The organism is Arenimonas metalli CF5-1 (assembly GCF_000747155.1).
Taxonomy (GTDB): domain Bacteria; phylum Pseudomonadota; class Gammaproteobacteria; order Xanthomonadales; family Xanthomonadaceae; genus Arenimonas; species Arenimonas metalli.
Map to the genome: position 1 here is coordinate 1 of NZ_AVCK01000009.1, position 55,552 is coordinate 55,552.

Consider the following 55,552-nt stretch of genomic DNA (forward strand, 5'->3'; position numbering starts at 1 on the left):
GCAATGGCCAGCGAACCCCAGCCGACCCGCGGCCCGATCCCGAGCCCGGCGCCCACCGCCGCAGGCCCGGCTCCGACCGCACCGGCCAGCGCGCCCGGCGCCCCGGCCGCGGCGTCTTCCGGCCAGGTGCTCGCCCACGCCGAGGATTGGCTCGCCCTCGTGGCCAGCGTCGGCCTGAAGGGCCCGGTGCGCGAACTGGCCGCGCACAGCGCCTTCTGCGGCCACCAGGACGGCGTGCTGCAGCTCTCGCTGCCCGACAGCTTCGACCACCTGCGCAGCGACGGCCTGGTGCGCCAGCTGGCCCAGGCCCTGGCCGGCCCGCTCGGCGCGCCGCCGCAGATCCGCTTCGAATCCGCCCGCGCCCACGCCGGCGATACCCTGCACGCGCGCACCGAGCGCGAGCGCGGCCAGCGCCAGTCCGAGGCCGAATCGGCCTTCCTGTCCGACCCGGTGGTCAGCCGCCTGGTGCAGCAGGGCGCCACCGTCCTCACCGAATCCATCCGTCCCCTCGACGACCACTGATCAGAAGGAACACACCATGCGAGGCAACATCGCCCAACTCATGCAGCAGGCCCAGCGCATGCAGGAAAACCTCAAGAAGGCCCAGGACGAACTGGCCACCATCGAGGTGCAGGGCCAGTCCGGTGGCGGCGTGGTCAAGGTCACGCTGACCGGCAAGATGGAGTGCCGCAGCGTCCGCATCGATCCCTCGGTGCTGGCCGATCCGGAAATGGCGGAAGACCTGGTCGCCGCGGCGTTCAACGACGCGGTGAACAAGGCCAACGAGGAAAGCCAGAAGCGCATGTCCGCCGCCACCGCCGGCATGCCGATCCCGCCGGGCATGAAGCTGCCGGGGATGTTCTGATCCTTCCCGCATGAGCGCCTCGCCCCTGCTCGAACAGCTGATCGAGGCGCTGCGCTGCCTGCCCGGCGTCGGCCAGAAATCGGCCCAGCGCATGGCCTACCACCTGCTCGAGCGCGACCGCGAGGGCGGCCTGCGCCTCGCCGGCGCGCTGGCCGAGGCGGTCGAGCGCGTCGGCCACTGCGAGTCCTGCCGTGATTTCAGCGAAGACCCGCTGTGCCCGATCTGCGCCAGCGGCTCGCGCGACCGCAGCCTGCTGTGCGCCATCGAATCCCCGGCCGACCGCCTGGTGATCGAACAGGCCACCGGCTACCGCGGCCTCTACTTCGTGCTGCAGGGCCGGCTGTCGCCGCTCGACGGCATCGGCCCGCGCGAACTCGGCCTCGACAAGCTGGCCGAGCGCCTGGCCAGCGGCGAGCCGCGCGAGCTCATCATCGCCACCAACCCCACCGTCGAGGGCGAGGCGACCGCGCACTACCTCGCGCAGCTGGCGCGGCAGTCGAACGTGCGCCCGAGCCGGCTCGCGCACGGCGTACCGCTGGGCGGCGAACTGGAATACGTCGACCGCGGCACGCTCGCGCATGCCTTCGGTTCGCGCACCGAGATCCCTTCCTGAAGGACGCCACGATGGCCACGATTTTCGACAAGATCATCGCCCGCGAGATCCCCGCCGACGTCGTCTTCGAGGACGAGCACGTGCTGGCCTTCCGCGACATCCACCCGCAGGCGCCGGTGCACGTGCTGTTCATCCCGAAGCGCGCGGTGGCGACGCTCAACGACCTGGGCTCCGGCGACGAGATCGTGGTCGGCCGGCTGGCGATGGCCGCGGCGGCCTATGCCAAGCGCGAAGGCTTCGCCGAGGACGGCTACCGCGTGGTGATGAACTGCAACCGCGACGGCGGCCAGACCGTCTTCCACATCCACCTGCACCTGCTGGCCGGGCGGCCGATGGCCTGGCCGCCGGGTTGAGCCGGGTTCACCAGGTGTAGGGCGAAGGCGCCTTGACGCGGGTGCTTTCCGGCGTCTCGGGCCACAGATAGACCACGTCCGCATCCATGCGCGGCAGGCGGAAGCCGCCGCCGATCTCGTGCACCTCGACGCCGGCCAGCGTGCCCGCGAAGGTCAGCTGTCGGCCGGGTGCGAACACCGCCGGATCGTAGGCGCCGGGGCGGCAGGCCAGGAAACGGCCTTGGCCCGGGCTGCGGCCGTAGGGCCGGGCATCCTCGGCCAGCGGCTCGGACGCCACCAGGAAGCAGGTGTGGGTGTCGAAGCGCACCAGCTCGAGCAGGCGCCCGCCCCAGCGCACGCGTTCCCCCGCCAGGTCCTGCTGCACCGCGACGCGCGGGGTGATGGCCGCGAACTCGCCCTGCAGGGGTTTCGGCGTGGTGACGCAGCCGGACAGGGCCAGCACGGCAGTGGCGATCAGCAGGCGTTTCATGGCGTGGCTCCGGGGCGCGCGGGGGTGGGTCGGAAGGCGCGCAGGTCGCGGGCGAGCTGCGCCTCTTCATCGGGGGTGGGTCGGGCGGGAGCGTAGCGCCAGTCGGCGTAACGCCGGCTGAGCATCGCGATCCGATCCGCCTGGCCCGGCAGCGCCGCGGCGAGGCGGGCTCCGAAGGCCAGCGGCGCTTCGTGTACCGCCTTGGCGACGCCGGCCCGGCGCATCCGCCGCACCAGCGCCAGCCACGCCGCGTCCACCGGGTGGCGGGGCGTTGGCCGGCCGCGCATCACCACCCACAGCGTGATCGCCAGGGCCAGGCCGGCGCCGACCGCGAAGGCCGCGCCCAGTTGCCCCGCGCTGGCCTGGTCGATGCCGAGCGGGCGCAGCAGGCTGGCCTGGCGCGCGGCATTGAAGCCGAGCACGAAGTCGTTCCAGCCGCGGCGCATCCAGTCGCCGAAATCGCGCAGGGGCATGAAGGCCTCGGGCAGCAGCGACCTGGCGCGGAGCTGGTCGTCGATGGTGTCGAGGATGCGCGAGGGCGCCACCGCCGCGGTGGGGTCCACGCGCACCCAGCCGCGGCCGTCCAGCCACACCTCGTTCCACGCGTGCGCATCGCGGCCGCTCACCATCCAGTAGTCGCCGTAGGGATTGCGGTAGCCGCCGACGTAGCCGATGACCACGCGGGACGGGATGCCGGCGCCGCGCATCAGCGTGGCGAACGCCGAACTGTAGTGCTGGCAGAAGCCGACCTGGGTCTCGAACAGGAAGTCGTCCACCGCATCGCGCCCGCTGGGCGGCACCGAGAGGCTGTAGCTGAACTCGTTGCCGATCCAGGCCAGGGCGCGCCGGACCACGGCCTCGTCGTCGCCGGCCGCCTCGGCCCGCCACTGCGCCGAGAGCGCACGCGTGCGCGGGTTCAGCCCCGCCGGCAGCGACAGCGCGGCGCGCTCTTCCCGTGGGTCCAGCTGCACGCCGACTTCGGCGCGCACGGCCGCGACGGCTTCGTAGCGCAGCAGGCCGATCACCGGCCGGTCGGACTGCACCGACAGGTCGCTGCCGAGGTCGCTGCCCTCGGGCGCCGCCAGCGTCGTGTCGAGCACGGGGAGGTACCGGCGTTCATTCGGCTCCAGCGAGACTTCGTAGCGCAGGGTCGGCGACCGGGGCCGGATCGGCGGCGGCCGGCCGGGAACCCGCACGTCGCCGCGGCTCCAGGTGCGGCCATCGAACGCCCACAGCACCTGCGCCCGCCAGTAAAGGTCGGACGCGCCCGGCGCCCCGCCGGGGAAGCGCACGCGCATGGCCGGTTCGTCCGATGCGAACGTCTCCATCCACTGGTCGGGCGTCATGCTGTCGCTGAGCCCGCCGCGGCCGACGGCGTTCTCGGGCATGCCCCACAGCGGGCTGCCCAGGCGCGGGAACAGCCAGAATCCCGCCAGCGCCAGCGGCAGCGACAGGCCGATCGCCGCCGCGGCCAGCTTCGCCCGGCGGCCATCGAAGGCCGGCGCCGGCGCGCCGGGCCGCTGCTCGGCCAGCACCGAGAGCGATAGCAGCAGCAGGCCGACGGCGGGGATGGCCAGCGCCATCGTCACCGGCCCCTGGTCCTGCAGGAAGGCGGCGAACGGTGCGAACAGCGAGAAGCCGAGCAGGCTGCGCGCGTCGCGAAGGTCGCGGGTCTCGAAGGTCTTCAGCACCAGCATCGCCGCCAGCAGCGCGCAGCCGGTGTCGCGGCCGATGCTGAAGTTGTGGCTGGCCAGCACGTAGCCGATGACCAGCAGCACCATCAGCAGGCGAAGCGCGGTCGGCCAGGCCCGCGGCACCGCGATGCCGATCGCGGCCAGCACCAGCAGCCCGAGCGCGAGTTCGCCGCGCACCTGCAGCAGCAGCGGCACCAGGCAGGCCATGGCGGCCGCCAGGCACCAGCGGCGCAGCGAGGGCGACATGCGCTCAGCCATGGGGCATCAGCGCCAGCGCGCGCAGGCAGGCGTGGCGATGCTCGGGGCCGGACCCCGGCCCGAGCCGGGCGTCGGGCAGGCGCAGGCTGAAGCGGCGATCCTGGCGCTCGGCCTCGAGCACCCAGCGGGTGAGGCGGCTGATGCGCGCCTCGTGCGGCAGGCTGTCGAGCGCGTACCAGTCGAGCTCGATCTCGCTGCGGGCGGTGGATTCGTACTCGCGCACCAGCAGGCGGTCCATGCGCGCCGAGGTTTTCCAGGCGACCTGGCGCAGCGTGTCGCCGCTGCGGTAGTCGCGCAGCTGGTGCGGCTGCTCGCCGTGGCTGCGGGCGCGGCTGGCCTGGCCGTCGCCGCCGAGGTCGGGCAGGGGCACCGGCTCGGCTTCCGGCGCGGGATAGACCAGCAGGCGGGTGTCGGGGCGCAGCCAGCTCCAGGCGCGGGCCAGGCCGAACGGCCGCACCGTGCACAGCCGCACGCGGTCCAGCGGCAGCCAGCCGCGGCGTGTCGTGGGCAGGGGCAGCACCACCTCGGTGCGCTCTCCCGGCATCAGGTCGAAGAAGGCCTCCTCGCCGCCCACGCGCAGCTCAAGCCCGGGCCGGCGGCGCTGCCCGGCGGCATCGAACGCGAAGCGCAGCCTGATCGCGCGCCCGGCGTGCACCGGTTCGGCGTGCAGCGCGATCAGGCGAACGCCCGACAGCGTGAGGTGCGCATGCACCAGGCTGTTGTGCGCCACCGCCATCATCACGAAGGCCAGCAGCAGCGCCGGGTTGTTGTTGTAGTTCAGGCCGCCGACCAGCATCGTCAGCAGCATCAGCGCCAGGAACAGCCCGAAGCCGGTGGGCAGGATGTAGACGCGCCGGCGGTCGATGCGCACCGGCACCGACTCGGCGGTGCGCGGCCGCACCAGCGGCAGCCGGGCGAGGCGCTCGCTGAGGCGTTCGATCGGTTCCAGGGGCCGCGCCACCGGCTTCAGTCCACCGCCACCGTGCGCAGGATGCCTTCGGCGAGCGCGTCGCGCCCTTCCGACTCCGATTCGGGCACCAGCCGGTGCGCCGCCACGTGCGCGAACAGCGCCTGCACGTCTTCCGGCAGCACGTGGCTGCGGCCGTCGAGCAGGGCATGCGCCCGCGCACCGCGCAGCAGGCCCAGGCCGGCGCGCGGCGACAGGCCGACCTGCACGCCGGGATGGCGGCGGCTTTCCTGCAGCAGCGCCTGCACGTAGTTCACCAGCGCGGGGCTGGCGTGCAGGTGGTCGACGGCGCCGCGCAGCGCCAGCAGCTGGTCGCTGCCCAGCAGCGGGAGGCTTTGCGCGATCAGGTCGCGGCGGTCCTCGCCGGCCAGCATCTCGCGCTCGGCGGCGGCGTCGGGGTAGCCGAGTTTGAGCCGGATCAGGAAGCGGTCCATCTGCGAATCGGGCAGCGGGAAGGTGCCGGCGAGGTCGACCGGGTTCTGGGTCGCGACCACGAAGAACGGCTGGGGCAGCGGGTGGCAGGTGCCGTCCACGGTGACCTGGTGCTCGGCCATGGCCTCGAGCAGCGCGCTCTGCGTGCGCGGCGGCGCGCGGTTGATCTCGTCCGCCAGCAGCAGCTGGGTGAACACCGGGCCGGGGTGGAAGCGGAATTCGCGCGAGGTCTGGTCGAAGATCGACACGCCGATGATGTCGGAGGGCAGCAGGTCGGAGGTGAACTGCATGCGCTGGAAATCCAGGCCCAGCGTCGCCGCCATCGCCCGCGCCAGCGTGGTCTTGCCCAGGCCCGGCAGGTCCTCGATCAGCAGGTGGCCGCCGGCGAGCAGGGTGGTGAAGGCCAGGCGCACTTCGCGCGGCTTGCCCAGCACCAATCGGTTCACCTGCGCGAGGGCATCGCCCAGGGCCTGGCGGGTGCCATCGGTTAGGATGTGGGCGTCGATGGGCTGCGCTTGCATGGCGTGCGTCCGAGTAAGGAATGCTGAGGAAGGATACCCCCCGGATGCTGGCATGGCCCTGAGTTCCGCGCGCGTGAAGTTCACCGCCGCGTGGCTCCTGCTTCTGCTCGCCAAGGCCTGGCTGGCGCTGTCGCTGCTGCCGTTCGGCGACGAGGCCTTCTACGCGCTGGAGTCGCGGCGGCTGGCCTGGGCCTACTCGGACCTGCCGGGGCTGACCGCGTGGCTGGTCCGGCTCGGCACGTCCCTCGGCGGCATGGAGCCGCTGGCGATGCGCGCGCCCTTCCTGCTGCTCGGGGCCGCGCTGCCGTGGCTGGTGCGCGGCATCGCGCGGCGCTGGTTCGGCGAGGCGGCGGGCTGGCAGGCGGCGTGGATCGCGCTGCTGATGCCGCTGGCCGGCCTGATGGGCGTGCTGGCGCTGCCGGACGTGCCGATGCTGTTCGCGACGCTGCTGTGCCTGGACGCGTTTGCCCGGATGCTGCAGCGGCCGGCCTGGCCGGCGGCCGCGCTGCTGGCGCTGGGCCTCGCGCTGGGTGCGCTGTCGCACTATCGGTTCGCGCTGGTGATCCTCGCCGGTGGCGTCGGCCTGCTGCTCGATCCGCGGGGTCGCGCGCTGCTCGGCTCGCCGAAGCTCTGGCTGGCGTTCGCGCTGGGCGCGCTGGCCTGGTGGCCGCTGCTGGCCTGGAACCTCGCCCACGCCGGTGCCGGCCTGGGCTTCCAGTTCGTGGACAGGCATCCGTGGCAGCTGCAGGCGGACGGGCTGTGGTGGCCGGTGGTGCAGGCGCTGGTGCTGACGCCGCTGTTGTTCGGGCTGTTGCTCGCGGCGCTGCGGATGGCGTGGCAACGGCGCGATACGCCGGGCGAAGTGCCGTGGCGCTTCGTCCTCGGCGTCGCGACGGTGGCGGTGCCGGGCTATTTCGCGATGGCGTTCTTCGCCGATACCGATCGCGTCAGCTTCCACTGGCCGCTGGCGGGCTGGCTGCTGCTGGCCTGTGTGGCGCCGGCGGTGCTGGCGAGCTGGCGGGAAGGCTGGCGTCGGGCGCTCTTCGCGAGCACGGCGTTCGGCGCGGTGGCGCTATTCGCCTATCTGGCGATGGTTTCGCAGGCGCCAGGCAGGGCCTGGCTCGCGGCGGGCCCCGGGTACGCCGACAATTTCGCGGGCTGGGACGAAGCCTCGCGTGCCACGGCGCAGGCGCTGGCGGCGATGCCGGCGGACACACGCGTGGTGGCCGACAACTTCATGCTGGGCGCGCAGCTGGCGTTCGCGCTCGATCGCGGCGACATCGCGGTGCTCGAGCATCCGCTCAACACCAAGCACGGCCGGGCCGTGCAGCTGGCGGACTGGGGCCTGCTCAGCGCGGGGCGCGCGGACTGGGGCGATGCGCCGGTGCTGCTGGTGGTCGAGGACACGGCGCGCCCGCTCAAGGACCGCCTGGCGGGCTATCGCGCGCTGTGCGCGCGTGCCGGCGCGCTGCCGGCCGCGCAGGTGCTGAACGTGGACCAGGGGCGCAAGCGCTTCCTGCTGTTCCCGCTGGACGGCGATGAAAGCGGCTGCACGCAGCCGGCGCTGGCGTGGCTCGAGACCCCGGCGCCCGGGGCGCGGTGGGAAGACGGCGTGGTTTCAGGCTGGGCGCTCAGGCCCGGCGCCGGCGTGGCGCGGATCGAAGTGACGCTGGATGGCGAGGTGGTGGCCGAAGCGGCGCCCGCGCTCGCGCGGCCGGACGTGCTGCAGTACTGGGGCTTGGCCGACGAAGATCCGCGCGTCGGATTCGAAGTCCGGGTGCCCGCCGGACGGCTGGCGCCCGGCGACCGCTGGCTGGGCCTGGTGCTGCACGGCCGGGACGGCAGCGTCGAGCCCTGGCCTGCGCAGCGGGTCCGGATCCCGGATCAGGGCAGCCGGTAGCCCGCGCGCCGCAGTGCGTCGGCGACCGCGATCAGCGGCAAGCCGACCAGGGCGGTCGGGTCCCGGTTCTCGATGGCCTCGAACAGGCTGATGCCCAGGCCTTCGCACTTGAAGCTGCCGGCACAGTCGTAGGGCTGCTCGGCGTCGAGGTAGCGAAGGATCGCGTCGTTGTCCAGGGTCCGGAACCGCACCCGGGTCTCGTCCAGGCCGGCGAAGGCCGGGTCCTCGTCGCGGACCAGGCAGAACGCGGTGTGGAACCGCACCTCGCGCCCCGAGGCGGCGGCCAGCTGGCGAAAGGCGGTATCGCGCTCCCCCGGCTTGCCCAGCGGCAGGCCGTCGCGGTCGGCCACCTGGTCCGAGCCGAGGACCCAGGCGCCGGGATGGCGACGCGCGACCTCGCGGGCCTTGGCCTCGGCCAGCCGCCGGGCCAGGTCCGGCGGGGACTCGCCCGGCCGCGGGCTTTCGTCCACGTCCGGCCGGTCCACGGTGAAGGGCAGGCCGAAGCGCGCCAGCAGCTCGCGGCGGTAGCGCGAGGTGGAGGCCAGCACGAGCGGGGTCATGGCGTGCCGGCGTCCCGGCGCAGGGTGGGGGGCTCCCGCCGGGCGGCCTCGGCGCTGGCCTCGGTGGCCTCGGCCAGTTCGGCGCCGGCGCGCTCGAGCTCCGCGAGCTGGGCCGAGAGCTTGCCCCGGGCCCGGTCCAGGGCGGCGCAGGCGGCGTCGAGCTCGGCCTGGGGGGCGCTGGCGCTGTGCTTCTGGATCCAGAGCCGGTGCTGGAGGATGTCGCGCTTGGCCTCCAGGATCGGCAGGGTCCGGTCCAGCGAGGCGTGGGCCACGGCGGCGATGTCCGACGGCACCCGGCCGACGACGGCCTGCATGGCCAGCATCTGCTTCTGGCTGCGGTCGAGCAGGGCCTGCATCTCGTCGGCCAGGTCCAGCAGGCGGACCAGGGCGCGGTCCCGGCGGCGGGAGCGCAGCAGCCACCAGAGCAGGGGCAGGGCCAGGACCAGGGCGGCCAGGCCGGCCAGGACGATGAAGTTGGGCATGAGCGGCTTCCGGACGGCAGCCGGCAGTCTGCACCAGCGCCCGCGAGGCCGGCAAACCCCTGTTTCCGCAAAGGCTTAGGTTTGACATGCCGCCGGTCCGGGCCTATCATTTCGCGCTTATGTCCGTGCCCCTGCCTCCCGTGCTTGATGCCTGGCGCATGGTCTCGGCCAAGCGTCGCTTCGAAGGCCGCCTGCCGCTGTCCGGGATGCCCCGGCTCCGCGACGGCCTGGTGGACGCCGAAGGCGACTGCCGCTACGTGATGGAATTCGGCCGCGATGCGGTGCTCGACCTGCCTTTCGTCGAGCTGCACATCGAGGCCGAGCTGCCGCTACAGTGCCAGCGGACGCTGGAGCGGTTCCTGCATCCGGTCTCGTTGTTCCAGCGCCTCGGGCTGCTGACCGACGAAGCCCAGGAATCGGCGCTGCCGGAGGACATGGAGCCGTTCCTGCTCGATGCCGGCGGCGAGATGCACCCGGCCGAGCTGGTCGAGGATGAACTGATCCTCGCCATCCCGGTGGTACCCATGGATCCACGCTCGACGGAGGTCACGGCCGAATGGCCCGCCGACGTCGAGGTTGAAGAAAAACCGAACCCTTTCGCCGCGCTCGCCGCGTTGAAGGCACACAAGAAGTAGTTGGAGATAGAACATGGCCGTCCAGAAGTCCCGCGTCACCCCGTCCCGCCGTGGCCAGCGTCGTTCGCACGACGCGCTCACCGCCAAGCTGCTGTCCACCGACGCGACCTCGGGCGAGACGCACATCCGCCACCACGTGACCAAGGACGGCTACTACCGTGGCAAGAAGGTCATCGAGGTGAAGTCGTCGGTCGTTTCCGAAGACTGATCCCGGCGGCCCGCCCCCGGGCGGGCCGACCGCACCTGATCGCCCCCGGGCGGATCGGACGTGCTTGATGGGATGTATCCTGAACGCGGCGGGCCTGGTCCCGCCGCGTGCGTTTGTGCATGTCGCACCCTGAGGGGATGAGGATGGCTGTTTATTCGCGTATCGCCGGCACCGGCAGTGGCCTGCCCGAGAAGATCCTGACCAACAAGGACCTCGAGCAGTTCGTCGAAACCAGCGACGAGTGGATCGCCAGCCGCACCGGCATCCGCCAGCGCCACGTGGCCGCCGAAGGCGAGACCACCTGCGACCTCGCCGAGCGCGCCGCCCGCGCCGCGATGGAAGCCGCCGGCGTCACCGCCGCCGAGCTCGACATGATCGTCGTCGGCACCACCACGCCGGACCTGATCTTCCCGTCCACCGCCTGCCTGCTCCAGCATCGCCTGGGCGCCAACGGCTGCGCGGCCTTCGACGTCAACGCCGCCTGCTCGGGCTTCATTTACGCGCTCAGCGTGGCCGACAACTTCATCCGCGCCGGCAATGCGAAGACGGTGCTGGTGGTCGGCGCCGAGACGCTGACCCGCATGCTCGACTGGTCCGACCGCAACACCTGCGTGCTGTTCGGCGACGGCGCCGGCGCGGTGGTGCTCAAGGCCGACACCGAGGCCGGCATCCTGTCCACGCACCTGCACGCGGACGGCGGCAAGAAGGAGCTGCTGTACAACCCGGTCGGCGTCTCGGTCGGCTTCAAGCCGGAAGAGAAGAACGCCGGCGTGCGCGTGCTGATGACCGGCAACGAGGTCTTCAAGCACGCGGTGAAGGCGCTGGACGCGGTCGTGGACGAGACGCTGGAGGCCAACGGCCTGCAGAAGTCCGACCTCGACTGGCTGATCCCGCACCAGGCCAACCTGCGCATCATCGAAGCCACGGCCAAGCGCCTGGACATGCCGATGGACCGCGTCATCGTCACCGTGCACAAGCACGGCAACACCTCGTCGGGCTCGGTGCCGCTGGCGCTGGACGAGGCGGTGCGCTCGGGCAAGATCCAGCGTGGCCAGCTGCTGCTGCTCGAAGCCTTCGGTGGCGGGTTCACCTGGGGCTCGGCGCTCATCCGCTACTGATTCCCGGTGGCCGCGACCCTCGTCCGTCGCGTCGAGGCCGACGGGCGCGTCGCCTGGCGCAAGACCTATTCCGATGGCGGCACCCGCCGCCGCATCGCCGTGCTGCGCTGGGTCGCACGCCGGCTGGGCGCGAACGCGCTGCTCGCGCCGATCCCGCTGGGCCCGGCCGAGGCCTGCCGCACGGAGCAGGCCATGATCCGCCGCCTCGCGGCGCTGGGCGCGCACGTGCCCACCATCCTCCACGCGGGCGAGACCGAGCTGCTGCTCGCCGACCTCGGCCCCACGCTGTCGCAGACCTGCCGGGATGAAACCAACGCCGAGGCGCGTGCCGCCCTGGTGGCGCTGGGGCTGCAGGCGCTGCTCGAACTGCATCGCCGCGGTGGTTACCTCAGCCAGGCCTTCGCACGGAACATGACCCTGCGCGACGGCCGCGTCGGCTTCATCGACCTCGAGGAAGACCCGGCGACATTGATGCCGCTGGCGGCCGCGCAGGCGCGCGACGTGCTGTTCTACGCGCACTCCACCGCGCGCTTCCTCGCCGACCGGCCCGGCGCACACGCCGGCCTGCTGGCCGCGCACCTCGCGCAGGAATCGCCGGCGGTGCGTGCCGAGGTCTCGCACACCGCGCGCCGGCTGGCGGTGCTGGCGCCGCTGGCACGGCCCTTCGGCGCCCGTGCCCGCGCCGTCGCGGAGGCGCTGGTGAGCCTGCGGCAAGCGGCCGGCTGACCCTACGCTCAGGTACAGACGTTCGGCGCACCGGCTCGCTTATCATGGCGCGTTCACGACCCACGGATCGCTTCGGATGAGCCAGATGCTCGCTTTCGTTTTCCCCGGCCAGGGCTCGCAGTCGCTCGGCATGCTGGCCGAACTGGCGGCGGCGCATCCGGTCGTGCGCGCGGCGTTCGACGAAGCCTCCGAAGGCGCGGCGGTCGATCTCTGGGCGCTGTCGCAGCAGGGGCCGGAAGAGCAGCTCAACCAGACCGAATTCACGCAGCCCGCGCTGCTCGCCGCCGGCGTCGCCACCTGGCGCGCGTGGGAAGCGGCCGGCGGTCCGCGCCCGTCGCTGCTGGCCGGCCACAGCCTAGGCGAATACGCCGCGCTGGTGGCGGCCGGCGCGATCTCGCTGGCCGACGGCGCGCGCCTGGTGCGCGAACGCGGCCGCCTGATGCAGCTCGCCGTGCCCGCGGGCACCGGCGCCATGGCCGCGGTGCTCGGCGCCGAGGACGCGCAAGTCGCCGATGCCTGCCGCGAAGCCAGCGGCAGCGAAGTGGTGGTGCCCGCCAACTTCAACTCGCCCGGCCAGATCGTCATCGGTGGCCACGCCGCCGCGGTCGACCGCGCGATGGCCGCGCTGTCTGCGCAGGGCGTGCGCAAGATGGTGAAGCTCGCGGTGTCCGTGCCCTCGCACACCCCGCTGATGCGCGAGGCCGCCGACCGCCTGGCCGAAGTCATGGCCGGCATGGCCTGGCGCGAGCCGGCGCTGCCGGTGGTGCAGAACGTCGACGGCCAGGTGCACGCCGGGGTGCCCGCGATCCGCGAGGCGCTGGCGCGCCAGCTCTACCTGCCCGTGCGCTGGACCGACTGCGTGCAGTCCCTCGCCAGCCGCGGCGCCACCCGCATCGCCGAGTGCGGCCCGGGCAAGGTCCTGGCCGGCCTGTGCAAGCGCATCGACAAATCCCTCGACACCCGCGCCCTCGGCACCCCCGCCGACTTCGACGCGGCGCTGGTGGAGTGGAGAAGCTGATTCTTTTGCCACGGATGAACACAGATGAACACGGATAGGGCAGAAGACTATTCAGACGCGGATTGACGCGGATAAACGCGGATAGAACAGAGCAGGTTTGGTCTCGCCGCGCCCCAGTTTCCTTTGTTTTTGCTTTATCCGCGTTCATCCGCGTCAATCCGCGTCAAAAAACTCTTTTTGCTCTATCCGTGTTCATCTGTGTTCATCAGTGGCAAAACCGCTCTAAACCGGAGTAACCAAAGATGTCCGAAGTACTGAAGGGTGAAATCGCGCTGGTGACCGGTGCGAGCCGGGGCATTGGGGCGGCGATTGCCGCCGAGCTGGCCGCGCTGGGCGCGACGGTGATCGGCACCGCCACCACCGAGGCCGGCGCCGCCGCCATCGGCGAGCGGCTGGCGGGGCAGGGCGGGGCCGGGCGCAAGCTCGACGTCGCCAGCGGCGACGAGGTGGAGGCCGTGCTCGAGGAGATCGGCAAGACCTTCGGCCCGATCTCGATCCTGGTCAACAACGCCGGCATCACCCGCGACAACCTGCTGATGCGCATGAAGGAAGAGGACTGGCAGGCCATCCTCGACACCAACCTCAGCTCGGTCTTCCGCACGTCCAAGGCCGTGATGCGCGGCATGATGAAGGCGCGCAAGGGCCGCATCATCAACATCGCCTCGGTGATCGGCGTCACCGGCAATGCCGGCCAGGCCAACTACGCCGCGGCCAAGGCCGGCATCATCGCCTTCAGCAAGTCGCTGGCCAAGGAAATCGGCAGCCGCGGCGTCACCGTCAACGTGGTGGCCCCGGGCTTCATCCAGACCGACATGACCAAGGACCTGCCGGAAGCCTCGCGCGAGGCCCTCGTGGGCCAGATCGCCCTCGGCCGCCTCGGCGAGCCGGAGGACATCGCCCGGGCCGTGGCCTTCCTGGCCGGCCCGTCGGCGGCCTACATCACCGGCGAGACCCTGCACGTCAACGGCGGCATGTACATGCCCTAACCCCTTGTCGCGGCAGGATTTGATATAGAATCCCGCCGCCCGATCCAGGCCGCGGCGCGACAGGCGCCCGCCGCGGCTTCCTTTTCATTACAATGCGCCCGAACACATCCCTCCGGGAGGAGAACGATCCATGAGCAGCATCGAAGAACGCGTCAAGAAAATCGTCATCGAGCAGTTGGGCGTGAAGGAAGAGGAAGTCACCGTGAACGCCTCGTTCGTGGACGACCTCGGCGCCGACTCGCTGGACACCGTGGAGCTGGTCATGGCCCTCGAGGAAGAGTTCGAGTGCGAGATCCCGGACGAAGAGGCCGAGAAGATCACCTCGGTCCAGCAGGCCATCGATTACATCAAGGCCCACGTCAAGGCCTGAGTGCCTTAGCGTTGCCGACGCCAGGGCCGCGCTTGCGCGGCCCTGCGCGTTTGCGGGATCCGGCGGATACGCCGGCGCATGCGCGGCAAGGCCGTGCCCCCTGAATCCATGCGGAGTTTCGCCATGAGTCATCGTCGCGTCGTCGTCACCGGCATGGGCATCGTCTCGCCCATCGGCAACACCCTGGCCTCGGCCTGGGACAGCATCGAGGCCGGCCGCAGCGGCATCGGCGCGATCACCCACTTCGATGCCTCGGCCTACGCCACCCGCATCGCCGGCGAGGTGCGCGACTTCGACGCCAAGTCCTTCCTGCCGCCGAAGGACGTAAAGAAGATGGACACCTTCATCCACTACGGCCTCGCCGCCTGCTTCCAGGCCATGGACGACGCCGGGCTGGAAGTGACCGAGGCCAACGCCGAGCGCATCGGCGCCATCATCGGCGCCGGCATCGGCGGCGTGCGCGGCATCGAGGAAACCGCGATCACCCTGCACGAAGGCGGCCCGCGCAAGGTCTCGCCGTTCTACGTGCCCAGCACCATCATCAACATGCTGCCTGGCCAGCTGACGATCATGAAGGGCATCAAGGGCCCGAACTTCTCGGCGGTGTCGGCCTGCGCCACCTCCAACCATTCCATCGGCATCGCCATGCGCATGATCCAGTACGGCGACGCCGACATCATGGTCGCGGGCGGCGCCGAGCACGGCTGCACGCCCACTTCGGTCGGCGGCTTCTGCTCGATGAAGGCGATGTCCACCCGCAACGACGACCCGACCCGCGCCTCGCGGCCCTGGGACAAGGACCGCGACGGCTTCGTGCTCGGCGATGGCGCCGGCATCCTGATCCTCGAGGAATACGAGCACGCCAAGGCCCGCGGCGCCCGCATCTACTGCGAGCTCGCCGGCTTCGGCGCCAGCTCCGACGCCTTCCACATGACCGCGCCGAGCGAGAACGGCGACGGCGCGGCGCGCTGCATGCGCGCGGCGCTCAAGGACGCCGGCGTCAACGCCGACCAGGTCGGCTACCTCAACGCGCACGGCACCTCGACGCCGCTGGGCGACCTCGGCGAGACGATGGCGATCAAGACCGCCTTCGGCGACCACGCCCGCGAGATGATGGTCAGCTCCACCAAGTCCATGACCGGCCACCTGCTCGGCGCCGCCGGCGGCGTGGAGGCGGTGTTCTCGGTGATGGCGCTGCACACCGGCGTGATCCCGCCCACGATCAACCTCGAGAACCCGGGCGAAGGCTGCGACCTCGACTACGTGCCCAACGTCGCCCGCCGCAAGCAGGTGGACGTGGCGGTCTCGAACGGCTTCGGCTTCGGCGGCACCAACGGCACCCTGGTCTTCCGCCGGCTCTGAGCCTGCGACGGGCGGTCCCGCGATGCTGATCCGCGCGCTGCCGCCCGGCACCGACCTGCTGCGCCTGCAGTCGGCCGACCCCGCGCGTTTCCCGCTGCTGCTCGAATCCGTGGCGGGCGGCAACGCGCTCTCGCGCTGGGACCTGCTGCTGGCCACGAACGGCGAGGGCCTGCGGCTCGACGCCGACGGCCAAACGCGGCGGCTGGACGGCGCGACGGTCGAGGGCGATTTCCTTGCGGCGCTGGACGCGGACTGGCGCGCCCATGCGGTGCAGGGAACGGCCGGGTCGAGCCACGGCGCGGCGGTAGAGGTGCCCCGCGCGGGTGCCGCGGCTGGCGCCGACGCCGACGCACGCGCCGACGCCAGCCCCGACGCCAGCCCCGACGGGACCGTGTTGCCGTTCCGCGGCGGGTGGGGCCTGTTCCTGGCCTACGAACTCGCCGCCCAGGTCGAATCCCGGCTCGCGCTGCCGACGGCCCCGGGCCCGCTGCCGGTGGCGCTGGCGCTGCGCTGCCCCGCGGCGGTGCTGCGCGATCGCGCCAGCGGCCGCTGCTACGCCGTTGCCGAACCCGGCGCCGAGGCGCTGCTGGACCTGCCCGCGCCGGCGCCGCCGGCGAATCCGCGCGCGTTCGCGCCGCCGCGATTGTCGGAGGACGCCCCCGCGCGCTTCCTCGACGGCGTCGCCCGCATCCACGACTACCTGCGCGCCGGCGATGTCTTCCAGGTCAACCTCTCGCGCGCCTGGCGCGCGGAGTTCGACGCCGCGCCGGACCCGGCGGACGTCTACGCCCGCCTGCGCGAGGCCAACCCGGCGCCGTTCGCCGGCCTGCTGCGCGTCGGCGACGCGGCGCTGCTGAGTTCTTCGCCCGAGCGGCTGGTGTCGGTGCGCGGTCGCCGCGCCGAGACGCGGCCCATCGCCGGCACCCGCCCGCGCTTCCCCGGCGACGACGAGGCCGCGCGCATCCGCGACCTGGTCGGCAACCCGAAGGAGCGCGCCGAGCACGTGATGCTGATCGACCTCGAGCGCAACGACCTCGGCCGCGTCTGCCGCCCGGGCACGGTGCGGGTGGATGAGCTGATGACGGTGGAGAGCTACGCCCACGTCCACCACATCGTCTCCAACGTCGGCGGCGAGCTGCGCGAGGGCGTCACGCCCGGCGAGGTGATCCGCGCGGTCTTCCCCGGCGGCACCATCACCGGCGCGCCGAAGGTGCGCTGCATGGAGATCATCGCCGAGCTCGAGGGCGAAGGCCGCGGCCCCTACACCGGCGCGCTGGGCTACCTCGGGCGCGACGGCGACCTCGACCTCAACATCCTGATCCGCAGCGCCTGGCTCCGGGGCCGCGAACTCCAGTTCCGCACCGGCGCCGGCATCGTGGTGGATTCCGACGCGGCGCGCGAGCTCGACGAGACCCGCGCCAAGGCCCGGGGCCTGCTGCGTGCGCTGGGAGCGCAAGGATGAGCACCGCCGACGTTGCCATCTATCGCGGCCGCGAGCGCCTCGCCGCCGTGGACGCCACCGACCGCGGCCTTGCCTACGGCGACGGCGTGTTCGAAACCCTGCGTGTCCATGCTGGCGCACCCGTGTGGTGGGACGCGCACGTGGCGCGGCTGCGGCACGGCGCCGCGCGCCTCGGCATCGCGGCGCCGGACGCGGCCTGGCTGCGCAATGAAGTCGATGCGCTGATGGCCGGGCAGGGCGGTCCGGGCGTGCTCAAGCTGGTGCTTACGCGCGGTACCGGCGGCCGTGGCTACCGCGTCCCCGACGAGGCCGCGCCCACGATGGTCCTTTCGCGCCACCCGCTGCCGCCGCCCGCGCCCGGGCCGCTGGTCGTGCGCTGGTGCCAGCTGCGCATGGCGCTGCAGCCGGCGCTGGCGGGGCTCAAGCACCTCAACCGGCTCGAACAGGTGCTGGCGCGCGCGGAGTGGCGCGACGAGGCGATCCACGAGGGCCTGCTGCTGGACGCCGCCGGGCGCGTCGCCTGCGCGACCGCCGCCAACGTGTTCGCGCGCATCGATGGCCGCTGGCTGACGCCGCGGGTGGACGCCTGCGGCGTGGCCGGCATCGCTCGCGCCTGGGTCCTGGCGAACGTGCCGGACGCCGCCGAGGCCACGCTGCAGCCCGCCGATGTCGAAGGGGCCGACGCGCTTTTCCTGTGCAATGCCGTGCGGGGTATCCTGCCGGTCGGCCGCCTGGGGGATCACGCCTGGGCGCCGCACCCGGCGCTGGCGGAACTGCAGCGCCAACTGGGCCGGGCTGAGCCGGCATTCGAAGGGAGCTAGGTTTTGGCGAAGAAGCAGTCCTCGCATCGCGCGCTCAAGGCGGTCTTCGCCCTGTTGCTGCTGGCCGGCGTCGCCGTCGGCGGCTGGCTGTGGCAGCAGTACAGGGGCTTCGCCGACACGCCGATCGCACTGGCCGGCACCGAGCGCATCCTGGTGGTGGAGCGCGGCGACGGCTTCCAGGACATCCTGGGCAAGCTGCGCGAGCTCGGCGTCACCGAGGGCCACGACCTCGAATGGAAGGCGCTCGCGCACGAGATGCAGGTGATCGCCCGGCTCCAGGTCGGCGACTACAGCATCCGCCACGGCATTACCCCGCGCGAGCTGCTGACCAAGCTCGAGAGCGGCAAGGTCATCCAGCACCGCTTCACCGTGGTCGAAGGCTGGAGCTTCCGCGAGCTGCGCGCGGCCATGGCCAAGGATGAAATCCTGGCGCAGTCGCTGCCCGCGATGGACGACGACGCGGTGATGACCGCGATCGGGCGCCCGGGCCAGCATCCCGAGGGCCGCTTCCTGCCCGAGACCTACCACTACACCCGCGGCGCCAGCGACCTCGACCTGCTGCGCCGCGCCGGGCTGGCCATGGACAAGGCAGTGGCCGACGCCTGGGAAGCGCGCGCCAGCGGCATCCCGGTGGAAACGCCGGAGCAGTTGCTGATCCTGGCCTCGATCATCGAGAAGGAAACCGGCAAGGCGTCCGAGCGTCCCGAGATCGCCGGTGTGTTCAGCCGCCGCCTGAAGCTGGGCATGCGGCTGCAGACCGACCCGACCGTGATCTACGGCATGGGCAGCAATTACGCCGGCAACATCCGCCGCAGCGACCTCACCACCGACACGCCCTACAACACCTACACCCGCGGCGGCCTGCCGCCGACGCCGATCGCGATGCCCGGCCGCGACGCGCTGATGGCCGCGGCCAAGCCGGCCGACGGCGACACGCTCTACTTCGTGGCCCGCGGCGACGGCAGCCACGTGTTCTCGGCGACGCTGGCCGAGCACAACCGTGCGGTCGCCTGCTACCAGCTCAAGCGCTGCCGATGAGCGCGACCGGCCTGTTCATCAGCATCGAAGGCGGCGAGGGCGCGGGCAAGTCCACCGTCATCGCCGCGCTGCAGGAGGCGCTGGCCGCGACCGGTCGCGAGGTCGTGCTGACCCGCGAACCGGGCGGCACGCCCGAGGGCGAGGCGATCCGCGCGCTGCTGCTGGATCCTGCCAACTCGCTCGCCGCCGAGACCGAGCTGCTGCTGATGTTTGCTTCCCGCGCGCAGCTGGTTCGTCAGCTGATCCGCCCGGCCCTGGCGCGCGGCGCCGTGGTCGTGGCCGATCGCTTCACCGACGCCAGCTTCGCCTACCAGGGCGGCGGCCGCGGCCTCGACATGGGCCGCATCGCCGAGCTCGAGCGTTGGGCCGCGGGCATCAAGCCCGACCTCACCCTGCTGCTCGACGTCGGCGTGGCCCAGGGCCTCGCCCGCGCCCGCGCCCGCGGCGGCGAACCGGACCGGATCGAACGCGAGCGCGAGGATTTCTTCGAGCGCGTGCGCGCCGTTTACCTCGCGCGTGCGGCGGCCGAGCCGGCGCGGTTCCGCGTGGTCGATGCCAGCCAGCCCGTGCAGGCCGTGCGCGAAGCGGTGCAGGCCGCGCTGGCCGGGTGGCTGGGGTCGCGCCCGTGACGACGCTGGCGCCGTGGCAGCAGCGCGTGCTCGACGGCGCGCTGGCCTCGCTGGCGGAAGACCGGCTGGGCCACGCGCTGCTGTTCGCCGGCGCCGCGCACATGGGCAAGCTGGCCGTGGCGGAACGCCTGGCGTCGCGGCTGCTTTGCAGCACGCCGGGCCCGGATGGCCTGGCCTGCGGCGCCTGCCGCGGCTGCCAGCTGATGGCGGCCGGCACCCATCCGGACTTCAAGTTCGTCAGCTTCATTCCCAACGACAAGGGCGACAAGCTGCGCAGCGAGATCATCGTCGACCAGATGCGCGAGCTGGGCCACTGGTTCTCGCTGACGCCGCAGATGGGCGGCGCCCAGGTCGCGCTGATCAGCCCGGCGCACGCGATGAACCTCAATGCCTCCAACGCCCTGCTCAAGACGCTGGAGGAACCCTCGCGCGCGCGCTACCTGCTGCTGGTCACCGACCACCCCGGGCGCCTGCCGGCCACGATCCGCAGCCGCTGCCAGCGGCTGGCGTTCCGGCCGCCGGCGAGGGCCGAGGGCGAGGCCTGGCTGCGGTCGCAGGGCCACGCCGGCGCCAGCCTCACGGCGGCGCTGGACGCGGCCCGCGGCCACCCCGGCGTGGCCGCGGCCTGGCTGGCCGAGGGTGGCATGCCGCTGCGGGCCGAGGTCCAGGCCGAGCTCAATGCGCTGGCGGCCGGGCGGCAGACGCCGGTGGCGCTGGCCCAGCGCTGGCTGGCGGACGGGCAGGGCGAGCTGCGCCTGCGCTTCGCGGCCGAACTGGCGCTGGAAGGCTTGGCCCGCCACCTCGGCGCCGGCAGCCCGGCCGGCTTGACCCTGCCGCCGGAAATCCAGAAGCTGGCCGCCTGGTTCGACGGCATCAACCGCGCCCGCGAGCAGCTCTCGCTGCCCGCGCTGCGGCACGACCTGGCGCTGGCCGGTCTGCTGCTGGAATGGCGTAGCATGTTCAAGGACACGGCAATGCAGGGAGCACGGCGATGATGGGTGGCGCAGGCGCAAGGCAGGGCATCCTGTCGCTGGCGATCAAGGACAAGGCGGCGCTGTACAACGCCTACATGCCCTTCGTGAAGGGTGGCGGCATCTTCGTGCCCACCACCAAGCGCTATGCCCTCGGCGACGAGGTCTTCATCCTGCTGTCGCTGATGGAAGAGAAGGACCGCCTGCCGGTCGCCGGCAAGGTCGTCTGGATCACCCCGGCCGGCGCGCAGGGCAATCGCGGTGCCGGCATCGGCGTGCAGTTCGCCGAAACGGCCGAGGCCGACGCGGTGAAGGGCAAGATCGAGACCTTCCTGGCCGGCACGCTGGAAGCCGACAAGCCCACGCACACGATGTAAGCGCGGCTGCGCCGCGCTTCAGCCGATCCGGCCGCTGAGCCACAGGCCCAGCACCACGCCCGACAGGCCCAGCACCACGCCGGCGATCGCACCGATCCGGCCGAGTAGTTTCTCCCGCTTCTGGCGGCGCGCGGCGCCGATCGGGTCGACCGCGAGTTCGTGGGCACGGCGTCGCGCGAGGATGCGCGGGAACCACCAGCCGGACGCGAACACCATGCCCGCCGTGAAGCCGATCGTGATCGCGAGATGCGGGATCCAGCCCGGCACCCGGGCCACCCAGACGATGGCGAGTGAAAAACCAACCACCAGGGCGCTGGTGAACAGCGCGTAGGCCCGCACCTCGCGGCGTTCGCGCGCGTCGTAGGGGTCGCGCAGCAGCTTGCGCACGCCGAACCAGACGCCCCACAGCCCGCCCGCGACGCCGGCGAAGGCGCCGCCCAGCGCCCCGGCGCCCAGCTTGGCCAGGCCGTTGGCGGTGCCGAGCGCGCCGGCGCCCAGCGCCGTGGCAGCCGCCGCCGGCGGCGCGCCGACCATCAGCATCGTCGCGACCGCCGCGGTGAAGCCGGCGCCCGGCGCCGTGCTGCGCGCGAACTCGCCCAGCCGCGCCAGCAGCTCCTCGCGCACCTTCTCGCGCGCCCGCGACAGGCGCTTGCGCACCGCGGCGTCCTGCAGTCCGAGCAGCCCGGCGACCTGGCGCGAGCTCTGGCCTTCGCGGTAGTAGAGCAGCAGCACCTCGCGCGATTCCTCCGGCAGCGCGTCGATGACGCCGGCCGCCACGGCGCGCGCCTGGTCGGTGGCCAGCTGCTCGTCGGGGCCCGGCTGTGGATCGGCGACGGTGGCGATCAGGGCCTCGACGTCGGTGGCGGGATTGGCGCGCAGGCCCTGCGCGCGCAGGTGGTCGCGGGCGAGGTTGCGGGTGATCTGGCGCAGCCAGGGCAGGAAGCTGGCGCGGTTGTTGAGCTTGCGCAGGTTCTGCCAGGCCGAGAGGAAGGCCTCCTGGGCGATGTCCTCGCTGGCCGGCACGTCGCGCACGATCGCGAGTGCGATCGAGGTGACGGTGGTCTGGCAGCCGGCCACGATGCGGCCGTAGGCGTCGCGGTCGCCGCGGGCGGCGGCCGGCAGGTGGGTGTCGATCAGTGAATCAAGGATGTCGCTCATGGCGTGCTCCCGGGGGGGGCAAGCCCAGGGACGCACCGGCGCGGCGGATGTGACCGCCGCGCCGGGAAGACCGTCAGGGGCAGCTCTTGCGGGCCGAGAGCAGCGCGGTGGCGCGGGCCTCGTTCCAGGCGCCCGCCAGCGGGCTGAGCAGCGGGGCGCTGACGGCGATGTTGGTGAGGCCGCGCAGCCCGTCGTCGTTGGTGCCGATCGTGCGCGTGAGCTGGCCGGTGAAGCGCGAGCTCGTGGGCATGTGGCCGCAGGTCGGGCAGAAGCCGGTGAGCTGCTCCAGCGGCACCGTGGTCACGGCCTCGTTCCATGGCTTGGCGCCGATCAGCCAGCGTGCGACGCCCTCGGCGTCGTACAGGTAGGAGACGTAGATCTCCTGGTCCGCCTCGTACTGCGCGCTGTAGCCGAAGCCGTTGAGGGTGGGCGAGAACCAGTGGCCGGTCGCATTGAGCGGCTGGCCCGCCGAGATCGGGCAGGCGCCGCCGCCCAGGCGGACCAGGGTCTCGCTGCCAGCGTCGCCGTCGAGGTTGTAGGAGAACTCCATCTCGGTGGCGCTGATCGGCGTGATCACCAGGTCGCCGACCACGGTGGAGGTGGTCTGGCTGCCGTTCCAGCCCACCCGGAACAGCGGGGCGTTCCAGATGCCGCTGGCGCCCGGCGCCGCGGCCTGGCTGTAGTACCAGGTCGGGGTGCCGTCCTCGCGGTAGGTGTACCAGACCGACACCCACTGGTCGCCGGCGAAGTCGACGAAGATGCCGTGGCCCGACCGCAGCGGGTTGAAGTACTGGCCGCTCTGGAAGGCCGGCGCGGCGGCCTGGCTCTCGACGCGCGCCGTCACCGTGGCCTCGTTGTAGACCAGGGACGAGCTCGAGGGCCGGCCCAGGCCGATCATCCAGCGCTCCGGGCCGACGGCGCCGGCGCTGCGGTTGATCACGATTTCCTTGGTGGTCGCGGTGCCGGTGTCCTGCACCTGCGCGGCGCCGCGGTCCACGCCCGGGGCGAGCAGGGGCGAAGCGGCGATCGCGCGCGGCACCGCCGGGCTGGCGAACAGGTCCACGTCCACGGTCGAGACCACGCGCACGCGCGCGGAGTTGACGTGCGGCGGCAGCACGAACTGCATCCGGGTCTCGTTGTAGTCGCGCGTCACCTGCCAACGCGACGCCGCCACCGAGACCGGGCGGTTGTCGCCCAGGGTGATGGGCGCGGGCATCATGTCGCGCAGCGTGAGCTGCAGGTTGCGCGTGGCGGCCACCACCGACGGCGAGGACTCCACCACCAGCTGCACCGGGAAGGCGCTGTTGAAGGGCGCCTGCAGGCCGCTCCACGACAGCCGCGCGGTAATCGTGGCGCCGGGCGCCGCGCGGGTGGGGCCGGTCAGCGTGAAGCTGCCCGTGCCGCCGTACACCACGCGCCAGCGCGCATCGGTCAGCGCCGGCAGGCCGGTGAAGGTGACGTCCATGTGGCCGCGCGTGCTGTTGATCTGGCGCGCGTCGCCGTCGGCGGGCTGGAACCAGGCGGCCACCAGCGGCATGGTCTCGGCCAGGCTGCGGGCGACGTCGGCTTCGGGCGTGCCGCAGGGCAGGTTGTCGCACTCAGGGTGGCTGACCAGCGGGTTGGAGAAGATGTTGGCCGGTCGCTGGCTGCCGGTGCCGTAGGCCATCACCGTGCTGAAACCGTCCTGGCCGGCCGGCGTGATGCGGTAGCCGTGCGAGTAGGTGTGCGCCGCGTTGCGGGCGCCGCCGGTGGTGTCGATGTCGTGGGTCTGGCCGAGGTTGTGGCCGATCTCGTGGGCGATGGTGGTGGACAGGCAGAAGAAGCCGTTGTCGGTGCCGTGGTTGGCGTTGAAGTAGCCCGAGTTCTGCTGGAACGGGATGTTGCCCGGGCTGTTGCCGCTGCCGTTGACGTAGCCGACGCCGCAGCTGCCGGAGTCGCTGTTGAGGTAGCGGCGCACCAGGCCCACCAGGTCGGCGCCGTGGCGGTGGCGCAGCTTGGCCAGCTGCATCGCCAGCGGATGCGCGCCGGCGCCGTTCCAGGCGCGCATCAGCGCGAGCGTGTCGCTGTTCGAGCCGGTGTCGGGGTAGTCCACGCGCGGCGTGGCCACGAGGCGGAAGCGGCCTTCGACGCCGGCGTTGGCCAGCGCGGTGTTGCCCAGGTCGATGCGGTTCTGCAGCAGCGCGCGGGTGCCGCTGTCGCTGCCGACATAGGTCGCCAGGCCCGGCGTGTAGGCCAGCAGGATGTCGATGCGGTTGTGGTTGGACTGCAGGGTGGGCGCCGGGCGCGCCGCCAGTTCCTTCTGCATGGCGACCAGGTCGCTGGCGTCCGGGATCACCGCGTCGTCGACCTGCACGGCCGAGCGCTCGCCGATGTCGACCGCGAGGTCCTCCATCAGGCGCGGCTGGCCCGCCACGGTCTCGATGTAGAGCAGGCTGCCATTGGCGCGCGGCGCCTGGCCGAACACCGCGTCGCCGGCGAAGGTGAACACCGCCTCGAAGCCGGGCAGGTCGCCTTCGCGGCGGCCGACCCAGGTGGTGATGCCGTTCGCATGCTCGGTGTGCGAGAGGTATTCGTAGACGAGTTCACCGCCGTCCGGATCGGGCACGGTGATACGGCTACCCGAAGCGACGGCGGCCTCGAGCGCCTCGAAGTCGATCGCCAGCGGGCGGAAGCGCAGCAGGCGGTCGTGCTCGACCTTGTCGCCGAGCTTGAAGGGGCGATGGCCCGGCTTGCCGTCGGCGGCCATCGACGAAGACGAGGCGAAGGCCAGCGCGATCGCCAGCGAGACGCAGGGAAGGAGGGCGATGCGCATGACCGTGGAGCTCCGTGACGCGGGGAATGTCCGGATGTTCGCACGGGGCGGCATGCCCCTCAAGGCGCGTCTGCCGCGCCGTCTTCACGCCATCAGCGCGCGCACCAGCAGTCCGCCGCCCATGATCACGACGATGAACAACAGCGCCATCCGGATCTTGGTCATGCGGGCCGCGGGAGACTGGCTCGCGGGATCGCGGAAATTCAGGTGCTCGGGCAGGTAGCTGGCGTCGCGCGTGGCCTCGAGCAGGCCGGCCTCGTGCAGGATCTGCCGCGCCTGCTTGAAGTCGTCGGGCTTGATCACCCACAGCGCCGGCTGCTGGCTGGGGTCGTGGTTCTTGGCGCTGTAGCTGAACTCGCGGCGGCTCACGCCCTTCCAGCTGCGGCCCTGGGTGATCTTGGTCTCGATGCCGGCCGCGTTGAGCATCTGCTCGACCCGCTCGACGTTCTCCAATCGCACCGACGTGAAGACCTGGCGCATCAGCGGGCCTCCGGGGCGTCGGGCAGCACGCGGATCAGGCCTTCCTGCGCGGTGGACGCGACCAGGCGGCCATCGCGGGTGTAGATCTGCCCGCGCGAGAGCCCGCGCGCGCCCTGCGCGCTCGGGCTGTCGATCGAATACAGCAGCCAGTCGTCGGCGCGGAACGGCCGGTGGAACCACATCGCGTGGTCGAGCGAGGCCATCTGCACGTTCGGCTGGTAGTAGCTGATGCCGTGCGGGAAGGTGGCGGTGCCGAGCAGGTGGAAGTCGGACGCGTAGGCCAGCAGCGCCTGGTGCAGCACCGGCGAATCGCCGACCTCGCCGTTGAGCTTGAACCACACCTGCTGGAACGGCGGGCGCTTGGGCGGCTTGAGTTCGTCGCGCGGGTACACCGGTCGGATCTCGAACGGCCCCATGCGCGAGAGCCAGCGCTGCGCCTTCGGCGGCAGCTGGGCGAGCTGCTCCGGCGTGGGCGCGGCCACCGGCTCGATGTCCTCGGGGCGCGGCACTTCCGGCATCGACAGCTGGTGCTCGTTGCCCGGCTCGGGTTCCTGGAACGAGGACGCGAACACGAAGATCGGCTTGCCGTGCTGGATCGCGGTGACGCGCCGCACCGAGAAGCTGTTGCCGTCGCGCGAGCGGTCCACGTCGTAGACGATCGGGTGCTCGACGTCGCCGGCGCGCAGGAAATAGGCGTGGATCGAGTGCACCTGGCGGTTCTCGTCCAGCGTCTGCTGGGCCGCGGACAGGGCCTGGCCCAGCACCTGCCCGCCGAAGACGTACTTGGTGCCGATGTCGCGGCTCTGGCCGCGGAACAGGTTGTCCTCGAGGCGCTCGAGGCGGAGCAGGTCGACCAGTTCGGCGGCGACGGATGAGGTCATGGGGACTCCGGGGTTTCGGCCGGGGATTATAGCCGCCGCGGCGGGTGGCCCCGGGCTCAGGGGCGGATGCGCGCCAGCGGCACCGCGTCCAGCACCCGCGACCACGGGAACCGCGGGCCCGGGTCGCGCTTGCGGAACACCAGTGCCTCGAGGTTGTCGCTCGACACCACGCGGGTCTGGTCCAGGTCCTCGTGGCCGGCGATGAACTCCAGCGCCGGCAGGGTGGCCGCCAGCTGCCGCAGCAGGGCGACGAGGGTGTCCACCTGGGCTTCGGTGTAGGGCTCGTCCATCGCCTGCCGGCGGGAATCGAGCCAGTCCGGGTAGCGGCCGGCGTTCACCAGCTCGATGCCGACCGAGCGCTCGTTGTAGCCGCGGGTGTGGTGGGCGACGCGGTCGGGCGCGACGAACTCGTGCAGGCTGCCGTCGCGGTCGATGTAGTAGTGGCCGCTGTTGCCGGTGCCGGTGTCGTAGAGCACGCGTTCGCCGTACTCACGCGCCAGCGCGAGGTCGGGCAGCTCGGTGCAGTGGATCACCACCAGGTCCACGCGGGCCGGGTCGCGGGCCTCGAGCCGGTCCGCGTAGGGCAGGGGCCAGGGCCGGATCTCGGGGGCGTTCGGCGGGGGGGCGGGCATGGCCGCATGCTAACATCGCGTCCCTTCCGGAGCCCCCTGATGCCCTTTCCCGCCGACTCCGCGCTTGGCGCACTGATGGCCACGCTGCCGCGTCCCGGCCAGGTCCGCTGGATCGGCCTGCGCCCGGCCCGCGACGTCCCGATGCAGGAAGTGGACCGGGTCGAGGTCGTCGCCGGCAAGGGCCTGGTGGGCGACCGCTACAAGAGCGGCAGCGGCAAGCGCGGCATCACGCTGATCCAGGCCGAGCACCTGCCGGTGGTGGCGGCGCTGAGCGGCCTGGCCGAGGTGTCGCCCGCGACCCTGCGCCGCAATGTCGTCGTGTCGGGCTTGCCCGTGATCGCGCTCAAGGGCCGGCGCTTCCGCATCGGCAGCGCGGTGTTCGAGGGCACCGGCGACTGCGACCCGTGCTCGCGCATGGAGGCCGCGCTCGGTCCCGGTGGCTACAACGCGATGCGCCAGCACGGCGGGCTCTGCGCGCGCGTGCTGGCGTCCGGCAGCTTCGCGCTCGGCGATGCGGTCGAACCGCTCGCGCCGGAGGACGCCACGTGAGCGGCCACGTCATCATTTCCCACGGGCTGGAAAGCGGCCCGGAGGCCAGCAAGGCCGCCGCGCTCGCCCGCGTCGCCGGCGCGCTGGGCTGGACCCACGAGCGCCCCGACTACCGCGACCTCGACGTGCTCGGCCCGCTGGGCGACGTCCCGGGCCGCATCCTGCGGCTGGGCGCGCGCGCCCACCTGGCCACGCGCAAGCCGCTGGTGCTGGCGGGCTCCAGCATGGGTGCCTACATCTCCGGCCACGTCTCGCGCGAAGTGCCGGTGGCCGGCCTGTTCCTGATGGCGCCGCCGGTGGCGCTCGACGTCGCGCCCGGGCCGCTGCACGCGGCGATGGTGCCGACGCGCATCATCCACGGCTGGGAAGACGAGCTGATCCCGGCGCTCGATGTCGTGCGCTGGGCCCAGCGCCGGCAGGACACGCTGCTGCTGGTGCCCGACAGCCATCGCCTCGCGGCGCACGTCGAGTTCTGCGCCGAGGAATTCGGCCGCTTCCTGCAGATGCTGGCCTCGTGAAGTTCTTCGTCGCCTGCGCCAAGGGCCTGGAGTACCTGCTCGCCGACGAGCTGGTGGCGCTGGGCGCGACCCGCGCCACCGCCGCGCTCGCGGGCGCCAACGCCGAAGGCGATGCCGAGGCGGCGTATCGCGCGGTGATGCATTCGCGCCTCGCCAGCCGCGTGCTGTGGCCGCTGGCCGAGTTCGACTGCGCCAACGAGAACGACCTCTACCAGGGCGTGCACGCGATCGACTGGCCTGCGCACCTCGACCCCGAGGGCACGCTGGCGGTGGACGCCCACGTCTCCGGCCCGGCGCTCACGCACGAGCGCTACGCCGCGCAGCGCGCCAAGGACGCCGTGGTCGACCGCATGCGCGCCGCGCACGGCGTGCGCCCGTCGGTGGACACCGAGTCGCCCGACCTGCGCCTGAGCCTGGTGGTGCGCAAGGGCCGCGCCATCGTCTCGATCGATCTCGGCGGCGGCCCGCTGCACCGCCGCGGCTGGCGCCAGTCGCAGGGCGACGCGCCGCTAAAGGAAAACCTGGCGGCGGCGATGCTGCTGCGCGGCCACTGGCCGAAGCTCTACGCGGAGGGCGGCGCGCTGCTCGACCCGATGTGCGGCAGCGGCACGCTGCTGATCGAAGGCGCGCTGATGGCCGCCGACGTGGCGCCCGGCCTGCATCGCCTGCAGGGCGCGCTGCCGACGCGCTGGCGCGGCTTCGACGAAGACCTCTGGCAGCGGATCGAAGCCGAGGCCCGCGAGCGCGCCGTGGCCGGGCGTGCCGCGCTGCGGCCGGCGTTCTTCGGCGCCGACCTCGACCCCGCGGCGCTGCATGCGGCCGTGGCGAACGCGGATCGCGCCGGCCTGGCCGAGCTCATCCGCTTCGACCGCGCGGCCATCGCCTCGCTGAAGGCGCCGGGCCCCGCGCGCGGGCTGGTCGTCTGCAACCCGCCTTACGACGCCCGCCTGGCGGCGGATGCCGCGCTGTACCGCGAGCTCGGCGACGCCCTGCGCCGCGCCGTGCCGGACTGGCGCGCGGTGCTGCTGTGCGGCTCCGACGAGCTGGCGCAAGCCACCGGCCTGCGCGCCGCCAAGCGCTACGCCTTCTTCAACGGTGCGCTGGAATGCGCGCTGATGGTCTGCGATCCACTGCAGCCGCCGGCGCGGGCGCCGCGCGAGGCGAAGCCGCTGTCGGACGGCGCCCAGATGGTCGCCAACCGGCTGCGCAAGAACCTCAAGCGCTTCAAGTCCTGGCGCGAGCGCGAGGGCGTGTTCGCCTGGCGCGCCTACGACGCCGACCTGCCGGAGTACTCGGCGGCCGTGGACGTGTACGAGGAGGCTGACGGCGAGCGCCGCAGCTTCGTGCACGTGCAGGAATACGAGGCGCCGTCGACCATCCCGGAAGCCGACAGCCGGCGCCGCTTCGGCGAACTGCTGGACGCGGTGCGCGAGGTGTTCGCGGTGCCGCCGGCGCAGGTCTCGATCAAGACCCGCGCGCGCGGCAAGGGCGGCAGCAAGTACGGGCGCATGGACCGGCGGGACGAGTTCATCGCCGTGCAGGAGGGCCGGGCGAAGCTGCTGGTGAACCTGTTCGACTACCTCGACACCGGCCTGTTCCTGGACCACCGCCCGGTGCGCCTGCGCATCGGCCGCGAGTCGGCCGGAAAGCGCGTGCTGAACCTGTTCGCCTACACCGGCGCGGCCAGCGTGCACGCGGCGGTGGGCGGCGCGGCCAGCACCACCAGCGTCGACCTCTCGGGCACCTACCTCGAGTGGGCCGGCCGCAACCTCGCGCTCAACGGCGCCGCCGGCCGCGCCCACCAGCTGGTGCAGGCGGACGCCATGGCCTGGCTGCTGGCCGACCGCGGCGAGTACGACCTGATTTTCTGCGACCCGCCGACCTTCTCGAACTCGGCCCGCGCCGAGGACTTCGACACCCAGCGCGACCACGTGCGCCTGCTGCGCGCCTGCGTGGCGCGGCTGGCGCCGGGCGGGCTGCTGCTGTTCTCGAACAACTTCCGCAAGTTCCGGCTCGACGAGGCGGCGGTGGCGGAGTTCGCGACCTGCACCGAGATCAGCGCGAAGACGATCGATCCCGACTTCGAGCGCAATCCGCGCATCCATCGCTGCTGGGAGCTGCGCCGGGCCTGAGCCCGGCGCGGCGGTCAGTCGTCGGCCGCGGCCTTCGTGCCGGTGGCCAGGGCATAGGTTTCATCGTCGACGATGCGCACGTCGCGGATGTCGCAGCTGCCCTGGCGCGAGCCGATGGAGCCGAAGATCACCTTGTCGCCCGGGCTCCCGCAAACGCGGCCCGTGATGCTGTCGCCGACGAAGACGAGGCTTACGCCGAGGTTGTCGCGGCATTCGCCCCACAGATCCACCCGGTACTTGCGGCGGCCGCCGTCGACGAACAGCGCGCCGTCCTGGCTGTTGTGCCAGGTGCGCACGTCCTGCGGGTACAGGCATCCGGGCTGGCCCTTGGCGGCCATCGCCGCCTGGACGCCGGCCTGGTCCGGTCCGGGGCGCGTATCCGCGCCGCCGGCCGTGCAGGCCGCCAGGACAAGGAGGGCCGGGGCGATCACGGGGAGGGTGCGGTTCATGGCGGCGTCCTGCGCGGGGTGGGCCGCGAGTGTGGTCGAGCCAAACTTAACCCGCGCGAAACATCCCCGGCCGCATTATGCTTGGGCCATGACCCGACCCGGCGCCACCACTACCCCGCACGGCTGGACCTTCTTCCGGCAATGGCTGAAGAACCCGCTGGGCGTGGCCGCGATCTCGCCGTCCAGCCCGCAGCTGGCGCGCCAGATGATGTCGGAGCTGCCGCGCGGCGCCCGCCGCGTGATCGAACTCGGCGGTGGCACCGGCGTGTTCACGCAGGCGCTGCTCGACCACGGCATCTCGCCCTCGGAGCTGCTGGTGCTCGAACTCAACGAAGAACTGCACCAGCACCTGCAGAAGCACTTCCCGCAGGTGCAGGTCGCCTGCGCGGATGCCCGCGACCTCGCCGAGCTGGCGTCCGCGCGCGGCTTCGGCCCCGAGGCGCCCGCCGATGCCGTGATCTCCGGCCTGGGCCTGCTGTCCATGCCCAAGGCCACGCAGCAGGCCATCCTGTCGGCCGCGTTCGACTGCCTGCAGCCGCAGGGCCGCTTCATCCAGTTCACCTACGGCCCGGCCAACCCGGTCGCGAAGGAAGTGGTCGAGGCGCTCGACCTCAACGCGCGCCGCGGCAGCTTCACCTGGTGGAACGTGCCGCCGGCCACCGTCTACGTCTATTCCCGCCGCGTCTCCCGCGCCATCCCCCCGCGCTCCATGCGCTGAGGAAACGAGGCGTGCGCTTTGCGCACGACATGTGACTTCGAGGCAGCGCCGCCGCACACCGATACAGGTCTTCGGCCCGACTCGGGAGCGTCATCCTGACCACCGATGTCGGCCGTTCCGGCCTCCTGCCTCCACTTCCGAAGACCTATATCGGTGTGCGACGTCGCCCCGGAATCCAGTCGCACACCGGATGGAGTTCAAATGCCAGGTCAAGAGCTCTTGGCTGCGGTGTGTCCGGGGCATCCGGAGCGACGGCGCCCACTCAACAGGTACTTTTGAAGTGTAGGGCAGGAGGCCCGGAACGGCCGACGTTTGCTGCCAGGGATGGCGCTAGCAAGACGGCGGGCAAAAGTACCTGTTGAGTGGGCGGCGGCGCAGCCGGGATGTACCGGTGTGCCGCCGTCCGTGCGCAAGGCGCACGTGTACTTCAGCGGCCGGTCTTGATGGTGGTCCAGGCGCGGACGCGTTCGCGGGTGACTTCGGGGGCGAAGGTGATCGGGTCGACCAGCTTGGCCATGACTTCGGCCGGCGGGTAGATCGCCGGGTCGCCGGTGATTTCCGGATCGACCAGCGCCGTGGCCGCCGTGTTCGGGCTGGCATAGGCGACGTAGTTGGTGATGCCGGCCGAGACCTCGGGCTTGAGCAGGTAGTCGATGAGCGCGTGCGCGTTGGCCGCGTGCGGTGCGTCCTTCGGGATCGCCATCAGGTCGACCCAGCGAACCGCGCCTTCCTTCGGGATGACGTAGGCGATCTCGATGCCGTTCTCCGCCTCTTCGGCGCGGTCGCCCGCCAGGAAGACGTCGCCCGAATAGCCCATCGCCAGGCACAGGTCGCCGTTGGCCAGGTCGTCGATGTACTTGGAGGAGTTGAAGTAGCGGATGTGCTCGCGCACGCCGGCATAGGTGTCGGTGACCACCTGGGTCTCGTCGCCGGTGAGGGCGTTGGCGTCGCGGCCGCGGTAGATCAGCGCGGCGGCGAAGGCCTCCTGCTCGTCGTCGAGCACGCTGATGCCGCACTCGGCCAGCTTGGCGGCGTTGGCCGGGTCGAACAGCAGCGCCCAGGAGTCGAGCGGCGCGTCTTCGCCGAGGATTTCCTTCACCTTGGTGACATTGATGCCCAGGCCGGTGGTGCCCCACATGTAGGGCACGGTGTGGGTGTTGCCCGGGTCCACGTCCACCAGACCGGCGAGGATGGCCGGGTCGAGGTTGCCGTAGTTCGAAAGCTTCGCCTTGTCGATCGGCGCATAGATGCCCGCCTGCACGTGCCGCTGCGCGAACGGGCGTGCCGACGGGAACACCAGGTCGTAGCCCGAGGCGCCGGCCAGCAGCTTGGTCTCGAGCATCTCGTTGCTGTCGTAGTTGTCGTAGACCACGCGGATGCCGGTGTCGCGCTCGAAGTTGGCCAGCGTGTCGTCGGCGATGTAGTCCGACCAGTTGTAGACGTAGACGACTTCCTGCCCGGCAGGCGCCGGCGTGGCCGCGGGCGTCGCCGCGGATTCGGCGGGATCGCCGCCGCGGCCGCAGGCGGCGAGCAGCAGGGCCGAGGCGATCAGGCTCAGGCGCAGGGACGGGGACATGGCGGACTCCAGGCGACTCGAATGGAGCCTCATGTTCGGCGCGGTGCCCGGGGGGTGTCAACGCGGGCCGGCGGCCCGGGCCCGGTTCAGCGGGACGCGCGCCAGTCGTTGGCCAGCAGTCCCATCAGCACGCTGTCCTGCAGCTCGCCGCCGACCTGCCAGCGCTGGCGAAGATAGCCTTCGCGCCGGAAGCCCAGCGCCTCGAGCGTGCGCAGCGAGGGCAGGTTGCGCGGATCCACGTCGACCTCGATGCGGCGCATGGCCATCGGGCCGAAGGCGTGGTCCAGGAGCACCGTGAGTGCCTCGCGGGCATAGCGCCGGCCCCAGTGGTCGCGGGCGAGGGCGAAGCCCAGCTCGGCCCGCCCCTGGGCGTGGTCGATGTCGTAGAGCGTGGTGGAGCCGATGATGCGGTCGTCGCCGCGCAGGGCGATGCCCCACTGGAACAGGTTGCCCTGCTGGAAGCCCTGGTGGATGGCCTCGAGGTAGATCGTGGCCTCGTCCGGGCTGGTCCAGGCCAGGTGGCTCCAGTAGCGGGTGACGTCGGGGTCGGAGAACACCCCGTAGAGGTCGTCGAGGTCCGCGGGCTCGATCCAGCGCAGCTGCAGCCGCGGCGCCACCAGCGTCGGCAGGCGGTCCGCGTCGACGGCCCCGGGGGGCGGCATCGGGACGGTCCTGGCACGGCGGGTGATCGGCATCGGGTTCAGTGCCATGGGCGGGGGGCGGGGGCTGAAGGAGGCGCTAGGGGGTACAACGCAGTGCACGCCTGTCTCCGGACGCAAGACTGGCGTGTACGCGGGCACCATGCAACCCTGCGTTGCGGTCCGCGGGGATGTGAAGGCCGGCCGCCGGCCCTATCTTGCCGACATGGCGCTTCGACGCCGCCACCGGAGACCCCCGATGCCATCCGTTCGCCCCGTCCTTCGCAAGCTGCGCGGCATGCCCGCCTCCGACGGCGCCGGCGTGAAGCTGCGCCGCGTGATCGGCACGCCGCAGCTGCCCGACCTCGATCCCTTCCTGATGCTCGACGAGTTCGGCACCGACCGGCCCGAGGACTACCTCGCCGGCTTCCCCTCGCATCCGCACCGCGGCTTCTAGACGGTGACCTACATGCTCGACGGCCGCATGCGCCACAAGGACAACCACGGCAACGAGGGCGTGCTCGTGCCCGGCGCCGTGCAGTGGATGACCGCCGGCCGCGGCATCGTCCACTCCGAGATGCCCGAGCAGGAGGAAGGCCGCATGCGCGGATTCCAGCTGTGGGTGAACCTGCCCGCCGCGGAGAAGATGACCGCGCCGCGCTACCAGGAATACGGCCCGGACCGCTTCCCGGAAGTGGACGTGGCGCCCGGCGTGCGCGCGAAGCTGATCGCCGGTCGCCTCGGCGACCGCGAGGGTGCGATCCGCCAGCCGGCCACCGATCCGACTTACTTCGACCTCTGGCTCGAGGAGGGCGCGGTATTCACGCACGCGCTGCCTGCGGGTCATTCGGTCTTCGCCTACGTCTACGAGGGCGCGATCGCGGTGGGCGAAGGCGCCGACGCGGTGCCGGTGTCGGCCGGCGAGCTGGCCGTGCTGGGTCCCGGCGACGAAGTACGGTTCACCGGCGCCGCCGCCGGCACGCGCCTGATCCTGGTCGCGGGCCGCCCGCTGCGCGAGCCGGTGGCGCGCTACGGTCCGTTCGTGATGAACACCCAGGCCGAACTGCGCCAGGCCTTCGAGGATTTCCAGGCCGGACGGTTCTGAGTCCGCGCGCCGCGACCCCTTCCCCAGGAGCACGCCATGTCCGCCCGCCACACCAGCGCCAAGATCGGCAGCAGCTATCCCTCCTACGCCACCCAGCTGGTGGTCGGGCACCACCACCTGGTGGCCGACGAGCCGGTGGACCTCGGTGGCGGCGACACCGGCCCGGCGCCCGACGAACTGGTGCTGGCCGCGCTCGGCGCCTGCACCGCGATTACGCTGCGCATGTACGCGCAGCGCAAGCAGTGGCCGCTGGAAGGCGTCGAGGTGAAGCTCGACTTCGCGTCGCGCGACAAGGCCAAGGCCGTCATCCAGCGCACCGTGCACCTGTCGGGCCCGCTCGACGACGAACAGCGCGAGCGCCTGCTGCAGATCGCCAACGCCTGCCCGGTGCACCGCATCCTCACCGGCGAGGTCGAGGTGCCGACCGCGCTGGGCTGACGCGCCTCAGCGCTCGGGCAGGGGAATCGACTCGGTTTCGCCGGGCACCTGGCCGAGGCGGCCGTCGCGCCAATCCTGCTTGGCCTGCTCGATGCGTTCGCGCGAGCTGGACACGAAGTTCCACCAGACGTGGCGGTGGCCGTCGAGCGGCGCACCGCCCAGCAGCATGACCCGCGCCGCGGTGTCGCCTGCGCGAAGCAGCGGCTCGGTGCCCGCGTCGAGCACGGCCAGGTGTTCGAGCGGCAGCGGTTCGCCATCCAGCGTCGGTTCGCCGGACACGGGGTAGAGCGCGCGCTCGGCGTGTTCGGCCGGGATCGCCAGCGCGCAGCCGGGCTCCAGGTCGATCGAGACGTAGAGCGTGTCCATCAGCACCGCCACCGGCGCGCGCTCGCCGAAGGCGTGGCCGGCGACGATGGTCAGGGTGGCGCCGGGCCGCGAGACTACCGGCAGCGTCGCCTTCGGGTGGTGCGCGAACGAAGGCGCGTCTTCCTCGTGCGCCTGCGGCAGCGCCACCCAGGTCTGCAGGCCGTGCATGCGCTGGGGTTTGCCGCGCAGGCGGTCGGGCGTGCGCTCGGAGTGCACGATGCCGCGGCCGGCGGTCATCCAGTTCACGTCGCCCGGGTTGATCTCCTGCACCGAGCCGACGCTGTCGCGGTGCATGATCGCGCCTTCCCACAGGTAGGTGACCGTGGCCAGGCCGATGTGCGGGTGCGGGCGGACGTCGAGGCCCTGGTCCGGCCCCAGTTCCGCCGGGCCGATGTGGTCGAAGAACACGAAGGGGCCGACGGTGCGGGCCTTGGCGTGCGGCAGCAGGCGCTTGACGGTGAAGCCGCCGCCGAGGTCGTGCACGCGCGGGGGGATCGAGAGGGTCATGGCCGACTCCGGCTTTACGGGTCGTAGCAGCATGCCGCGATCGCGGCGCGGCCACCACCGTGGACGCGGAACGGGATGTTGCAGTCGAAAAAGCAGGCGCGCGGGCAGGCGGGGCGCCGGCTAAGGCTCAGTATCGCGAGACCACGGTGTCGGCGCCGCCATCCGCGCGCAAACGCACCGTGGTGAAGCGGTCGTACTCGGTCTCGGGCATCGCCCGTTCGGGCCGGCCGTCGAGCGCGGCGACGATGCCGGGCACCGTGTTGCTGTGGCCGACCACCAGCACCACGCTGCCGGCCGGCAGGGCGCGCAGGTCGCGGGCGAGGTCGGCGGCGTAGCTCGCCGCGTTGCTGCCGTCGACGGGCCGGACGGTGACATCGAGGCCGGCCGCGTCGGCCGCCGGGGCGGCCGTCTGCTGCGTGCGCTTGAACTGGGTGGCGTAGGCGGCATCGAGCCGGCTGCCGGCGAGCGCCGCGGCCAGCGCGCGGGCGCGGGCTTCGCCGTCGGTGCTGAGGTCGGGATCGCGCGCGTCATTCGTGGCCTTCTCGGCGTGGCGCACCACGACCACGAGCACGTCGGCGTCGGCGAGGGCGGGCAGGGAAGCCATCAGCGCGAAGGCGAGCGCGAGCAGGGCCCGGCTCACTGCGGACCCCGCGTGCCGTTGGCGCCGATCGGCGGTGGCAGCGTGATGCCTCGCGTGATCCGGCCCGCCATCCTCGGTGCGTCGTTGCGGATGCCTTCGTCCATGCGCGTGTCCCAGGGTCTCGTTGCCCCATTCTGGCCCCGGGGCGGGGCGACGCCAAGCGGTCGTCAGCCCTTGGCCAAGACCGCCAGCAATCCCTTGGCCGTGCGCAGGCGCGAGGTGGCGTCCGGCATCTCGAGGCGGATGCGGATCTTCTCCGGGCCTTCCATTGCGTAAACGCGCGGCTGCGACTGGATCATGCGGATCACCGACATCGGGTCGATGGTCGGCTGCGGCAGGAAGGAAAGCCGCCCGCCGGTCGGGCCGAGTTCGAGCTTGCGGATGCCCAGCGGGGTCGCGGCGAGCTTGAGTTCGGCGACGGCGAACAGCTGCTTGGCCGGGTCCGGCAGCACGCCGAAGCGATCCACCATCTCGACCTGCAGCTCCTTGAGCTGGTCCTCGTCGCGGGCGCCGGCGATGCGCTTGTACAGCGTCAGGCGCGCGTGCACGTCGGGCAGGTAGTCCTCGGGGATCAGGGCCGGGATATGCAGCTCGACGTCGGCGCCGTGGCGGGTGGCCGGGTCGAAGTCGGGGATCTTGCCGGACTTGATCGACTTCACCGCGCGCTCGAGCAGCTCGGTGTACAGCGAGAAGCCGATCTCGGCCATCTGGCCGCTCTGGTCTTCGCCCAGCAGCTCGCCGGCGCCGCGGATCTCGAGGTCGTGGGTGGCGAGGGTGAAGCCCGCGCCCAGTTCCTCGAGCGAAGCCAGCGCCTCGAGCCGCTTCTCGGCGTCGCTGGTCATCGCCTTCTTGTCCGGCACCACCAGGTAGGCATACGCGCGGTGGTGCGAACGGCCGACGCGGCCGCGCAGCTGGTGCAGCTGCGCCAGGCCGAAGCGGTCGGCGCGGTGGATGATGATGGTGTTAGCGCTCGGGATGTCGATGCCCGACTCGATGATGGTGGTGCACACCAGCACGTTAAAGCGCTGGCGGTGGAAGTCGAGCATGGCCTGTTCGAGCTCGCGCTCGGGCATCTGGCCGTGGGCAACGCGGATTCGGGCGCCGGGCACGAGCTCGGCCAGGTCGCGCGCCATCTTCTCGATGGTGTCGACCTCGTTGTGCAGGAAGTAGACCTGGCCACCGCGCGCCAGTTCGCGCTGGAAGGCCTCGCGCAGCAGCGCCGGGTCCCAGGCGGTCACCACCGTCTGCACCGCGAGGCGGTGCGCGGGCGGGGTGGCGATGATCGAGAGTTCGCGCAGGCCGCTCATCGCCATGTTCAGCGTGCGCGGGATCGGGGTGGCGGTCAGCGTCAGCAGGTGCACCTCGGCGCGCAGCGCTTTCAGCGCCTCCTTCTGGCGCACGCCGAAGCGCTGCTCCTCGTCCACGATCACCAGGCCCAGGTCGTGGAACTTCACGTCGCCCTGCAGCAGCCGGTGCGTGCCGACGATCACGTCGATCTTGCCCTCGGCCAGCTGGGCCAGCGCCGCCTTCACTTCCTTGGCCGACTTGAAGCGGCTCAGCACTTCCACCTTCAGCGGCCAGTCGGCGTAGCGGTCGCGGAAGTTGCGGTAGTGCTGCTCGGCCAGCAGCGTGGTCGGCACCAGCACGGCCACCTGCTTGCCGGCAGTGGCGGCCACGAAGGCGGCGCGCACCGCGACCTCGGTCTTGCCGAAGCCGACGTCGCCGCAGACCACGCGGTCCATGGGCGTGGGCTGGCCGAGGTCGGCGATGACGGCGTTGATGGCGGCCAGCTGGTCGGGCGTTTCCTCGAACGGGAAGGTGGCCGCGAACGGCTCGTACATCGCGCGGTCGACGCCGAGCGCGAGGCCCTGGCGCGCGTGGCGCCGCGCCTGGATCTCCAGCAGTTCGGCGGCGACGTCGCGCACCTTCTCGGCGGCCTTGCGCTTGGCCTTCTCCCACTGCTCGCCGCCCAGCGAATGCAGCGGCGCCAGCTCGGGCGAGGCGCCGGAGTAGCGGCTGACCAGCTGCAGCTGGGCCACCGGCACGTAGAGCTTGTCGCCCTTGGCGTATTCGATCTGCAGGAACTCGCCGGTGATGCCGCCGCTGTCGAGCGTCACCAGGCCCTGGTAGCGGCCCACGCCGTGGTCCTCGTGCACGATCGGCGAGCCCATCGTGATCTGGCTCAGGTCGCGCAGCACCGTGTCCGGGTCGCGGGTGGCGCGCTTGCGCCGGCGGCTCTGCTCGGCGCGCTCGGGGAAGAGCTGGCGCTCGGTCAGCACCGCCAGCGGCGGCTCGACCAGGGCGAAACCGTCCTCCAGCCCGGCGACCGTGATCGCGAACTTCTCGTCGCCGGCCAGGAAGGCATCCCAGCCCGGGACCACCGCCGGCTTGAGGTCGGCCGAGGCCAGCATCTCGATCAGCGCCTCGCGCCGGCCGGCGGAGTCGGCGGCCAGCAGCGTGCGGCCCGGATACGCGCGCAGGAAGCCGTGCAGCGCGCTGCCGGGGTCGCCGCCCTTCTGGCTCCACGCCAGCGACGGCGCCGGCTGTTCGGCCATCGCGACGGCCTTGTCGCGCTGCGGGTGGCCTTCGCCGCAGACCTCGATGCGCGCGACCTGGTTCAGGCGCGCGCGCAATTCTTCCGGCGGCAGGAACAGGTCGGCCGGCGCCAGGATCGGCCGCTCCAGGTCGTGGCGCCGCTGCTCCCAGCGGTCGCTGGTCTGCGCCCAGAACGCCACCGCGGCCTCGGGCGCGCCGTCGCCGAGCACGACCAGCGTGTCCTTGCCGAGGTGCTCGAACAGGCTCGCGGTCTGGTCGAAGAACAGCGGCAGGTAGTACTCGATGCCGGCCGGCGCGCCGCCTTCCTTCAGGTCCTGGTATAGCGGGCAGCGGCGCGGGTCGAAGTCGAAGCGCTCGCGCAGCGCCTCGCGCACCCGCTTGGTGCTGGCCTCGTCGAGCGGGAACTCGCGCGCCGGCAGCAGGCGCACGCTGTCGACCGCATGGTCGGATCGCTGGGTGTCGGGGTCGAAGGTGCGCAGCGAGTCGATTTCGTCGTCGAACAGCTCGATGCGGTAGGGCAGGTCGGCGCCCATCGGATACAGGTCGAGCAGGGCGCCGCGCACGGCGAAGTCGCCCGGGTCCAGCACCTGCGGCACGTTGCGGTAGCCCGCGGCCTCGAGCCGGCGCTTCTCGGCGTCGAAGTCGAGCTTCTGGCCCTTGTGCAGGTCCAGCGTGTTGCCGGCGATCCAGCTCGGCGGCGGCAGGCGCTGCATCAGCGAGGCCACCGGCACCACCAGCACGCCCTTGCGCGCCGTCGGCAGCCGGTACAGCGCCGCCACGCGCTGGGACACGATGTCCGGGTGCGGGCTGAACAGGTCGTAGGGCAGGGTTTCCCAGTCGGCGAAGTGAAGCACCGGCAGGTCGCCGGCCAGCACCTTCAAGTCGTGCTCGAGCGACTGCGCGGCGTGGCTGTCGCGGGTGACGGCGAGCACCAGGCCGTCGTGCGCGCGCGCGGCCTCGGCCAGGCCCAGGGCCATGGCGCTGGCGCTGGCCGGCGCGCGCCAGAGCGCGCGCTGCTGGCCCGCCTTGGGGCGCGGCGCGGAGGGAAGGAGGGGACGGGTCATGGGGCCGCGGAGTTTACCGCAGCCGGCGGTCGCGGGCGGGTCAACGCCGGCGCTTGGGCGGCGCCGCGAGCTCGAGCGTGACGCGCACCAGGCCCGGGTCGTCGGGGCTGGCGTGGCGTTCGAAGCCCAGCGACTGCGCCAGCGCGATCATCGCGGTGTTTCCGTCCAGCACGTCGCCCCAGATCCGGTGGATGCCGTGCGCGCGCGCCCATTCGAACAGCCGCAGCATCAGCAGCTGGCCCAGGCCCTGCCCGGACACGAAGTGCGAGACCAGGATCGCGAACTCGGCGCTGTCGCGACCCGGGTCGCGGGTCAGGCGCGCCAAGGCGCCGACCAGGGCCTCGCCCGGCGGCAGCGGTTCGGCCGCGCAGACCGCGAAGCCTTCGCCGGGCGTCGGTGCGACCAGCTGGCGCAGGTAGTCCTCGCTCAGGGCCTTCACCGGATGCAGGTAGCGGCTTCGCACTTCCTCTTCGCCGAGCAGCTCGAACCCACCGGCGATCGGCCCGGCGTCGGCGGGCTGCACCGGGCGCAGCCACAGCTCGCGGCCGTCGGCCAGGCGCAGCACGTCGGTGCGCTCGGGGCGCATCGAGGGCCGGGTCGGGCGGCGGCGGGTCGGCGTCATGGTGGAAGGGTCTCAGGGGCGGGCTGGGGCCGTGCTCTAAACGATGGGCCCCCGGTTCATGGTACGGCGGGTTGTTGGCGGGGGAGCCGCCAGCGTAGGCTGGCCGTCCATGGGCCCTTACCGCGATCCGGCAGGCAAGCGTTCAGCCTGGTCGGCCATCCTGGCGGGCGGGTGCCTTGCCTTGGGCCTGGCCAGCGGACTCGCGCAGGCGTCGCCCGGCCCGCAGGCCGCGTCGGCCAGGGCGCCCGCACCCCCCGGGGCGCCGGGCGCCCCGCCTTCCGTGCCGGTCGATACGCTGGACCGCCACCCCCTGGAGCTCCGCGCCCTGGTCGAGCCCGAGGCCGTGCTGGGCGAGCTCGGTCCGGCCCTCATCAGTGCGCGGCTGGCCAGCGACCCCCGCGAAGTCGCCCGGCTGGAGCTGGCGCGGGCAAACGCCTGCCGCGTGGTCGCCGACTGGGACTGCCAGCGCGAGGCCGGCATCGAGGCCCGCCGCGCCGCCACCGAGGCCGGGCTGCCGCACCTGGCGGTCCGTGGCCTGATCGCCGAAAGCCGCGCCCGCATCGCGATGCAGGACTACACCCGCGGCGAGCGCCTGCTGGCCGAGGCCGAGCTGGCGCTGAAGCAGGATCCGCAGCCAGAGCTGCTGGCCGACGTGCTGCTGGCCTATTCCTCGCTCAGCTACACCATCGGCAAGCACGCCGTCGCCGCGGATTACGCGCGCCGGGGGCTGCAGCTGCTCGGTGAGAACGAGGGCCTGGCCATGCGGGCGCGCCTGCTGCGCAACCTGGCGCGGGCCCAGGCCCAGCTGGGCGAAGTGGAGCCCGCGCGCGAGTCGTTGGTCGCGGCGACCCGCGTCTCGCAGCGGCTGGAGGACCCCAAGCTCGAGGCCGAGCTCTATCTCGAGGGCGCGCGCGTGGCCCGCATCGGCGGCGACACCGCGACCCAGCAGCGCAACGGCACCCGCGTGCTGGCGATGGCCGAGAAGCTCCGCAACTCGCAGCTGCGCGGGCTGGGGCACGAAGTGCTGGGCCTGGCCGCGGCCGACGCCGGCGACGGTGCCGCCGCCACCCGCGAACTGCTGGCGGCGCAGCGCTCGTTCCGGCTGCTGGAACTGCAGTCCGACGAGCTGCGCGTACTGCGCGAGCTGGTGCGGGTGCTGCTGCGCCACGATCCGGGCAGCCCCGAGCTGGCGCCGCTGTTCCAGCGCTTCCTGACGCTGGACAACGCCATCGCCCAGTCCGAGCGCGCGCAGGCGGCCGATGACTTCGACGCCCGCCTGAAGTACGCCGAGCGCGAGAACGAGATCCTGCGGCTCGAGGGCGAGAGCGCCCTGGCGCGCGAACGCAGCGAAGCGCTGGCACAGACCAACCGCCTGGGCAACCTGCTGATGGCGCTGGGCATGGTGGCCCTGACCGCGCTCGCGGCGCTGTTCTGGGTGCAGCGGCGCGGCCATCGCCGGCTCGCCGAGACGATGGCGCGGCTGCGCGAGCGCGAGCTGGAATACCGGACGCTGGCCGACAACGCCAGCGACCTCGTGCTGCGCATCGGTGCCGATGGCGAACGCCTGTACGTGTCGCCGTCGGTGCGCAACATCCTGGGCATCGAGCCGGGCGAGCTGGCCTCGCCGCGCCCGGACCTGCTGCATCCCGACGATCGCGAGGCCGTGGGCCAGCTGCTGGGCCGCGTGATGCGCGACGGCGGGACCGAGACGCTGCGCTACCGTGCCCGCCACGCCTCGGGGCACTACATCTGGCTGGAGGCCGTGGTGCGCCGCGTGCGCGGCGCCGACGGGGGCCAGGAGCTGGTCTACGCCGGCCGCGACATCAGCATCAAGGTCCGCGCCGAGCAGGCGCTGGAGGCGACGCGGGCCCGGCTGCGCGCGGTGACCGACAACATCCCGGCCATGATCGCCCACATCGACCTGCAGGAGCGCTACACCTTCGCCAATGCGGTCGGCGAGCGGCTGTTCGGCCACGTCGAGGGCGGCCTGGTCGGCAAGACCGTGCGCGAGATCCGCGGCGAAGCCATCTACAGCGAGATCCGTCCGCACATCGAACGGGCGCTGGCGGGCGAACGCGTCACCTATTCCGGCGAGCACGACGTGGGCGGGCGCCACTACCACTACCAGACCACCTACGTGCCCGACGTCCGCCCGGACGGCGTGCAGCAGGGCTTCTTCTCCTTCACCTACGACATCACCCAGCTCAAGCAGGCCGAGCAGGAGCTGGAAACCCTGGCGCGCAAGGATTCGCTGACCGGGCTCGCGAACCGCCGCTATTTCGACGAGCGGCTGGGCGCGGCGCTGGCGCGCAGCGTCCGGCAGCAGGCGCCGCTGGCGCTGCTGACGATGGACATCGACCACTTCAAGGGCATCAACGATGGCCTGGGCCACGCGGCCGGCGACGAGGTGCTGCAGGAGTTCGGCCGCCGGCTCGCGGCCTGCGTGCGGGCCGGGGACCTGGTCGCCCGCGTGGGCGGCGACGAGTTCGCGGTGCTGGTCGAGGGCGTGGGCTCGCTCGACAGCGCCACCGGCTTCGCCGACAAGCTGCTCGAGCGGATGCGCACGCCGGTGACCGTGGGGGGCGCGGCGCGCCAGGTCGGCACCAGCATCGGCATCGCCTACAGCCACGGGCGAGCCGATGCCAAGGCGCTGATGCTGGCCGCGGACCAGGCGCTGTACGACGCCAAGGCCACCGGTCGCGGCAACTGGAAGCTGCGCGAGATCGGCTGAGGCGCGCGCAGCGCGCCGCTTCCGCAAGGATTCATGCGCCCCCGGTTCTAATGACGGGCCTAGTCCGCACGAAGGCGCCTCGCCCGATGATCCGATCCCTGCTGCCGCTGGCCCTGCTGGCGCTGTCCGCCCCCGCCGCCGCCGAATGGACCCCGAAGGCCGAGCTGGGCCTGGTCAACACCTCCGGCAACTCCAACACGTCGAGCGCCAACGGCAAATTCGCGATCAAGGGCGAGGATGAGCTCTGGACCCACGAGTACTTCCTGGCCGCGCTGCGCGCCGAGGCCGACGACGAGGCCACGGCCAACCGCTTCGAGCTGGGCGCCAAGACGGCGCGCCTGCTGGGCGAGCGCCAGTACCTGGGCAGCGCGGCCCGCCACGAGCGCGACGACTTCTCGGCCTACGAGCACCAGTCGACCCTGGCCGTGAACTACGGCGCCTGGCTGCTGAAGGAGGACGACCACACGTTCCAGCTCGAGGGCGGCCCCGGCCTGCGCCACGCGCGCCTGGCCGACGGCGGTGGCTCGGAGACCGACGCGCTGCTGCGCGGCTACGCCGACTACCAGCACCAGGTCACCGAATCCACGCAGTTCTACAACACGCTGCTGGTCGAGGCCACGCCGGAGAACACCTTCGCGCAGAACGACATCGGCATCGCGGTCAGCATCAACAAGACCCTGGCGCTGAAGGCGGGTTTCCAGGCCCGCCACAACACCGAGGCGCCGGAGGGCGTGAAGCGTACCGACACGCTGACCTCGGTCAACATCGTCTGGTCTCCGCGCGCCAGGGCGCGCTGATCCGACGTTGACGGGCGGCCCGGGCTGCCCGGCGCGCGTTTCGCTTGCCGGCCGCCGGGCGCGGGACTAGCCTCGCGGCATGACGCGAAAGATCGCCCCCTATCCCGGCGCCGCAGGCGGCTGGGATGCCCTCGCCAGCTCCTTCCGCCACGTGCGCGAGCAGGGCATCGTCGGGCGCGGTGCCCGCACCCTTCTGCGCGCCAATCAGCCCGACGGCTTCGACTGCCCGGGCTGCGCCTGGCCCGACCGCAATCCGCAGTCCTCGTTCGAGTTCTGCGAGAACGGGGTGAAGGCCGTGGCCGCGGAGGCGACGCGGCGGCGCGCGACGCGGGAGTTCTTCGCCACGCACACCGTGTCGGAGTTGTCGCGTTGGGATGACTACTCGCTGGAAGCCGAGGGCCGGCTGGTCGAGCCCATGGCCTACGACCCGGCCGACGACAAGTACCACCCGATCCGCTGGGACGAGGCGTTCTCGCGGATCGCGGTGGCGCTCAAGACGCTGGACCACCCCGACCAGGCGCTGTTCTACACCTCGGGGCGCACCAGCAACGAGGCGGCCTTCCTCTACCAGCTGTTCGTGCGCGAGTTCGGCACCAACAACCTGCCGGACTGCTCGAACCTCTGCCACGAGGCCTCCGGCCTGGCGATGACCGAGCAGATCGGCGTCGGCAAGGGCACGGTCACGCTCGCCGACTTCGAGAAGGCCGAGGCCATCTTCGTGTTCGGGCAGAACCCCGGCACCAACCATCCGCGCATGCTGGGCGAGCTGCGCAGCGCCGCCCGCCGCGGTTGTCGCATCGTCGTGTTCAACCCGCTGCGCGAGCGGGGCTTGGAGCGCTTCGCCGATCCCAAGCATCCGCTGGAGCTGGCCGGTGGCTCGACGCCGATCGCCAGCCATTACTACCCGCTGCGCATCGGCGGCGACCTGGCGGCGGTGAAGGGGATGCTCAAGCGGCTGCTCGAGCGAGACGCCCTCGACCACGAGTTCGTGGCGCGGCACACCCAGGGTTTCGACGCCTTGCGCGAAGACCTGCTCGCCGAGGACTGGTCGTTGCTCGAAGCGGAATCGGGACTGTCGCGCGCGCAGATGGAAGAGGCGGCCGATGTCTACGCCGGCTCCGGCGCCACCATCGTCTGCTGGGCGATGGGCATCACCCAGCACCGCCACGCCGTGGCGACGATCCAGATGCTGGTGAACCTGCTGCTGGCCGGCGGCAACTTCGGCAAGCCCGGCGCCGGCGCCTGCCCCGTGCGCGGGCACTCGAACGTGCAGGGCGACCGCACGATGGGCATCGACGAGAAGCCCTCGCCGGAATTCCTGGACCGGCTGGGCGAGGCCTTCGGCTTCGCGCCGCCGCGCCAGCCCGGCCACGACGTCGTGGGTGCGATCGGGGCGATGGCGCGCGGCGAGTGCCGGGTGCTGTTCGCGATGGGCGGGAATTTCGCCGCCGCCACGCCGGACACGGCATTCACCGCCCGCGCGCTGCGCCAGTGCGAGATGACCGTGCATGTGTCCACCAAGCTCAACCGCTCGCACCTGGTGCATGGCCGCCAGGCGTTGATCCTGCCGTGCCTGGGTCGCACCGAACTCGACGCGCAGGCCGCGGGTCCGCAGGCGGTGACGGTCGAGGATTCGATGAGCATGGTGCACCTCTCGCGCGGCACCAATCCGCCGGCGTCCGAGCACCTGCTGAGCGAGCCCGCGATCGTCGCGCGCCTGGCCGAGGCCACGCTGCCGGCCTCGCGCACGCCCTGGCGCTGGCTGGTGGAGGACTACGACCGCATCCGCGACCGCATCGCCGAAGTGATCGATGGCTTCGAGGATTTCAATGCCCGCGTGCGCACGCCGGGTGGCTTCCGCCTGCCCAACGCGGCCGCACGCTGCCAGTGGAACGTGCCGGGCGAGCGCGCGCGCTTCGTGGTGCATCCTGTGCCGCGCACCGCGGCGCCCGGCGCCGGCCTGATGACGCTGATGACGATCCGCAGCCACGACCAGTACAACACCACGGTCTACGGCCTGGACGACCGCTACCGCGGCGTCTCGGGCGAGCGCCGGGTCTGCTTCATCAGCGCGGCCGACCTGGCGCGGCTGGGCCTGGCCGCGGGGCAGTGGGTCGACATCGTCTCGGTCTGGCACGACGGCGAGCGCGAGGCCACGCGCTTCCTGCTGGTCGAGCACGCCATCCCGCCGGGCTGCCTGGCCGCGTACTACCCGGAAACCAACGGCCTGGTGCCGCTGGACCACCACGCCGAACGCGCGCGGACGCCGGCCTCGAAATCCATCCCCGTGCGCCTGCGGCCGACCCGCGATCTCGGCGCGGCGCTGTCGCCGTGAACGACGGTCACCGGCGCGTGCGCGCCCGCCGCTTCGTGGCGGGCGTTGGCCAGGCGGTGGACGAGCCGCTGGCGGAGGAGACGCCGGTGGCGCTGCTCTACAACGGCCACCCGCATGCGGTGATGATGGCGACGCCGGCCGACCTGGAGGATTTCGCCGTCGGCTTCAGCGTCAGTGAAGGCCTGGTGGCGGAGGCCGGCGAGGTGCGCGTGGTGGACCAGATGCGGCACGGCGACGGCATCGCCCTGCACCTGCACGTGCCGCAGGCGGCCTTCGACGCGCTCGTGTCGCGCGGGCGCAACCTGGCGGGGCGCACCGGCTGCGGACTTTGCGGCACCGAGTCGCTGGCCGACGCCATCCGTCCGATCCGGCGCGTGCGTGGCTTGCCCGCCGTCTCTGGCCGGCTGGTGATGTTGTTCGATGAACTGCAGGCGCGGCAGCCGCTCAATGCACTCACCGGCGGCGTCCATGCCGCCGCCGTGCTGGACGACGTGCTGCACCTGCACGTGCGCGAGGACGTCGGCCGCCACAACGCGATAGACAAGGCCATCGGCGCCGCCCTCCGCCACGGCGCCAGCCCGCAGCAGCTGCTGGTGACCTCGCGCGCCAGCTACGAAGTGGTGCACAAGGCCGCGACCGCCGGCATCGGGCTGGTGGCGGCGATCTCGGCACCGACCGCGCTGGCAGTGAGATTGGCGTCAGAAGCGGGGCTCACCCTGGTCGGCTTCGCACGGGGTGCGCGCCACACCCTCTACACCGGCATCGACGCAGAAACACTTTGACCTCATCCGGCGCCAAGCCCTAGCCTCGGGAATCCCAGGTTTCCGAGTGCCCGCCTGATGCCCGCGAACGCCGCGCCGATCCAGCCCGTGTCCGAACGCCTGCCGGCGATCTTCGCCTATCCCGCGCACACGACCATGCTGTGGATGATCGCGGCGCTGTGCCTGCTGCGACTGCTCAACCACCTGCCCAGCCTGCTCGGCCTGGTGTTCGAGCTCGCGTTCTGGGTGATGGGCTTCAAGCTCGCGGTCGAGGCGCTGGTGAACACCGTGCACGGCCGCTTCGAGCCGATGGGCGCCGAGGACATGATGGCCACCGACGGCGAGGCCGTGAACCAGATCCTGCTGATGCTGGTGGTGTTCCTGCCGATCCAGGCGATCGCGCTCTGGGGCAGCCCGGCGGTGGCGCTGTGCCTGCTCGGCCTGGCGGTGGTCTTCCTGCCGGCGGCGGTGATGCTGCTGGCGGTGGACGACAGCCTGCCGCGCGCGCTCAACCCGCTGGCGTGGTTCCCGCTGATCGGGCGGCTGGGCGGCGTGTACTTCGGCGCCGTCGGGCTGCTGGCGTCGATGGTGATCGTGTCGATCGTGCTGCAGGTGCTGCTGATGATGGCGCTGCCCGGCACGATGGCGCAGCTGCCGGGCAGCTTCGTCAGCCTGTACCTGCTGGTCGCGGGCTACCACCTGCTGGGCTACGTGATCCATGCCAACCACGCGGCGCTGGGACTGGACGTGGCGCCTGCGGTGCCGCGCGCCCGCTTCGCCAATCCGATGGAAGACGAGGCCGTGGCCGAAGCCGAGGCGCTGGCGGAGGAGGGCGACCTCGCCGGCGCCGCGCGGCGGCTGCAGGACATGTTCCGCGGCCGCGGCGCCTCCGATGCGCTGCATGACCGCTATCGCCAGTACCTCAGGCAGGGCAATGATTCCGCCGGCTTGCTGGAGCACGGGCGCGAGTACATCAGCCGGCTGCTGGCCACCAACCAGGACAAACGCGCGCTGGCCGTGCTCGCCGAGCAGCGCGCCCTGGATTCGTCCTACCGCCACGACCTGCCGGACGACGTGGCCCGCCTGGTCGCGCAGGCGGCGCGCAGCGGGCAGGCCCAGCTGGCCGTGGCCTTGGCGGAAGGCTTCGAAACCCGCTTCCCCGGCCACGCCCGGGCCCCCCAGGTGGTGATGACCGCCAGCGAGCTGATGGCGGAGCGGCTGGGCCAGGAGGTCGAGGCCGAACAGCGCCTCCGCCTGATGAGCCACAAGGTCCGCGGCCATGCCCTGGAGACGCCGTTGACGGACCTGCTGGAGCGGGTCGGCCGCCTGAGCGCCATCACGCGAGGTTCGGCCTGAGGGTGGGATTCTGCGCAAGCCATTGATCGGAAAGGGGTCGTGAAAATAATCACGCCCCCCTGACTTCCGGCCCATGGCGGCAATGCTTTGGTGTTGTAGATTACCAACACACCAACTCACAGGCCGCCGCCATGAAGACCCTGAACGACTTCTACCGCCTCTTCCCGAACGCCCCGGTGCTGGCCGACCAGCCCGCCGCCGCCGTCGCGACGCCGGCGCTGGAAGCCGTCGCCGCCCCGTCCCCGGTCCGCATCGCCAGCCGCTACCGCCAGCGCGACTTCGGCACCGGCTACGGCCGCAGCAGCGGCTACGGCCGCGACAGCTCCTACACCGCCGCCCGCAGCGACGGCCTGCTCCGCGTCTGCTGAGTCTCCCCGGGGGGATGTCGCCACGGAGGGCGGCATCCCCTTTTTCTTTGCGGACGCCGGGCGTCAGTCCCTAGCGCACCGGCGCCAGCCGCAGGTGGTGGAAGTCGAAGCTGAAGTCGGTGAGCGAGGACACCGCTTCCATGCGCAGCTCGCGCACGGTGGCGTCGGGCGTGAGGTCGAAGGTGGCGAAGGCGTCGGCGTTGAGCGCGCGATCCTTCCAGCGGACGATGAAGGTGTCGTGCTGCCAGTGTTCGAGTTCGCCGACCAGCTGCGCCGTGTGCGCGAAGCGCATCACCAGCCGCTTGTCCTCCAGCGCGATCACCACGTCGCCATACCACGGGTCGCGATAGGTCGCCGCGTAGCGCGACAGCGGCAGCGAGGGCTGGCTGCGGCGTTCGCGGGCGCGCTGGTGGCCTTCCCACTTATCGTCGGCCGCGCCGCGGGATTTCGCCACGGCTTCGGCGTAGGCCGCCACCCAGTCGGTGTCGGGCGCCTGCAGGTAGTGGTCCAGCACTTCCATCGTCACCGTGTTGAAGGCCGCGCCGACCTCCTGGTTGGTCAGCACCACCACGCCCAGGTCGAGCCCGGGCGCCAGGGTGAGGCGCGAGACCATGCCGGGCCAGCCGCCGGTGTGCGAGACTAGCTTCTGGCCGCGGTATTCGGTGATCGACCAGCCCTCGCCATAGCCGGCGAACTGCGGCAGCGCGGGCGCCAGCGCCGGCACTGCAGGCTGCGCCGGCACGCGGATCGGCGTAACCACTTCCCACATCGCGCGATGGCGCCCGGCGCTGAACAAGCGGCGCTCGCTGCCGTCGGCATCCTGGCCGATCACGCCGCCGTCGAGCTGCACGCGCATCCACTTCGCGAGGTCGTTGACGCTGGAGTAGATGCCGCCCGCGGCCTGGTTGTTGCTCCAGGTCATCGGCGGCACCGGGCGCAGGTCGGTGAAGTCGAACTTGGCGTGGCCGGTCGCGACGTCGGCGCCCGTGGGCAGGTGGTCGGCGTTGACCACGGTGTCGCCCATGCCCAGCGGCTGGAAGATGCGCTGGCGCAGGAACTCGCCGTACGAAAGTCCGGACACATCTTCGATCACCAGCTGCGCCACGGCGTAAAGCACGTTGTCGTAGGCGTAGTCGGCGCGGAAGCTGGTCTCCAGCGGCACGTGCCGCAGGCGGCGGACGATCTCGCGGGTGTCGTGCGTGGTGGTGGGCCAGAACAGCAGGTCGCCGGCGCCCAGCGCCAGGCCGCTGCGGTGCGTGAGCAGGTCGCGCAGGCGCATCTCGCGCGTCACGTACGGATCCGACATCTGGAACCACGGCAGGTGGTCCACGACCCGGTCGTCCAGCGACAGCTTGCCTTCGTCGGCCAGGATCGAAAGTGCCGCGGAGGTGTAGGCCTTGGTGAGCGAGGCAATGGCGAAGCGCGTGTCCGCGGTCACCGGGGCCGGCTTGCCGGCCTCGCGTGCGCCGAAGCCTTCGGCCAACACCACTTCGCCATCCTTGATCACGGCCACGGCGATGCCGGGTACGTCGAAAGCACGGCGCGTGGCCTCGGCGACGGTGGCGACATCGGGGGCCGCGATGGCCGCAGGCGCGGTGTCGGCAAAGGCCGCGGGCGGGAGCGCGAGCAGCAGCGGCAGGCAGAGGCGAAGGGCGGGTCGGGACACGGCGGGCTCCGGTGGGGTCTTGTCCCGATTATGCCCGCGCTCGCCGTGCCCACTGCATTCACCGCCGGCGCCTGCCTGCGCAGGCGCTGGGTGCCGCGCCCCCGCGTCCCGGCGCCGCTCAGTCCAGCGGCGGCAGGTCGAACACCAGCACCTCGGCGTCCTTGCCCGCACGGAGCCGGACTTCGGGTTCGTCGCGCAGCTTGAGTGCGTCGCCGGCGCGCAGCGCGTGGCCGTTGACCTCGAGCTGGCCGCGCACCAGGTGCACGTAGCCGAGGCGGCCCGGCGCCAGCGCGAGCGTCGCGAACTCCGCATCGTCGAACAGCCCCGCGTACATCCGCGCGTCCTGCTGGATCGAAACCGAACCCTCGGCACCGTCCGGACTCACCACCAGCCGCAGGCGTCCGCGCTTGTCGGCCTCGGTGAAGGTCTTCTGGGCATAGGCCGGCTTCACGCCCATGAACTTCGGGATGATCCAGATCTGCAGGAAATGGGTGGTGCCGCTGGCGTCGTAGTTGTACTCGGAGTGGGTGATGCCGGTGCCGGCGCTCAGGCGCTGCACTTCGCCCGGCACGATGCTGGCGGCGTTGCCCATCGAATCCTTGTGGCCCAGCGCGCCCTCGAGCACGTAGCTGATGATCTCCATGTCGCGGTGGCCGTGGGTGCCGAAGCCCTGGCCGGCGGCGACGCGGTCCTCGTTGATCACGCGCAGCGGGCCCCAGTGCACATGGTCCGGGTCGCGGTAGTCGGCGAAGGAAAAGCTGTGCCAGGAATCGAGCCAGCCGTGGTTGGCATGGCCGCGCTCGGCGGCGGGGCGCAGCGCGATCATCGCGCACCGCCTTCGGCGTTCTGCACCAGCAGGCCGAACAGGACGAAGAACAGGCCGAGGCCGAGGCGGCCGGGCAGGGTGGCGAAGGCGTTCATGGGCGGCTCCCTTGCCAGGCGGTCCGGGGCGGCGGGATGCCGTCGGAAAGCGGAGGGTCTGGCGTGGCGCTTACTATGCGAGCCGACAAAAACAACAGCAATCCGGTTTATCGACAAGCTATCGTTCCACGCAGGGAACGATAGCCCGCAGCGGGCCTCAGCCCTTCAGCGTCCGCGCGAACAGGGCGAGCGACGCTTCCCAGGCCTGTTTCGCGGCCTCGGGGGCGTAGCGCGGCGTGGTGTCGTTGTGGAACCCGTGCAGCGTGTCAGCGGGCTGCAGCAGCGTGTAGGCCTTGCCGGCCGCCTTGAGGGCCGCCTCGTAGGCGGGCCAGCCGGCGTTGACGCGCTCGTCGTCCGAGGCCAGTACCACCAGCAGCTCGGCGTTGATGGCCGGCACGTCGGCCAGCGGCGCGCCGCTGCCGTAGAAGGGGATCGCGGCGCGCAGGCCGGGCAGGCGGGTGGCCAGGAAGTTGGCGATGGCGCCGCCGTAGCAGAAGCCGATCGCGCCCATGCGGCCGTTGCCGCCGGTGACGGTGGCCAGGTACGCGGCCGCGGCCAGCATGTCCTCGCGAGTCTTGGCCTGGTCGAGCTGCTGGAACAGGGTGCGGGCCGCATCCTCGTCGCCGGGGTAGCCGCCCAGCGGGAACAGCGCATCGGGCGCGAACGCGAGGTAGCCCTCGAGCGCAAGGCGGCGGGTGACGTCCTCGATGTGCGGGTTCAGGCCGCGGTTCTCGTGGATCACGATCACGGCGGGCAACGGGCCCCCGGCCTGCGCGGGGCGCACGAGATAGCCGCGGCCCTTGCCGTAGCCCTCCGGGGAATCGAATTCAACGTGGCGGGCGTCGATCCGCGGATCGTCGGTGGCCACCTGCCGCGCCTCGGCGAAGCGCGGACTGAGCGAGGCCAGCAAGCCCACCGCCGCGCTGGCGCTGAAGGCGAGGGCCGAGGCGCCCTGCAGGAAACCGCGCCGGTCGATCAGGCCGTGCACGTACTGGTCGAACAGCTGCATCACGCGCGGGTCGAAATCGCGGGCGGTCTGGCGCGGCGGTCGGGGCATGGCGGCGGTCCTGGGCGGGCGGGAAACCCGGATCATTCCAAGCCCCGCGTTACGCCGCGTGAAGCCAGCCTGTCACGTTTTGCCCGGTGCGCCCGTCTGGGTAAGCGTGGATGACTAGGACACTTGTCATGGGACGGCGCCACCGTCTTCACCTACCATCCACCGGCGATTCGGGGAATCGCCGCTCCACCTTCTTATTTCTCGGGGAAAACACGATGTCGCAGCTGATCAATATCTTCCTGGAACCGGGCAAGGTCTTCGCCGGGCTCAAGGACAAGCCCAGCTTCCTGGTGCCGGCCCTGGTCGTCGTGCTGGCCACCACGCTCTCGGGCCTGCTCTATTTCTTCAACGTCGACCCCGAGTGGTTCACCAACTACCAGCTGCAGGCCGCGGCCCAGGACATGAGCAAGGCCGAGCTCGAGCAGGCCAGGCAGTTCATGCCGGGTGCCCGCACGCTGGGCTACATCAGTGCGGTCACCACGCCGATCGTGTTCGCCATCATCTTCAGCCTGCTGGCCCTGTACTACATGCTGGCCGGCAAGATCAGCGGCAACCCGACCAGCTTCCGCCATGGCCTGTCGCTGGCGGCCTGGTCGTCCATGCCGATGGTGCTGGGTGCGGTCATCGCCATCATTGGCGTCTACACCAGCTCGCCGCAGTCGAGCCTGGAGTCCATGCAGCTGCTCAACGTCGACCCGCTGTTCGTGCAGCTCGAGACCGGCCACCCCTGGGCCACGCTGGCGCGCAGCTTCAGCCTGCTCAACCTCTGGGTGTGGTTCCTGGCCGCGCTCGGCTGGAAGACCTGGTACCGCACCGGCTGGGGCCAGGCCCTGTTCGTGGTGCTGCTGCCTTACGTGGTGATCTACGGCGTCATGGCGGCCTTCGCCGCGTTCTGACCGACCTCGCAAACGGACTGGATTGATGAAACCCAACAAGAAGTACATCGCCGTCGCGGTGATCGTGGCCGTGCTCGCCGTCCCGCTGCTGGTGAAGATGGGCCGCGGCGAGTCGAGCAAGGAAGTCGAGATCGCCGTCGCCGCCGAGCAGGAAATCCGCCCGACCATCCTCGCCTCCGGCGTGCTGGCCTACCGCAACGAGGTCGACCTGACCTCGGAGCTGGTGGCCAAGGTGCGCGAGATCCTGGTCGAGGAAGGCGACACGGTCGAGCAGGGCCAGCTGCTGCTGCGGCTGGACCCCGAGACCTACCGCAACGCCATCGACCGCGAGCAGGCCACGCGCCGCCAGGCCGTGATCAGCATCGAACGCCAGCGGCTGGCGCTGGCCCTGGCCGAGAAGCGGCTGGCCCGCGGCGAGCAGCTGGTGGCGCAGAAGATGATCGGCCAGAGCGAGTTCGACGACCTGCGCAACGCGCGCGACCTGGCCAAGGTCGAGCTCGACAGCAGCCAGGAAGCCCTGCGCCGCGCCGACGCCATCCTCGGCGAAGCCCGCGAGCAGCTGTCGAAGACCGACATCCGCGCCCCGATCGGCGGCGTCATCGTGGCCCTGCCGATCAAGGTCGGCGAAACCGCGATTGCCTCGACCAACGCCTTCGCCGGCGCGCAGCTGATGAAGATCGCCGACACCTCGTCGATCCAGGCCGACCTGAAGGTGGACGAGGCCGACGTGGCCAAGATCGCGCTGGGCCAGGAAGTCGAGGTCTACGCGGCCGCGTTCCCCGATACCGCCATCACCGGCAAGGTCGAGCAGGTGGCGCTGGCGCCGACGCTGGAGAACCAGGGCCGCTCCTACCTGGTCACCGCCGAACTGTCGCCGCCGGAGGGCCTGGCGCTGCGCTCGGGCATGAGCGCCCGCGCCGACATCTTCCTCGGCGACGGCGGCACCAAGCTGGCCGTGCCGGTCGAGGCGGTGGGCACCGAGGTGGACGAGGACAAGAAGGTGACCCGCCACGTTTGGGTGGACCGCGAAGGCCGCGCCACCAAGGTGATCGTCGAAGTCGGCCTGTCGGACGACAAGTGGGAGGAAATCACCTCCGGCCTGGCGGCGGGCGACCGCGTGATCAAGGGTCCGGCCAAGCTGCTGCGCGGCCTGATCGAAGGCGAGCGGATCACCGAGGCCAAGGCCGACGATGCCGACGAGGCGGAGGCTGGCGACGCCGGCGAGGAAGCGGAAGAAGAGGCCGCCTCCGAATGATCCGGCTCAGCGGCATCGTCAAGCGCTACCTGATGGGCGAGGAAGAGTTGATGGCCCTGGCCGGCGTCGACCTGCACATCGGCCGCAACGAATACGTGGCCCTGATCGGGCCGTCGGGTTCGGGCAAGTCCACGCTGATGAACCTGATCGGCTGCCTGGACACGCCCAGCGAAGGCACCTACGTGCTCAACGGGCGCGACACCTCGTCCATGACCGACAACGAGCTGGCCCAGGTGCGCAACCAGGAAATCGGCTTCGTGTTCCAGAGCTTCCACCTGCTGCCGCGCCTGACCGTGCTCGAGAACGTGATGCAGCCGCTGGTTTACCGCGGCATCCCGCGCGGCGAGCGGGCGGAGCGCGCCAGGGCGGCGCTGGAGCAGGTCGGCCTGGGCAATCGCCTGGGCCATCGGCCGAACCAGCTGTCGGGCGGCCAGCGCCAGCGCGTGGCCGTGGCCCGCGCCCTGGTCGGCAAGCCTTCGATCCTGTTGGCCGACGAACCGACGGGCAATCTTGATTCGCGCACGTCGGCGGAAATCATGGCGCTGTTCGACGAGGTCCACCGCAGCGGCCAGACCGTGGTGGTGGTGACGCACGAACCCGACATCGCCGCGCACTGCCGGCGCACCCTGCGCGTCAGCGACGGCAAGATCGTCGAGGACCGCCAGAACCCGCCCCGCGAGGTGCACTGATGTACGCCTTCCTCGAGGCCTTCCGCGCCGCGCTGACCAGCCTG

At 71.8% G+C, this 55,552-nt stretch carries 55 protein-coding genes and 1 pseudogene (1 of these 56 cut by a window edge); 35 read left to right on the forward strand and 21 right to left on the reverse strand.

The window, feature by feature from the left end; genetic code table 11:
• The 4 genes from N787_RS02380 to N787_RS02395 form a co-directional block, all read left to right on the forward strand.
• Positions 1-522 (forward strand): DNA polymerase III subunit gamma/tau C-terminal domain-containing protein (locus N787_RS02380; RefSeq protein WP_281174057.1); only part of this gene is annotated, 522 nt, incomplete at its 5' end.
• Between the two features lie 16 nt (positions 523-538).
• The gene (locus tag N787_RS02385; RefSeq protein WP_034210520.1) at positions 539-865 is read left to right on the forward strand and encodes a YbaB/EbfC family nucleoid-associated protein; all 327 of its coding nucleotides are present in this window, start codon (positions 539-541) and stop codon (positions 863-865) included.
• Positions 866-875: 10 nt separating this feature from the next.
• Positions 876-1,478, forward strand: coding sequence for a recombination mediator RecR (gene recR, locus N787_RS02390; RefSeq protein WP_034210523.1), 603 nt, complete (start codon positions 876-878; stop codon positions 1,476-1,478).
• Between the two features lie 11 nt (positions 1,479-1,489).
• The gene (locus N787_RS02395) at positions 1,490-1,831 is read left to right on the forward strand and encodes a histidine triad nucleotide-binding protein (RefSeq protein WP_034210525.1); all 342 of its coding nucleotides are present in this window, start codon (positions 1,490-1,492) and stop codon (positions 1,829-1,831) included.
• A 7-nt stretch (positions 1,832-1,838) separates the two neighbouring features.
• On the opposite strand, the gene N787_RS02400 is transcribed toward N787_RS02395, so the two are convergent.
• From N787_RS02400 to N787_RS02415, 4 genes are read right to left on the reverse strand one after another with little or no spacing between them, the layout of a single operon-like run.
• Positions 1,839-2,300 (reverse strand): Slp family lipoprotein, encoded by a 462-nt coding sequence (locus N787_RS02400; RefSeq protein ID WP_052575058.1) that lies wholly within the window; start codon positions 2,298-2,300, stop codon positions 1,839-1,841.
• On the reverse strand, positions 2,297-4,252 hold the full coding sequence (locus N787_RS02405; RefSeq protein WP_034210526.1) for a transglutaminase TgpA family protein: 1,956 nt from the start codon (positions 4,250-4,252) through the stop codon (positions 2,297-2,299). The genes N787_RS02400 and N787_RS02405 overlap by 4 nt, the downstream gene beginning before the upstream one ends.
• The gene (locus N787_RS02410; RefSeq protein WP_245593942.1) at positions 4,245-5,213 is read right to left on the reverse strand and encodes a DUF58 domain-containing protein; all 969 of its coding nucleotides are present in this window, start codon (positions 5,211-5,213) and stop codon (positions 4,245-4,247) included. Before N787_RS02410 ends, N787_RS02405 begins: the two co-directional genes overlap by 8 nt.
• A gap of 5 nt (positions 5,214-5,218) precedes the next feature.
• Positions 5,219-6,172 (reverse strand): AAA family ATPase, encoded by a 954-nt coding sequence (locus N787_RS02415; RefSeq protein WP_034210527.1) that lies wholly within the window; start codon positions 6,170-6,172, stop codon positions 5,219-5,221.
• A gap of 52 nt (positions 6,173-6,224) precedes the next feature.
• Between N787_RS02415 and N787_RS02420 the strand changes: the two genes are divergently transcribed.
• The gene (locus N787_RS02420; RefSeq protein WP_052575060.1) at positions 6,225-8,072 is read left to right on the forward strand and encodes a glycosyltransferase family 39 protein; all 1,848 of its coding nucleotides are present in this window, start codon (positions 6,225-6,227) and stop codon (positions 8,070-8,072) included.
• On the opposite strand, the gene N787_RS02425 is transcribed toward N787_RS02420, so the two are convergent.
• Positions 8,057-8,632 (reverse strand): Maf family protein, encoded by a 576-nt coding sequence (locus N787_RS02425; protein ID WP_034210528.1) that lies wholly within the window; start codon positions 8,630-8,632, stop codon positions 8,057-8,059. The two genes, N787_RS02420 and N787_RS02425, sit on opposite strands and share 16 nt — an antisense overlap.
• Positions 8,629-9,114, reverse strand: a complete 486-nt coding sequence (locus N787_RS02430; RefSeq protein ID WP_034210529.1) for a hypothetical protein — start codon at positions 9,112-9,114, stop codon at positions 8,629-8,631. The genes N787_RS02425 and N787_RS02430 overlap by 4 nt, the downstream gene beginning before the upstream one ends.
• Positions 9,115-9,233: 119 nt before the next feature.
• Between N787_RS02430 and N787_RS02435 the strand changes: the two genes are divergently transcribed.
• The 14 genes from N787_RS02435 to N787_RS02500 all read left to right on the forward strand — a co-directional run bounded on the left by N787_RS02435 (position 9,234) and on the right by N787_RS02500 (position 20,835).
• A complete protein-coding gene (locus N787_RS02435) occupies positions 9,234-9,749 on the forward strand; it encodes a YceD family protein (protein WP_034210530.1) in 516 nt (171 codons plus the stop codon).
• 13 nt (positions 9,750-9,762) lie between these two features.
• Positions 9,763-9,957 carry a 50S ribosomal protein L32 gene (gene rpmF, locus N787_RS02440; protein ID WP_034210531.1) on the forward strand — a complete coding sequence of 65 codons (195 nt, stop codon included), beginning with the start codon at positions 9,763-9,765 and terminating at the stop codon, positions 9,955-9,957.
• Positions 9,958-10,094: 137 nt separating this feature from the next.
• Entirely contained in the window at positions 10,095-11,075 is a 981-nt protein-coding gene (locus N787_RS02445) for a beta-ketoacyl-ACP synthase III (protein ID WP_034210532.1), read from the forward strand.
• Between the two features lie 6 nt (positions 11,076-11,081).
• The gene (locus tag N787_RS02450) at positions 11,082-11,801 is read left to right on the forward strand and encodes a BUD32 family EKC/KEOPS complex subunit (protein WP_052575061.1); all 720 of its coding nucleotides are present in this window, start codon (positions 11,082-11,084) and stop codon (positions 11,799-11,801) included.
• A gap of 85 nt (positions 11,802-11,886) precedes the next feature.
• The gene (gene fabD / locus N787_RS02455) at positions 11,887-12,819 is read left to right on the forward strand and encodes an ACP S-malonyltransferase (protein ID WP_425387839.1); all 933 of its coding nucleotides are present in this window, start codon (positions 11,887-11,889) and stop codon (positions 12,817-12,819) included.
• A gap of 242 nt (positions 12,820-13,061) precedes the next feature.
• Entirely contained in the window at positions 13,062-13,805 is a 744-nt protein-coding gene (gene fabG / locus N787_RS02460; RefSeq protein ID WP_034210534.1) for a 3-oxoacyl-ACP reductase FabG, read from the forward strand.
• Positions 13,806-13,935: 130 nt separating this feature from the next.
• Entirely contained in the window at positions 13,936-14,175 is a 240-nt protein-coding gene (gene acpP / locus N787_RS02465; RefSeq protein WP_034210536.1) for an acyl carrier protein, read from the forward strand.
• A gap of 123 nt (positions 14,176-14,298) precedes the next feature.
• The gene (fabF, locus tag N787_RS02470) at positions 14,299-15,537 is read left to right on the forward strand and encodes a beta-ketoacyl-ACP synthase II (protein ID WP_084590586.1); all 1,239 of its coding nucleotides are present in this window, start codon (positions 14,299-14,301) and stop codon (positions 15,535-15,537) included.
• Positions 15,538-15,559: 22 nt separating this feature from the next.
• Complete coding sequence (locus tag N787_RS02475) at positions 15,560-16,999, forward strand: aminodeoxychorismate synthase component I (protein ID WP_084590587.1); 1,440 nt, start codon at positions 15,560-15,562, stop codon at positions 16,997-16,999.
• Positions 16,996-17,820, forward strand: coding sequence for an aminodeoxychorismate lyase (gene pabC, locus N787_RS02480; RefSeq protein WP_052575062.1), 825 nt, complete (start codon positions 16,996-16,998; stop codon positions 17,818-17,820). The genes N787_RS02475 and pabC overlap by 4 nt, the downstream gene beginning before the upstream one ends.
• Positions 17,821-17,823: 3 nt before the next feature.
• The gene (gene mltG / locus N787_RS02485) at positions 17,824-18,858 is read left to right on the forward strand and encodes an endolytic transglycosylase MltG (protein ID WP_034210538.1); all 1,035 of its coding nucleotides are present in this window, start codon (positions 17,824-17,826) and stop codon (positions 18,856-18,858) included.
• Positions 18,855-19,487 carry a dTMP kinase gene (gene tmk, locus N787_RS02490; protein ID WP_034210539.1) on the forward strand — a complete coding sequence of 211 codons (633 nt, stop codon included), beginning with the start codon at positions 18,855-18,857 and terminating at the stop codon, positions 19,485-19,487. The genes mltG and tmk overlap by 4 nt, the downstream gene beginning before the upstream one ends.
• Positions 19,484-20,482 (forward strand): DNA polymerase III subunit delta', encoded by a 999-nt coding sequence (locus N787_RS02495; protein WP_034210540.1) that lies wholly within the window; start codon positions 19,484-19,486, stop codon positions 20,480-20,482. Before tmk ends, N787_RS02495 begins: the two co-directional genes overlap by 4 nt.
• A complete protein-coding gene (locus N787_RS02500; protein WP_034210705.1) occupies positions 20,482-20,835 on the forward strand; it encodes a PilZ domain-containing protein in 354 nt (117 codons plus the stop codon). The genes N787_RS02495 and N787_RS02500 overlap by 1 nt, the downstream gene beginning before the upstream one ends.
• An 18-nt stretch (positions 20,836-20,853) precedes the next feature.
• On the opposite strand, the gene N787_RS02505 is transcribed toward N787_RS02500, so the two are convergent.
• The 5 genes from N787_RS02505 to N787_RS02525 all read right to left on the reverse strand — a co-directional run bounded on the left by N787_RS02505 (position 20,854) and on the right by N787_RS02525 (position 26,798).
• Positions 20,854-21,993, reverse strand: a complete 1,140-nt coding sequence (locus N787_RS02505; RefSeq protein ID WP_034210542.1) for an RNA polymerase sigma factor — start codon at positions 21,991-21,993, stop codon at positions 20,854-20,856.
• A gap of 73 nt (positions 21,994-22,066) precedes the next feature.
• The gene (locus N787_RS02510; protein ID WP_034210543.1) at positions 22,067-24,805 is read right to left on the reverse strand and encodes a reprolysin-like metallopeptidase; all 2,739 of its coding nucleotides are present in this window, start codon (positions 24,803-24,805) and stop codon (positions 22,067-22,069) included.
• Positions 24,806-24,889: 84 nt separating this feature from the next.
• On the reverse strand, positions 24,890-25,285 hold the full coding sequence (locus N787_RS14190; protein ID WP_052575063.1) for a hypothetical protein: 396 nt from the start codon (positions 25,283-25,285) through the stop codon (positions 24,890-24,892).
• Positions 25,285-26,166, reverse strand: coding sequence for an acyl-CoA thioesterase II (gene tesB, locus N787_RS02520; RefSeq protein WP_034210544.1), 882 nt, complete (start codon positions 26,164-26,166; stop codon positions 25,285-25,287). The genes N787_RS14190 and tesB overlap by 1 nt, the downstream gene beginning before the upstream one ends.
• A gap of 56 nt (positions 26,167-26,222) precedes the next feature.
• Positions 26,223-26,798, reverse strand: a complete 576-nt coding sequence (locus N787_RS02525; RefSeq protein ID WP_034210546.1) for an N-acetylmuramoyl-L-alanine amidase — start codon at positions 26,796-26,798, stop codon at positions 26,223-26,225.
• 39 nt (positions 26,799-26,837) lie between these two features.
• On the opposite strand from N787_RS02525, the gene N787_RS02530 reads away from it, so the two are divergent.
• Genes N787_RS02530 through rlmKL form a run of 3 tightly spaced genes read left to right on the forward strand, consistent with a single transcriptional unit; the run spans position 26,838 to position 29,997 of the window.
• On the forward strand, positions 26,838-27,347 hold the full coding sequence (locus N787_RS02530) for an MOSC domain-containing protein (RefSeq protein ID WP_034210548.1): 510 nt from the start codon (positions 26,838-26,840) through the stop codon (positions 27,345-27,347).
• Positions 27,344-27,865: an alpha/beta hydrolase gene (locus N787_RS02535; protein WP_034210550.1), complete on the forward strand. Its 522-nt coding sequence runs from the start codon at positions 27,344-27,346 to the stop codon at positions 27,863-27,865. Before N787_RS02530 ends, N787_RS02535 begins: the two co-directional genes overlap by 4 nt.
• Entirely contained in the window at positions 27,862-29,997 is a 2,136-nt protein-coding gene (rlmKL, locus tag N787_RS02540) for a bifunctional 23S rRNA (guanine(2069)-N(7))-methyltransferase RlmK/23S rRNA (guanine(2445)-N(2))-methyltransferase RlmL (RefSeq protein ID WP_034210552.1), read from the forward strand. Before N787_RS02535 ends, rlmKL begins: the two co-directional genes overlap by 4 nt.
• A 14-nt stretch (positions 29,998-30,011) precedes the next feature.
• On the opposite strand, the gene N787_RS02545 is transcribed toward rlmKL, so the two are convergent.
• Complete coding sequence (locus tag N787_RS02545) at positions 30,012-30,446, reverse strand: DUF6491 family protein (RefSeq protein ID WP_034210554.1); 435 nt, start codon at positions 30,444-30,446, stop codon at positions 30,012-30,014.
• Positions 30,447-30,534: 88 nt separating this feature from the next.
• Here N787_RS02545 and N787_RS02550 point away from each other — a divergent pair, with 88 nt between their 5' ends.
• Positions 30,535-31,164 (forward strand): class I SAM-dependent methyltransferase, encoded by a 630-nt coding sequence (locus N787_RS02550; RefSeq protein WP_052575064.1) that lies wholly within the window; start codon positions 30,535-30,537, stop codon positions 31,162-31,164.
• A 427-nt stretch (positions 31,165-31,591) separates the two neighbouring features.
• Here N787_RS02550 and N787_RS02555 read toward each other — a convergent pair whose 3' ends face one another.
• Both N787_RS02555 and N787_RS02560 read right to left on the reverse strand, forming a co-directional pair.
• A complete protein-coding gene (locus N787_RS02555) occupies positions 31,592-32,740 on the reverse strand; it encodes a polyamine ABC transporter substrate-binding protein (protein WP_034210556.1) in 1,149 nt (382 codons plus the stop codon).
• Positions 32,741-32,826: 86 nt separating this feature from the next.
• A complete protein-coding gene (locus N787_RS02560) occupies positions 32,827-33,402 on the reverse strand; it encodes a GNAT family N-acetyltransferase (protein ID WP_052575075.1) in 576 nt (191 codons plus the stop codon).
• A 235-nt stretch (positions 33,403-33,637) separates the two neighbouring features.
• Between N787_RS02560 and N787_RS02565 the strand changes: the two are divergent.
• Positions 33,638-34,483 (forward strand): annotated as a pseudogene (locus N787_RS02565) (pirin family protein).
• 36 nt (positions 34,484-34,519) lie between these two features.
• Positions 34,520-34,921, forward strand: a complete 402-nt coding sequence (locus N787_RS02570) for an OsmC family protein (RefSeq protein ID WP_034210558.1) — start codon at positions 34,520-34,522, stop codon at positions 34,919-34,921.
• A 6-nt stretch (positions 34,922-34,927) separates the two neighbouring features.
• Here the strand turns inward: N787_RS02570 and N787_RS02575 are convergent, their stop codons facing one another.
• The 4 genes from N787_RS02575 to N787_RS02590 all read right to left on the reverse strand — a co-directional run bounded on the left by N787_RS02575 (position 34,928) and on the right by N787_RS02590 (position 40,676).
• Entirely contained in the window at positions 34,928-35,794 is an 867-nt protein-coding gene (locus tag N787_RS02575; RefSeq protein ID WP_084590589.1) for a pirin family protein, read from the reverse strand.
• Positions 35,795-35,921: 127 nt separating this feature from the next.
• Positions 35,922-36,434: a histidine phosphatase family protein gene (locus N787_RS02580; protein WP_034210562.1), complete on the reverse strand. Its 513-nt coding sequence runs from the start codon at positions 36,432-36,434 to the stop codon at positions 35,922-35,924.
• Positions 36,435-36,601: 167 nt separating this feature from the next.
• Positions 36,602-40,054 (reverse strand): transcription-repair coupling factor, encoded by a 3,453-nt coding sequence (mfd, locus tag N787_RS02585; protein ID WP_034210563.1) that lies wholly within the window; start codon positions 40,052-40,054, stop codon positions 36,602-36,604.
• A gap of 40 nt (positions 40,055-40,094) precedes the next feature.
• Positions 40,095-40,676 (reverse strand): GNAT family N-acetyltransferase, encoded by a 582-nt coding sequence (locus N787_RS02590; protein ID WP_245593943.1) that lies wholly within the window; start codon positions 40,674-40,676, stop codon positions 40,095-40,097.
• 280 nt (positions 40,677-40,956) lie between these two features.
• Between N787_RS02590 and N787_RS14195 the strand changes: the two genes are divergently transcribed.
• The 6 genes from N787_RS14195 (at position 40,957) to N787_RS02620 (ending at position 49,024) form a co-directional block, all read left to right on the forward strand.
• Positions 40,957-43,407: a GGDEF domain-containing protein gene (locus N787_RS14195; RefSeq protein ID WP_084590591.1), complete on the forward strand. Its 2,451-nt coding sequence runs from the start codon at positions 40,957-40,959 to the stop codon at positions 43,405-43,407.
• Positions 43,408-43,493: 86 nt separating this feature from the next.
• The gene (locus N787_RS02600) at positions 43,494-44,204 is read left to right on the forward strand and encodes a DUF481 domain-containing protein (protein WP_034210567.1); all 711 of its coding nucleotides are present in this window, start codon (positions 43,494-43,496) and stop codon (positions 44,202-44,204) included.
• A gap of 79 nt (positions 44,205-44,283) precedes the next feature.
• Positions 44,284-46,539: an FdhF/YdeP family oxidoreductase gene (locus tag N787_RS02605; RefSeq protein ID WP_034210568.1), complete on the forward strand. Its 2,256-nt coding sequence runs from the start codon at positions 44,284-44,286 to the stop codon at positions 46,537-46,539.
• The gene (gene fdhD, locus N787_RS02610; RefSeq protein ID WP_034210569.1) at positions 46,536-47,321 is read left to right on the forward strand and encodes a formate dehydrogenase accessory sulfurtransferase FdhD; all 786 of its coding nucleotides are present in this window, start codon (positions 46,536-46,538) and stop codon (positions 47,319-47,321) included. The genes N787_RS02605 and fdhD overlap by 4 nt, the downstream gene beginning before the upstream one ends.
• A 57-nt stretch (positions 47,322-47,378) precedes the next feature.
• Complete coding sequence (locus N787_RS02615; RefSeq protein ID WP_034210571.1) at positions 47,379-48,656, forward strand: hypothetical protein; 1,278 nt, start codon at positions 47,379-47,381, stop codon at positions 48,654-48,656.
• Positions 48,657-48,787: 131 nt separating this feature from the next.
• Positions 48,788-49,024, forward strand: coding sequence for a hypothetical protein (locus tag N787_RS02620; protein WP_034210573.1), 237 nt, complete (start codon positions 48,788-48,790; stop codon positions 49,022-49,024).
• Between the two features lie 70 nt (positions 49,025-49,094).
• On the opposite strand, the gene N787_RS02625 is transcribed toward N787_RS02620, so the two are convergent.
• From N787_RS02625 to N787_RS02635, 3 genes are all read right to left on the reverse strand, one after another.
• The gene (locus N787_RS02625; RefSeq protein ID WP_245593947.1) at positions 49,095-50,606 is read right to left on the reverse strand and encodes a serine hydrolase; all 1,512 of its coding nucleotides are present in this window, start codon (positions 50,604-50,606) and stop codon (positions 49,095-49,097) included.
• 202 nt (positions 50,607-50,808) lie between these two features.
• A complete protein-coding gene (locus N787_RS02630; protein ID WP_034210575.1) occupies positions 50,809-51,516 on the reverse strand; it encodes a pirin family protein in 708 nt (235 codons plus the stop codon).
• Positions 51,517-51,768: 252 nt separating this feature from the next.
• Positions 51,769-52,668 (reverse strand): dienelactone hydrolase family protein, encoded by a 900-nt coding sequence (locus tag N787_RS02635; RefSeq protein ID WP_034210576.1) that lies wholly within the window; start codon positions 52,666-52,668, stop codon positions 51,769-51,771.
• 215 nt (positions 52,669-52,883) lie between these two features.
• Between N787_RS02635 and N787_RS02640 the strand changes: the two genes are divergently transcribed.
• The 4 genes in view from N787_RS02640 to N787_RS02655 are tightly spaced (at most 25 nt apart) and all read left to right on the forward strand, a layout consistent with a single transcriptional unit that may run on beyond the window.
• The gene (locus N787_RS02640; protein ID WP_034210577.1) at positions 52,884-53,564 is read left to right on the forward strand and encodes a YIP1 family protein; all 681 of its coding nucleotides are present in this window, start codon (positions 52,884-52,886) and stop codon (positions 53,562-53,564) included.
• Positions 53,565-53,589: 25 nt separating this feature from the next.
• Positions 53,590-54,819 (forward strand): efflux RND transporter periplasmic adaptor subunit, encoded by a 1,230-nt coding sequence (locus N787_RS02645; RefSeq protein ID WP_034210579.1) that lies wholly within the window; start codon positions 53,590-53,592, stop codon positions 54,817-54,819.
• Positions 54,816-55,508, forward strand: a complete 693-nt coding sequence (locus N787_RS02650) for an ABC transporter ATP-binding protein (protein WP_034210585.1) — start codon at positions 54,816-54,818, stop codon at positions 55,506-55,508. Before N787_RS02645 ends, N787_RS02650 begins: the two co-directional genes overlap by 4 nt.
• Positions 55,508-55,552, forward strand: partial view of an ABC transporter permease gene (locus tag N787_RS02655; RefSeq protein WP_034210587.1) — the 5' portion only. 1,173 nt of this gene lie beyond the right edge of the window; 45 of the gene's 1,218 nt are visible here — the first part of the coding sequence; its start codon is at positions 55,508-55,510; its stop codon lies beyond the right edge, outside the window. The genes N787_RS02650 and N787_RS02655 overlap by 1 nt, the downstream gene beginning before the upstream one ends.

Coding starts and splice junctions, on each gene's coding strand:
- fabG (WP_034210534.1), top strand. CDS start 13,062: ATGTCCGAAGTACTGAAGGGTGAAATCGCGCTGGTGACCGGTGCGAGC.
- N787_RS02550 (WP_052575064.1), top strand. CDS start 30,535: ATGACCCGACCCGGCGCCACCACTACCCCGCACGGCTGGACCTTCTTC.
- N787_RS02430 (WP_034210529.1), bottom strand. CDS start 9,114: ATGCCCAACTTCATCGTCCTGGCCGGCCTGGCCGCCCTGGTCCTGGCC.
- N787_RS02615 (WP_034210571.1), top strand. CDS start 47,379: ATGCCCGCGAACGCCGCGCCGATCCAGCCCGTGTCCGAACGCCTGCCG.
- N787_RS02415 (WP_034210527.1), bottom strand. CDS start 6,172: ATGCAAGCGCAGCCCATCGACGCCCACATCCTAACCGATGGCACCCGC.
- N787_RS02575 (WP_084590589.1), bottom strand. CDS start 35,794: ATGACCCTCTCGATCCCCCCGCGCGTGCACGACCTCGGCGGCGGCTTC.
- N787_RS02640 (WP_034210577.1), top strand. CDS start 52,884: ATGTCGCAGCTGATCAATATCTTCCTGGAACCGGGCAAGGTCTTCGCC.
- tesB (WP_034210544.1), bottom strand. CDS start 26,166: ATGACCTCATCCGTCGCCGCCGAACTGGTCGACCTGCTCCGCCTCGAG.
- N787_RS02405 (WP_034210526.1), bottom strand. CDS start 4,252: ATGGCTGAGCGCATGTCGCCCTCGCTGCGCCGCTGGTGCCTGGCGGCC.
- N787_RS02545 (WP_034210554.1), bottom strand. CDS start 30,446: ATGAACCGCACCCTCCCCGTGATCGCCCCGGCCCTCCTTGTCCTGGCG.
- N787_RS02555 (WP_034210556.1), bottom strand. CDS start 32,740: ATGTCCCCGTCCCTGCGCCTGAGCCTGATCGCCTCGGCCCTGCTGCTC.
- N787_RS02590 (WP_245593943.1), bottom strand. CDS start 40,676: ATGACGCCGACCCGCCGCCGCCCGACCCGGCCCTCGATGCGCCCCGAG.
- N787_RS02650 (WP_034210585.1), top strand. CDS start 54,816: ATGATCCGGCTCAGCGGCATCGTCAAGCGCTACCTGATGGGCGAGGAA.
- N787_RS02510 (WP_034210543.1), bottom strand. CDS start 24,805: ATGCGCATCGCCCTCCTTCCCTGCGTCTCGCTGGCGATCGCGCTGGCC.
- N787_RS02500 (WP_034210705.1), top strand. CDS start 20,482: ATGGGTGGCGCAGGCGCAAGGCAGGGCATCCTGTCGCTGGCGATCAAG.
- N787_RS02630 (WP_034210575.1), bottom strand. CDS start 51,516: ATGATCGCGCTGCGCCCCGCCGCCGAGCGCGGCCATGCCAACCACGGC.
- N787_RS02620 (WP_034210573.1), top strand. CDS start 48,788: ATGAAGACCCTGAACGACTTCTACCGCCTCTTCCCGAACGCCCCGGTG.
- N787_RS02445 (WP_034210532.1), top strand. CDS start 10,095: ATGAGGATGGCTGTTTATTCGCGTATCGCCGGCACCGGCAGTGGCCTG.
- N787_RS02475 (WP_084590587.1), top strand. CDS start 15,560: ATGCTGATCCGCGCGCTGCCGCCCGGCACCGACCTGCTGCGCCTGCAG.
- N787_RS02420 (WP_052575060.1), top strand. CDS start 6,225: ATGGCCCTGAGTTCCGCGCGCGTGAAGTTCACCGCCGCGTGGCTCCTG.
- N787_RS02600 (WP_034210567.1), top strand. CDS start 43,494: ATGATCCGATCCCTGCTGCCGCTGGCCCTGCTGGCGCTGTCCGCCCCC.
- fabF (WP_084590586.1), top strand. CDS start 14,299: ATGAGTCATCGTCGCGTCGTCGTCACCGGCATGGGCATCGTCTCGCCC.
- N787_RS02570 (WP_034210558.1), top strand. CDS start 34,520: ATGTCCGCCCGCCACACCAGCGCCAAGATCGGCAGCAGCTATCCCTCC.
- N787_RS02530 (WP_034210548.1), top strand. CDS start 26,838: ATGCCCTTTCCCGCCGACTCCGCGCTTGGCGCACTGATGGCCACGCTG.
- tmk (WP_034210539.1), top strand. CDS start 18,855: ATGAGCGCGACCGGCCTGTTCATCAGCATCGAAGGCGGCGAGGGCGCG.
- N787_RS02560 (WP_052575075.1), bottom strand. CDS start 33,402: ATGCCGCCCCCCGGGGCCGTCGACGCGGACCGCCTGCCGACGCTGGTG.
- rpmF (WP_034210531.1), top strand. CDS start 9,763: ATGGCCGTCCAGAAGTCCCGCGTCACCCCGTCCCGCCGTGGCCAGCGT.
- N787_RS02400 (WP_052575058.1), bottom strand. CDS start 2,300: ATGAAACGCCTGCTGATCGCCACTGCCGTGCTGGCCCTGTCCGGCTGC.
- N787_RS02635 (WP_034210576.1), bottom strand. CDS start 52,668: ATGCCCCGACCGCCGCGCCAGACCGCCCGCGATTTCGACCCGCGCGTG.
- N787_RS02425 (WP_034210528.1), bottom strand. CDS start 8,632: ATGACCCCGCTCGTGCTGGCCTCCACCTCGCGCTACCGCCGCGAGCTG.
- N787_RS02645 (WP_034210579.1), top strand. CDS start 53,590: ATGAAACCCAACAAGAAGTACATCGCCGTCGCGGTGATCGTGGCCGTG.
- N787_RS02525 (WP_034210546.1), bottom strand. CDS start 26,798: ATGCCCGCCCCCCCGCCGAACGCCCCCGAGATCCGGCCCTGGCCCCTG.
- N787_RS02395 (WP_034210525.1), top strand. CDS start 1,490: ATGGCCACGATTTTCGACAAGATCATCGCCCGCGAGATCCCCGCCGAC.
- acpP (WP_034210536.1), top strand. CDS start 13,936: ATGAGCAGCATCGAAGAACGCGTCAAGAAAATCGTCATCGAGCAGTTG.
- N787_RS02605 (WP_034210568.1), top strand. CDS start 44,284: ATGACGCGAAAGATCGCCCCCTATCCCGGCGCCGCAGGCGGCTGGGAT.
- pabC (WP_052575062.1), top strand. CDS start 16,996: ATGAGCACCGCCGACGTTGCCATCTATCGCGGCCGCGAGCGCCTCGCC.
- mfd (WP_034210563.1), bottom strand. CDS start 40,054: ATGACCCGTCCCCTCCTTCCCTCCGCGCCGCGCCCCAAGGCGGGCCAG.
- N787_RS02505 (WP_034210542.1), bottom strand. CDS start 21,993: ATGAGCGACATCCTTGATTCACTGATCGACACCCACCTGCCGGCCGCC.
- N787_RS14190 (WP_052575063.1), bottom strand. CDS start 25,285: ATGCGCCAGGTCTTCACGTCGGTGCGATTGGAGAACGTCGAGCGGGTC.
- fabD (WP_425387839.1), top strand. CDS start 11,887: ATGCTCGCTTTCGTTTTCCCCGGCCAGGGCTCGCAGTCGCTCGGCATG.
- N787_RS02435 (WP_034210530.1), top strand. CDS start 9,234: ATGTCCGTGCCCCTGCCTCCCGTGCTTGATGCCTGGCGCATGGTCTCG.
- N787_RS02385 (WP_034210520.1), top strand. CDS start 539: ATGCGAGGCAACATCGCCCAACTCATGCAGCAGGCCCAGCGCATGCAG.
- recR (WP_034210523.1), top strand. CDS start 876: ATGAGCGCCTCGCCCCTGCTCGAACAGCTGATCGAGGCGCTGCGCTGC.